54 protein-coding genes, 1 tRNA gene, 1 pseudogene and 1 riboswitch (2 of these 57 cut by a window edge) are annotated in these 56,243 nt (G+C 63.3%); of the genes and pseudogenes, 28 read left to right on the plus strand and 28 right to left on the minus strand.

Annotated elements, in window-relative coordinates:
• Window positions 1-698, plus strand: the 3' portion of a protein-coding gene (gene purM / locus F3J19_RS00490) for a phosphoribosylformylglycinamidine cyclo-ligase (RefSeq protein WP_167036058.1). The gene continues 370 nt to the left of window position 1, outside the view; 698 of the gene's 1,068 nt are visible here — the last part of the coding sequence; its start codon lies beyond the left edge, outside the window; the stop codon is at window positions 696-698.
• Between the two features lie 165 nt (window positions 699-863).
• Here the strand turns inward: purM and miaA are convergent, their stop codons facing one another.
• Together miaA and mutL are read right to left on the minus strand one after the other, a co-directional pair.
• Window positions 864-1,808, minus strand: a complete 945-nt coding sequence (miaA, locus tag F3J19_RS00495; protein ID WP_167036061.1) for a tRNA (adenosine(37)-N6)-dimethylallyltransferase MiaA — start codon at window positions 1,806-1,808, stop codon at window positions 864-866.
• Between the two features lie 45 nt (window positions 1,809-1,853).
• The gene (mutL, locus tag F3J19_RS00500; protein WP_167036066.1) at window positions 1,854-3,983 is read right to left on the minus strand and encodes a DNA mismatch repair endonuclease MutL; all 2,130 of its coding nucleotides are present in this window, start codon (window positions 3,981-3,983) and stop codon (window positions 1,854-1,856) included.
• 218 nt (window positions 3,984-4,201) lie between these two features.
• Here mutL and F3J19_RS00505 point away from each other — a divergent pair, with 218 nt between their 5' ends.
• Window positions 4,202-4,873 (plus strand): VTT domain-containing protein, encoded by a 672-nt coding sequence (locus tag F3J19_RS00505; RefSeq protein ID WP_167036069.1) that lies wholly within the window; start codon window positions 4,202-4,204, stop codon window positions 4,871-4,873.
• Between the two features lie 189 nt (window positions 4,874-5,062).
• On the opposite strand, the gene F3J19_RS00510 is transcribed toward F3J19_RS00505, so the two are convergent.
• Window positions 5,063-5,881 carry a mechanosensitive ion channel family protein gene (locus F3J19_RS00510; RefSeq protein WP_167036072.1) on the minus strand — a complete coding sequence of 273 codons (819 nt, stop codon included), beginning with the start codon at window positions 5,879-5,881 and terminating at the stop codon, window positions 5,063-5,065.
• Between the two features lie 193 nt (window positions 5,882-6,074).
• Window positions 6,075-6,449: a hypothetical protein gene (locus F3J19_RS00515; protein WP_167036075.1), complete on the minus strand. Its 375-nt coding sequence runs from the start codon at window positions 6,447-6,449 to the stop codon at window positions 6,075-6,077.
• Window positions 6,450-6,469: 20 nt separating this feature from the next.
• On the opposite strand from F3J19_RS00515, the gene F3J19_RS00520 reads away from it, so the two are divergent.
• The 7 genes from F3J19_RS00520 to F3J19_RS00550 all read left to right on the plus strand — a co-directional run bounded on the left by F3J19_RS00520 (window position 6,470) and on the right by F3J19_RS00550 (window position 15,288).
• Window positions 6,470-6,721, plus strand: a complete 252-nt coding sequence (locus F3J19_RS00520; protein WP_167036078.1) for a hypothetical protein — start codon at window positions 6,470-6,472, stop codon at window positions 6,719-6,721.
• Window positions 6,722-7,113: 392 nt separating this feature from the next.
• Window positions 7,114-9,330 (plus strand): catalase/peroxidase HPI, encoded by a 2,217-nt coding sequence (gene katG / locus F3J19_RS00525; protein WP_167036080.1) that lies wholly within the window; start codon window positions 7,114-7,116, stop codon window positions 9,328-9,330.
• A 411-nt stretch (window positions 9,331-9,741) separates the two neighbouring features.
• The gene (locus F3J19_RS00530) at window positions 9,742-10,878 is read left to right on the plus strand and encodes a muconate/chloromuconate family cycloisomerase (protein WP_167036082.1); all 1,137 of its coding nucleotides are present in this window, start codon (window positions 9,742-9,744) and stop codon (window positions 10,876-10,878) included.
• Between the two features lie 29 nt (window positions 10,879-10,907).
• Entirely contained in the window at window positions 10,908-11,198 is a 291-nt protein-coding gene (catC, locus tag F3J19_RS00535; RefSeq protein ID WP_167036084.1) for a muconolactone Delta-isomerase, read from the plus strand.
• A 77-nt stretch (window positions 11,199-11,275) separates the two neighbouring features.
• The gene (gene catA, locus F3J19_RS00540; protein ID WP_167036086.1) at window positions 11,276-12,211 is read left to right on the plus strand and encodes a catechol 1,2-dioxygenase; all 936 of its coding nucleotides are present in this window, start codon (window positions 11,276-11,278) and stop codon (window positions 12,209-12,211) included.
• 243 nt (window positions 12,212-12,454) lie between these two features.
• Window positions 12,455-13,711: a GTPase gene (locus F3J19_RS00545; RefSeq protein ID WP_167036089.1), complete on the plus strand. Its 1,257-nt coding sequence runs from the start codon at window positions 12,455-12,457 to the stop codon at window positions 13,709-13,711.
• Window positions 13,708-15,288: a dynamin family protein gene (locus tag F3J19_RS00550; RefSeq protein WP_167036092.1), complete on the plus strand. Its 1,581-nt coding sequence runs from the start codon at window positions 13,708-13,710 to the stop codon at window positions 15,286-15,288. The genes F3J19_RS00545 and F3J19_RS00550 overlap by 4 nt, the downstream gene beginning before the upstream one ends.
• A 48-nt stretch (window positions 15,289-15,336) precedes the next feature.
• Here the strand turns inward: F3J19_RS00550 and F3J19_RS00555 are convergent, their stop codons facing one another.
• Together F3J19_RS00555 and F3J19_RS00560 are read right to left on the minus strand one after the other, a co-directional pair.
• Complete coding sequence (locus F3J19_RS00555) at window positions 15,337-16,734, minus strand: ATP-binding protein (RefSeq protein ID WP_167036094.1); 1,398 nt, start codon at window positions 16,732-16,734, stop codon at window positions 15,337-15,339.
• A complete protein-coding gene (locus F3J19_RS00560; protein WP_167036097.1) occupies window positions 16,721-17,428 on the minus strand; it encodes a response regulator transcription factor in 708 nt (235 codons plus the stop codon). Before F3J19_RS00560 ends, F3J19_RS00555 begins: the two co-directional genes overlap by 14 nt.
• A gap of 854 nt (window positions 17,429-18,282) precedes the next feature.
• Between F3J19_RS00560 and F3J19_RS00565 the strand changes: the two genes are divergently transcribed.
• Window positions 18,283-20,046 carry a hypothetical protein gene (locus F3J19_RS00565; RefSeq protein WP_167036100.1) on the plus strand — a complete coding sequence of 588 codons (1,764 nt, stop codon included), beginning with the start codon at window positions 18,283-18,285 and terminating at the stop codon, window positions 20,044-20,046.
• Between the two features lie 82 nt (window positions 20,047-20,128).
• Here the strand turns inward: F3J19_RS00565 and F3J19_RS00570 are convergent, their stop codons facing one another.
• Window positions 20,129-21,157, minus strand: a complete 1,029-nt coding sequence (locus F3J19_RS00570) for an alcohol dehydrogenase catalytic domain-containing protein (protein ID WP_167036103.1) — start codon at window positions 21,155-21,157, stop codon at window positions 20,129-20,131.
• Between the two features lie 541 nt (window positions 21,158-21,698).
• Between F3J19_RS00570 and F3J19_RS32345 the strand changes: the two genes are divergently transcribed.
• Window positions 21,699-23,504: a hypothetical protein gene (locus F3J19_RS32345; protein ID WP_205192449.1), complete on the plus strand. Its 1,806-nt coding sequence runs from the start codon at window positions 21,699-21,701 to the stop codon at window positions 23,502-23,504.
• A 150-nt stretch (window positions 23,505-23,654) separates the two neighbouring features.
• On the opposite strand, the gene F3J19_RS00580 is transcribed toward F3J19_RS32345, so the two are convergent.
• Window positions 23,655-24,281, minus strand: coding sequence for an alpha/beta fold hydrolase (locus tag F3J19_RS00580; RefSeq protein ID WP_167036106.1), 627 nt, complete (start codon window positions 24,279-24,281; stop codon window positions 23,655-23,657).
• Between the two features lie 402 nt (window positions 24,282-24,683).
• On the opposite strand from F3J19_RS00580, the gene F3J19_RS00585 reads away from it, so the two are divergent.
• Window positions 24,684-25,040, plus strand: coding sequence for an STAS/SEC14 domain-containing protein (locus F3J19_RS00585; protein WP_167036109.1), 357 nt, complete (start codon window positions 24,684-24,686; stop codon window positions 25,038-25,040).
• Window positions 25,041-25,096: 56 nt separating this feature from the next.
• Here F3J19_RS00585 and F3J19_RS00590 read toward each other — a convergent pair whose 3' ends face one another.
• Window positions 25,097-26,215 (minus strand): transporter, encoded by a 1,119-nt coding sequence (locus F3J19_RS00590; protein ID WP_205192451.1) that lies wholly within the window; start codon window positions 26,213-26,215, stop codon window positions 25,097-25,099.
• A gap of 721 nt (window positions 26,216-26,936) precedes the next feature.
• On the opposite strand from F3J19_RS00590, the gene F3J19_RS00595 reads away from it, so the two are divergent.
• The gene (locus F3J19_RS00595; RefSeq protein WP_345889901.1) at window positions 26,937-27,635 is read left to right on the plus strand and encodes a helix-turn-helix domain-containing protein; all 699 of its coding nucleotides are present in this window, start codon (window positions 26,937-26,939) and stop codon (window positions 27,633-27,635) included.
• Entirely contained in the window at window positions 27,601-28,164 is a 564-nt protein-coding gene (locus F3J19_RS00600) for a hypothetical protein (protein ID WP_167036115.1), read from the plus strand. The genes F3J19_RS00595 and F3J19_RS00600 overlap by 35 nt, the downstream gene beginning before the upstream one ends.
• Window positions 28,165-28,790: 626 nt before the next feature.
• Here the strand turns inward: F3J19_RS00600 and F3J19_RS00605 are convergent.
• The 9 genes from F3J19_RS00605 to ydfG all read right to left on the minus strand — a co-directional run bounded on the left by F3J19_RS00605 (window position 28,791) and on the right by ydfG (window position 35,612).
• Window positions 28,791-28,866, minus strand: a tRNA-Lys gene (locus F3J19_RS00605).
• A 210-nt stretch (window positions 28,867-29,076) separates the two neighbouring features.
• Window positions 29,077-29,826, minus strand: a complete 750-nt coding sequence (gene ybgF / locus F3J19_RS00610) for a tol-pal system protein YbgF (RefSeq protein ID WP_167036118.1) — start codon at window positions 29,824-29,826, stop codon at window positions 29,077-29,079.
• A 20-nt stretch (window positions 29,827-29,846) separates the two neighbouring features.
• Window positions 29,847-30,353, minus strand: a complete 507-nt coding sequence (gene pal / locus F3J19_RS00615) for a peptidoglycan-associated lipoprotein Pal (RefSeq protein ID WP_167036121.1) — start codon at window positions 30,351-30,353, stop codon at window positions 29,847-29,849.
• Window positions 30,354-30,385: 32 nt separating this feature from the next.
• On the minus strand, window positions 30,386-31,678 hold the full coding sequence (gene tolB, locus F3J19_RS00620; RefSeq protein ID WP_167036124.1) for a Tol-Pal system beta propeller repeat protein TolB: 1,293 nt from the start codon (window positions 31,676-31,678) through the stop codon (window positions 30,386-30,388).
• 182 nt (window positions 31,679-31,860) lie between these two features.
• Complete coding sequence (tolA, locus tag F3J19_RS00625) at window positions 31,861-32,874, minus strand: cell envelope integrity protein TolA (protein ID WP_167036127.1); 1,014 nt, start codon at window positions 32,872-32,874, stop codon at window positions 31,861-31,863.
• Window positions 32,871-33,317: a protein TolR gene (gene tolR / locus F3J19_RS00630; protein WP_167036130.1), complete on the minus strand. Its 447-nt coding sequence runs from the start codon at window positions 33,315-33,317 to the stop codon at window positions 32,871-32,873. The genes tolA and tolR overlap by 4 nt, the downstream gene beginning before the upstream one ends.
• A 10-nt stretch (window positions 33,318-33,327) precedes the next feature.
• Window positions 33,328-34,005, minus strand: coding sequence for a protein TolQ (gene tolQ, locus F3J19_RS00635; protein ID WP_007179119.1), 678 nt, complete (start codon window positions 34,003-34,005; stop codon window positions 33,328-33,330).
• Window positions 34,006-34,192: 187 nt separating this feature from the next.
• The gene (gene ybgC, locus F3J19_RS00640; RefSeq protein ID WP_167036909.1) at window positions 34,193-34,645 is read right to left on the minus strand and encodes a tol-pal system-associated acyl-CoA thioesterase; all 453 of its coding nucleotides are present in this window, start codon (window positions 34,643-34,645) and stop codon (window positions 34,193-34,195) included.
• Window positions 34,646-34,865: 220 nt separating this feature from the next.
• The gene (gene ydfG / locus F3J19_RS00645) at window positions 34,866-35,612 is read right to left on the minus strand and encodes a bifunctional NADP-dependent 3-hydroxy acid dehydrogenase/3-hydroxypropionate dehydrogenase YdfG (RefSeq protein ID WP_167036133.1); all 747 of its coding nucleotides are present in this window, start codon (window positions 35,610-35,612) and stop codon (window positions 34,866-34,868) included.
• A 247-nt stretch (window positions 35,613-35,859) separates the two neighbouring features.
• A riboswitch (ZMP/ZTP riboswitch) is annotated at window positions 35,860-35,986 on the plus strand.
• Window positions 35,987-36,152: 166 nt separating this feature from the next.
• On the opposite strand from ydfG, the gene glyA reads away from it, so the two are divergent.
• From glyA to F3J19_RS00680, 7 genes are all read left to right on the plus strand, one after another.
• Window positions 36,153-37,400, plus strand: coding sequence for a serine hydroxymethyltransferase (gene glyA, locus F3J19_RS00650; RefSeq protein ID WP_167036136.1), 1,248 nt, complete (start codon window positions 36,153-36,155; stop codon window positions 37,398-37,400).
• Window positions 37,401-37,406: 6 nt separating this feature from the next.
• Complete coding sequence (nrdR, locus tag F3J19_RS00655; protein WP_027799387.1) at window positions 37,407-37,889, plus strand: transcriptional regulator NrdR; 483 nt, start codon at window positions 37,407-37,409, stop codon at window positions 37,887-37,889.
• A 223-nt stretch (window positions 37,890-38,112) separates the two neighbouring features.
• Complete coding sequence (locus F3J19_RS00660) at window positions 38,113-38,679, plus strand: GspH/FimT family pseudopilin (protein WP_167036139.1); 567 nt, start codon at window positions 38,113-38,115, stop codon at window positions 38,677-38,679.
• Complete coding sequence (locus F3J19_RS00665; protein WP_167036142.1) at window positions 38,676-39,128, plus strand: hypothetical protein; 453 nt, start codon at window positions 38,676-38,678, stop codon at window positions 39,126-39,128. Before F3J19_RS00660 ends, F3J19_RS00665 begins: the two co-directional genes overlap by 4 nt.
• Window positions 39,125-39,937, plus strand: coding sequence for a PilW family protein (locus tag F3J19_RS00670; RefSeq protein WP_167036145.1), 813 nt, complete (start codon window positions 39,125-39,127; stop codon window positions 39,935-39,937). The genes F3J19_RS00665 and F3J19_RS00670 overlap by 4 nt, the downstream gene beginning before the upstream one ends.
• Before the next feature lie 179 nt (window positions 39,938-40,116).
• Window positions 40,117-40,557: a hypothetical protein gene (locus tag F3J19_RS00675; protein ID WP_167036912.1), complete on the plus strand. Its 441-nt coding sequence runs from the start codon at window positions 40,117-40,119 to the stop codon at window positions 40,555-40,557.
• Between the two features lie 10 nt (window positions 40,558-40,567).
• Entirely contained in the window at window positions 40,568-40,999 is a 432-nt protein-coding gene (locus F3J19_RS00680) for a type IV pilin protein (RefSeq protein ID WP_167036148.1), read from the plus strand.
• Between the two features lie 169 nt (window positions 41,000-41,168).
• Here the strand turns inward: F3J19_RS00680 and F3J19_RS00685 are convergent, their stop codons facing one another.
• The 3 genes from F3J19_RS00685 to F3J19_RS00695 form a co-directional block, all read right to left on the minus strand.
• Window positions 41,169-41,687, minus strand: coding sequence for a DUF3318 domain-containing protein (locus F3J19_RS00685; RefSeq protein ID WP_167036151.1), 519 nt, complete (start codon window positions 41,685-41,687; stop codon window positions 41,169-41,171).
• A gap of 61 nt (window positions 41,688-41,748) precedes the next feature.
• Window positions 41,749-42,135, minus strand: coding sequence for a phage holin family protein (locus F3J19_RS00690; RefSeq protein ID WP_167036154.1), 387 nt, complete (start codon window positions 42,133-42,135; stop codon window positions 41,749-41,751).
• Window positions 42,136-42,267: 132 nt separating this feature from the next.
• Window positions 42,268-42,570 carry a DUF883 family protein gene (locus F3J19_RS00695; protein WP_007584918.1) on the minus strand — a complete coding sequence of 101 codons (303 nt, stop codon included), beginning with the start codon at window positions 42,568-42,570 and terminating at the stop codon, window positions 42,268-42,270.
• 353 nt (window positions 42,571-42,923) lie between these two features.
• On the opposite strand from F3J19_RS00695, the gene F3J19_RS00700 reads away from it, so the two are divergent.
• Window positions 42,924-43,562, plus strand: coding sequence for a peroxiredoxin (locus F3J19_RS00700; RefSeq protein ID WP_167036157.1), 639 nt, complete (start codon window positions 42,924-42,926; stop codon window positions 43,560-43,562).
• Between the two features lie 206 nt (window positions 43,563-43,768).
• Here F3J19_RS00700 and F3J19_RS00705 read toward each other — a convergent pair whose 3' ends face one another.
• Entirely contained in the window at window positions 43,769-44,959 is a 1,191-nt protein-coding gene (locus F3J19_RS00705) for an acyl-CoA dehydrogenase (RefSeq protein ID WP_167036160.1), read from the minus strand.
• Between the two features lie 94 nt (window positions 44,960-45,053).
• On the opposite strand from F3J19_RS00705, the gene F3J19_RS00710 reads away from it, so the two are divergent.
• Window positions 45,054-45,839, plus strand: a complete 786-nt coding sequence (locus F3J19_RS00710; RefSeq protein ID WP_167036163.1) for an IclR family transcriptional regulator — start codon at window positions 45,054-45,056, stop codon at window positions 45,837-45,839.
• Between the two features lie 123 nt (window positions 45,840-45,962).
• Here the strand turns inward: F3J19_RS00710 and F3J19_RS00715 are convergent, their stop codons facing one another.
• Complete coding sequence (locus F3J19_RS00715; RefSeq protein ID WP_167036166.1) at window positions 45,963-46,796, minus strand: EAL domain-containing protein; 834 nt, start codon at window positions 46,794-46,796, stop codon at window positions 45,963-45,965.
• Window positions 46,797-47,335: 539 nt separating this feature from the next.
• Between F3J19_RS00715 and hmgA the strand changes: the two genes are divergently transcribed.
• Both hmgA and fahA read left to right on the plus strand, forming a co-directional pair.
• On the plus strand, window positions 47,336-48,682 hold the full coding sequence (hmgA, locus tag F3J19_RS00720; protein ID WP_167036169.1) for a homogentisate 1,2-dioxygenase: 1,347 nt from the start codon (window positions 47,336-47,338) through the stop codon (window positions 48,680-48,682).
• A complete protein-coding gene (gene fahA / locus F3J19_RS00725; RefSeq protein ID WP_167036172.1) occupies window positions 48,679-49,977 on the plus strand; it encodes a fumarylacetoacetase in 1,299 nt (432 codons plus the stop codon). Before hmgA ends, fahA begins: the two co-directional genes overlap by 4 nt.
• Window positions 49,978-49,995: 18 nt before the next feature.
• Here fahA and F3J19_RS00730 read toward each other — a convergent pair whose 3' ends face one another.
• The 3 genes from F3J19_RS00730 to F3J19_RS32480 all read right to left on the minus strand — a co-directional run bounded on the left by F3J19_RS00730 (window position 49,996) and on the right by F3J19_RS32480 (window position 52,508).
• Window positions 49,996-51,153 (minus strand): MFS transporter, encoded by a 1,158-nt coding sequence (locus F3J19_RS00730; RefSeq protein ID WP_167036175.1) that lies wholly within the window; start codon window positions 51,151-51,153, stop codon window positions 49,996-49,998.
• A 265-nt stretch (window positions 51,154-51,418) separates the two neighbouring features.
• Window positions 51,419-52,228 carry a crotonase/enoyl-CoA hydratase family protein gene (locus F3J19_RS00735; RefSeq protein WP_167036178.1) on the minus strand — a complete coding sequence of 270 codons (810 nt, stop codon included), beginning with the start codon at window positions 52,226-52,228 and terminating at the stop codon, window positions 51,419-51,421.
• Between the two features lie 58 nt (window positions 52,229-52,286).
• A complete protein-coding gene (locus F3J19_RS32480) occupies window positions 52,287-52,508 on the minus strand; it encodes a hypothetical protein (protein WP_240158658.1) in 222 nt (73 codons plus the stop codon).
• Here F3J19_RS32480 and F3J19_RS00740 point away from each other — a divergent pair.
• Window positions 52,411-52,941, plus strand: coding sequence for a hypothetical protein (locus tag F3J19_RS00740; RefSeq protein WP_240158637.1), 531 nt, complete (start codon window positions 52,411-52,413; stop codon window positions 52,939-52,941). The two genes, F3J19_RS32480 and F3J19_RS00740, sit on opposite strands and share 98 nt — an antisense overlap.
• Window positions 52,942-53,021: 80 nt before the next feature.
• Here the strand turns inward: F3J19_RS00740 and F3J19_RS00745 are convergent, their stop codons facing one another.
• Window positions 53,022-54,020, minus strand: a complete 999-nt coding sequence (locus F3J19_RS00745) for a 2-hydroxyacid dehydrogenase (RefSeq protein ID WP_167036184.1) — start codon at window positions 54,018-54,020, stop codon at window positions 53,022-53,024.
• Window positions 54,021-54,306: 286 nt separating this feature from the next.
• On the opposite strand from F3J19_RS00745, the pseudogene F3J19_RS00750 reads away from it, so the two are divergent.
• Both F3J19_RS00750 and F3J19_RS00755 read left to right on the plus strand, forming a co-directional pair.
• Window positions 54,307-54,459, plus strand: a pseudogene (locus F3J19_RS00750) (aspartate 4-decarboxylase); the annotation flags it as partial.
• A gap of 170 nt (window positions 54,460-54,629) precedes the next feature.
• Entirely contained in the window at window positions 54,630-55,853 is a 1,224-nt protein-coding gene (locus F3J19_RS00755; protein WP_167036187.1) for an alanine--glyoxylate aminotransferase family protein, read from the plus strand.
• 123 nt (window positions 55,854-55,976) lie between these two features.
• Here the strand turns inward: F3J19_RS00755 and F3J19_RS00760 are convergent, their stop codons facing one another.
• Window positions 55,977-56,243, minus strand: partial view of a glycosyltransferase family 4 protein gene (locus F3J19_RS00760; RefSeq protein WP_167036190.1) — the 3' end only. The gene runs 951 nt beyond the window's last position; the window shows 267 of its 1,218 coding nt (coding positions 952-1,218); its start codon lies beyond the right edge, outside the window; its stop codon occupies window positions 55,977-55,979.

Raw genomic sequence — 56,243 nt, forward strand, 5'->3', positions numbered from 1 at the left:
TCGAGGTCGGCACGGCGGCCACCGTCGTCAAAGGCATCGCGCACGGTTGCGAACTGTCGGGCTGCGCGCTGATCGGCGGCGAAACGGCGGAAATGCCGGGCATGTACCCGGACGGCGAATACGACCTGGCCGGTTTCGCGGTCGGCGCGGTGGAAAAGAGCAAGATCATCGACGGCAGCAAGATCGCTCCGGGCGACGTGGTGCTCGGTCTCGCGTCGAGCGGCATTCATTCGAACGGTTTCTCGCTGGTGCGCAAGATCATCGAGCGCGCCAATCCCGATCTGAACGCAGAGTTCGACGGCCGCACGCTGGCCGACGCGCTGATGGCGCCGACGCGCATCTACGTGAAGCCGCTGCTCGCGCTGATGCAGCAGATCGAGGTCAAGGGCATGGCGCACATTACGGGCGGTGGCCTCGTCGAGAACATTCCGCGCGTGCTGCGCGACGGTCTGACGGCCGAGCTCGATCAGCGCGCATGGCCGCTGCCGCCGCTGTTCTCGTGGCTGCAGAAGCACGGCGGTGTCGCCGATGCGGAAATGCACCGTGTGTTCAACTGCGGTATCGGCATGGCGGTGATCGTGGCGGCGGCGGATGCCGAGGCGGCGATCGGTTCGCTGTCCGCGGCGGGCGAGCAGGTCTGGAAGATCGGCACGGTTCGCGCAAGCGCGGCCGGCGAAGCGCAGACGGTGGTGGTCTAAGGGTTTAAGGTTTGAGCGGTTCGCGCGGCTTCCTCAGGGCGTCGCGCGGGCCGCGGTGGTTCAAGGTCGTTCAGGTCGGTTCGAATGTGCTTGAACTATTTGTTTGAACTTCGAAGAGCCGGTTCCGGATTCTTCAGATTCGCGTTTTCCTTCTCTCCCGGCTGTTCAGGCCAGTGCCTCGATCAACTCCACCACCCGCGCCGTTGCGTGCGGATCGCAGCAATCCACCACCTTTCGCTCCGTCATGCTGCGCAGCCACGTAAGCTGGCGCTTGCATAGCTGACGCGTCGCGAAGACTCCCTTGTCGCGCATGGTTGGGTAATCGACCGCGCCGTCGAGGTATTCCCACACCTGCCGATAGCCGACACAACGCATCGACGGCATCTCGGGCAGCAGATCGCCGCGCGCGCGCAGCTTCGCGACTTCATCGACGAAACCGTGCGCAAGCATCGCGTCGAAGCGCTGCTCGATACGCTGGTGCAGTACGCCGCGCTCGGAGGGCTCCAGCGCGATCGGCACGAAGCGCCAGGCCGACGCGGCAGCGTCGATGCGCGCGGGCGCAGCAAGCAGCGTCGCCATCGGCTGGCCGGTCAGCATGAACACTTCGAGCGCGCGCTGGATGCGCTGCGAATCGTTCGGCGCGAGGCGCGCGGCCGTGACCGGATCGACCGCGGCGAGCCGCGCGTGCAGCGCGGGCCAGCCGTCGCGCGCGGCGTCGGCGTCGAGTGCTGCGCGCACGTCGGCATCGGCGGCAGGCAAATCGTTGAGCCCCTGCGTGAGCGCCTTGTAGTACAGCATCGTGCCGCCGACCAGCAGCGGTAGCCGGCCGCGCGCATGAATCTCGCCGACGAGCCGCAGCGTGTCGGCGCGAAATTGCGCGGCCGAATACGAGTCGGCCGGATCGACGATATCGATCAGATGATGCGGCGCGACCGCGCGTTCTTCCGCCGTCGGCTTGGCGGTGCCGATGTCCATCTCGCGATAGACGAGCGCCGAATCGACGCTGATGATCTCGACCGGCCGCCGCGCGGCCAGCGCGAGCGCGGCGGCGGTCTTGCCGGACGCGGTCGGGCCGAGCAGGCAGGGGATCGGAGCAGGGTGTGACGTCATGGGCAAGCGGGCGCGCGTCGCAACGGTTTCATTCAACGCAGCGCGTTATTGCCCGCGCATGAACAGCCGATCGAGATCGGCGAGCGTCAGCTGATACCAGGTCGGCCGCCCGTGGTTGCATTGGTCGGCGCGTTCGGTTGCTTCCATCTGGCGCAACAGCGCATTCATTTCGTCGAGCGTCAGACGCCGGTTCGCGCGTACCGCGTGATGGCAGGCGAGCGTGCCGAGCAGTTCGTGCTGGCGCTCGGTCAGCACGCGCGAGCCACCGAACGCGTGCAGGTCGGACAGTACCGCGCGCGCGAGCGCCTGCAGATCGGCGTCTTTCAGCAGCGCGGGCACCGCGCGGATCGCGAGCGTGGTCGGCGAGAGCACCGCGAGGTCGAAGCCGAGCGCGTCGAGCGTGTCGCGCTCTTCCTCGACCGTGCCGATTTCGACCGGGTCGGCCTGCATCGTCTGCGGGATCAGCAGCGGCTGCACGGCAATTGCGCGATCGGCGAGCGCGTTCTTGAACTGCTCGTAGAGGATGCGTTCGTGCGCGGCGTGCATGTCGACGATCACGAGCCCGTGGCGATTCTGCGCGAGCACATAGATGCCGTGAACCTGGCCGAGCGCGAAGCCGAGCGGCTGGTCGTCGGCGGCGTCGAACGTGCTTGCGCCGAACGGTGCGGCGGAAAACGGCGCGGCGGGTGCCGTCGTGCCGTAGGGCGCGGTCGTTTCGGCGGCCGAATCGCGCGCCTCGAACAGCGAGGCCCCTTCGACCCGCCCGGCAAGCGGGTCCTTGCGGCCGAACAGCGCGTCGTAGCCCGCGAGCGGTTGCGCGACCGGTAGCGTGCCTTGCGTCATGCGCGCCTGGCGCATCCAGGTGTTGCCGGGCTGCGAGCCGCCGAATCCGCCGGAGCCGGTGCGGGCGCCGGTGCCGAAACCGGCTCCCGAAGCGCCGCCTGACATACCGGCACCCGAGCCGAAGCCGCCGCCCGCGCTGCCGGCACCGCCTGCGCTACTTGCACCACTTGCACCGCCCAACGGCGTCGCCCCAAACGAAGCCGGCTCACCCGCTGTCGGCTCCAGGTGTGCCGCATGTCCGCCCGCCGTCGTTTCCGGCGACGCGCCCGCGTGCCGCGCAAGCGCGCGCTGCACCGCGTGGAACACGAACTGGTGGATCGAGCGCGAATCGCGGAAACGCACTTCGATCTTCGACGGATGCACGTTCACGTCGACGCCTTCGGGCGGCAGATCGAGGAACAGCACGTAGGACGGAAAGCGCTCGCCGTGCAGCACGTCTTCATAAGCGGCGCGCACCGCGTGGGTGAGCAGCTTGTCGCGCACGAAGCGGCCGTTGACGAAGAAATACTGCTGATCGGCGCGGCCGCGGCTCGCGGTCGGCAGACCGGCGCAGCCGTAGATCGCGAGCGGACCGGCGGCTTCGTCGAGCGGCAGATGGGCGGTCGCGAACGTGTCGCCGAGAATCTTCGCGACGCGCACGGGCGGCTCGCTCGCGTTCCAGTGCTCGACGGCCTTGCCGTTATGCAGCACCGAAATCGCGACGTCGGGACGCGCGAGCGCGGCGCGGCGAATCTGTTCGAGGCAATGGCCGAGTTCGGTCTGTTCGCTTTTCAGGAATTTGCGGCGCGCGGGCGTGTTGAAGTACAGCTCGCGGACTTCGATCGTCGTGCCTTGCGTGCCGGCCGCGGGACTCAGCACGCCGGTTTCCGCGTCGATGCGTACCGCGTGCGGCGCGTCGGCCGTGCGGCTCGTGATGCTCATTTGCGCGACCGATGCGATCGACGCCAGCGCTTCGCCGCGGAACCCGAGCGTCGCGACCGCTTCGAGTTCGGCGAGCGAGCGGATCTTGCTGGTCGCGTGGCGCGTCAGGGCGAGCGCGAGTTCGTTTTCGGGGATGCCGCAGCCGTCGTCGGTAATCGAAATGCGTTTGACGCCGCCTTCGTCGAACAGGATGCGCAGCGTTTGCGCGCCCGCGTCGAGCGCATTTTCGAGCAGTTCCTTGACCACCGAGGCCGGCCGTTCGACCACTTCGCCGGCGGCGATCTGGCTGATCAGTTGATCGGGCAGGGGCTGGATCGCGCGCAACGGACGCGGCGCGGGCGCGGTGCCGGACGTGTCGGGGTGCGCGGCCGCGGCGGGGGCGCCGGCAGGCGTTTCGGAAAATTCTGACATGGCGAAATTATAGCGACTCGGCGCCAGGGGCTCGCGGGCATGCCTCATGCGTGCCGATCGTACGGCCCGGTGCGGCAGATTTTTAATCGCGCCGAGGCACTTTATGTATCATGTCGCGGTCAATTCGCAACGGTTTGCGATACTGCATGCCGGCTCTCTCCGCAGGCCGCGCGGCGGCCGTTTTTCCACGCTCATATTCGCTCGATAAAGGACGTTCCTTGGATACGTTGCTACATTTCGTCAACCTTGTCCTGCACATCGACAAGTTTCTCGGGGACTTCATTCACGTGTACGGCGCCTGGGTCTATGCGGTGCTGTTCCTGATCGTGTTCGCCGAAACCGGGCTCGTCGTTCTGCCGTTTCTGCCGGGCGATTCGCTGCTGTTCATCGGCGGCGCTTTCTGCGCGACCGGGCAGATGAACCTCGGCGCGCTGATCCTGCTGCTGCTGATCGCGGCGGTCACCGGCAATACCACCAACTATCTGATCGGGCGCGCCATCGGGCCGCGCGTGTTCAATTCGCATATTCCGGTGCTCGAGCGCTTTCTCGATCGCGCCGCGCTGCAGAAGACGCACAACTTCTACGAGAAGCACGGCGGCAAGACCATCGTGCTCGCACGCTTCATCCCGGTCGTGCGGACCTTCGCGCCGTTCGTCGCGGGCGCCTCGACGATGACGTGGAGCCGGTTCCAGTTCTTCAACGTCATCGGTGCGCTGTCGTGGGTGCTGCTGCTCGTGCTGCTCGGCTACTTCTTCGGCAACATCCCGTTCATCCGTCAGTATCTGAACGTGATCGTGCTCGTCGGTATCGGCGCGGCGATCGTGCCGGTCGTGCTCGGCGGCCTGTGGAAGATGCTGCGCAAGAATGGCGCGAATGCGAGTAACCGCTGAGGTGAGGCGATATCCGCATACCGGTATCGGGTGATAGTGCCGGCCCGTTTTGGGGTACGGATCGGGGCATGAAAATCGGGGCATGAATCAGAGCATGAAAAAGGGGTCGCTAGTTTAGCGACCCCTTTTTCATGGTGCCTGCTGTACTGAAGCCGTATTTCCTGTCTGCGCGCCCGTCGCCTTTTCCGATCAATCGCGTGTGACTGCGCGCGGCGCCAGCGGCGTTTCCGGCGTCGGATAACCGGCTTCCTTGAAGGTCTCTATGATCGCGCGATTCGTGTCGAAATAGACCTGCCAGTAGTTCTGGTTCGACGTATAAGGGCGCACGCACAGCAAAGGCCCTTCCGGCGTGAAGCTCAATACCTCGATATCCGGCGCGGGGCTCTCGACGACATTGGGAATTTTCGTCACGGCCGCTTTGAGGCGCGCCATCGCATCGGCCGGGTCGACGCCATTGGCGATCTTCGCCGTCAGCTCGACCCGGCGCACCGGCAATACGCTGTAGTTCGAGATCGTGTCGGAGAAGATCTTGTTGTTGCCGACGATCGTCGTGACGTTGTCGGGCGTCACGATCGTGGTGCCGAACAGACCCAGTTCCGTGACCGTGCCGGTGACGCCGGCCGCGGTGACGAAATCGCCGACCTTGAACGGCCGCAGCACCTGCATGAATATGCCGGCCGCGAAGTGCGCGAGCAGACCGCCCCATGCCGTGCCGATCGCGAGACCGAGACCGGCGAGCAAGGCCGCGAACGAAGTGGTCTGTACGCCGAAGATCTGCAGGATCGCAAGAACGAGCAGCAGGTTCAGCAAGGCGCCGACAATCGAGCTGAGATAGTGAGCGAGAGTGGGATCGACACGGCCGTTGCGCACGACCAGCTTGCGCAGCAGCCCGGTGATGAGGCCGATGATCCAGCGGCCGACGATCCACAGGACGATTGCCCCGACGACCTTGGTGCCGAGGTCGATGCCTCGGGTCATGATGAAGACACGTACGGTTTCAAGATCCAAGATGTACCTCGTTGGATAAGTTGCCATGAACTGATTGAACGGCGCTGGTGCAATACAGCGGCAAATGCTTAGGCGACGGGCGCGACCGGCGAAACCCGGTCCTCGGGAGTTATAGCCGACCGCGCCCGCATGCGCAAGGACCGTTCCTGCTCGTGGCGAGGGCGCTCGGCGTGCGTGGGGCCTGCGCGTCGGCTCAGATGCGCAGACGCGATTCCGAATACGGCGACGTGGAGATCACGATCGTCTTGCAGGCGTCGAGCTTCGTCGAGCGTCGGCGGCGTGCCACGTAGTGCCATGCGAACGCGACCATGATCGCCAGCACATAGGCGCCCGAGCGCTGGAAAAATGTTGCCGTTCGTGAAAATTGCCCGTAGCGGCTCTGCGCATCGGCGAACACGACGAAGGTCAGCACGATATCGAGGACAAGTGCGATCGCGGCGAGTGCGGCGAACACGCGCGGACCACTCAGCGTGGCGCCGGCGCCGAGCCGGTTGTACAGGCCGCACGCGAGCGACACGCCGGCAAGCAGGGCGAGATTGACAAGGATGTCTAACAGAAAGTGGGTCATATCGATCCAATGAAAGCGTAGTGCGCCGTGGCGTCGCCGAAACGTCCGCTTGTGCAACGTATCGGGCATGCCGTGTTGATCTGGCGGCGGCGATCATTACATATCTTCCTGTCTCGATAAATAAGCACGCGATGTCGATCGAGCACAAACCGCAACGCGGCTATGCAACGGACATTGGCAAAAATTTTGCGTCTGCAACATTTTTTGTCGCCCGTCTTTGTCGCCAATCATCACGTATGAAAACCGGACGTGAATTAACCGTCTACGGCTGATGTCCACGAAGCACTTCCATCGAGCTCTATGCGTACGGGCTATTTGAATTGAATGCCTCGGCTGCGAACCTGACACATCGCTGTCGCTCGTGCGCAGTAATCTCTTTCCTATACTGGTCCGGGATTGCGCATGGAAAGCCGCGCCCGATTGCTGCCTCTCGACGTATTCGCAACACGATCGACCAATTGCGCGTAGAGTCAACGCCTGCGCATGATGTCGAGGTGTGATCGACGGCAGCGCAGCGAACTATACGGCGTTAGTTTTTTTCTCTCGCCCGAATCGAATAAGTCAATTTCCGTTGCCGACCCGAAGCCAATATTATGTCTAAGGTACCCGGAGTTTGGCCGAGGCCGGGTAGGTAATCATTGAACACGGTTGAAGGAGATAACGCATGTCAAGCGAAGCAAAATGCCCATTCAAGCATACTGCCGGGAGTGGCACGACCAACCGCGACTGGTGGCCGAAGCAGTTGCGACTGGACCTGCTCAGCCAACATTCCACCAAGTCCAATCCGCTGGACAAGGACTTCAACTACGCTGAAGCATTCAAGAGTCTCGATCTGGCTGCCGTCAAGAAGGATCTCGCGGCGCTGATGACCGACTCGCAGGAGTGGTGGCCGGCCGACTTTGGTCACTATGGGCCGCTGTTTATCCGTATGGCATGGCATAGCGCCGGCACGTACCGCACCGGCGATGGCCGTGGAGGTGGCGGCCGCGGTCAGCAGCGGTTCGCGCCGCTCAACAGCTGGCCCGATAACGTCAGCCTCGACAAGGCCCGTCGTCTGCTGTGGCCGATCAAGCAAAAATATGGCCAGAAGATTTCCTGGGCCGATCTGCTGATCCTCACCGGCAACGTCGCGCTCGAAACCATGGGCTTCAAGACTTTCGGTTTCGCCGGCGGTCGCGAGGACACGTGGGAGCCGGACCACGACGTCTATTGGGGCGCGGAAACGACCTGGCTCGGTGGCGATCTGCGCTATGGCAAGGGTGCGGCTGCCGACCCGCAGACACAGAGCGCCGAGGCAGGCCGCAATCTCGAGAATCCGCTCGGCGCGGTGCAGATGGGTCTCATCTACGTGAACCCCGAAGGGCCGGATGGCAATCCCGATCCGCTCGCGGCGGCTTTCGACATTCGCGATACGTTCGGGCGCATGGCGATGAACGACGAGGAAACCGTTGCGCTGATCGCCGGCGGCCACACGTTCGGCAAGACGCACGGCGCTGGTCCGGCCAGCAACGTCGGCCCTGAACCCGAAGCGGCCGACCTCGAGAACCAGGGGCTCGGCTGGCGCAACAGCTTCGGCACCGGCAGTGGCCGCGACGCGATCACGAGCGGTCTCGAAGTGACGTGGACTACCACGCCGACGAAGTGGGGCATGGGCTTCTTCGAAAACCTGTTCGGCTACGAATGGGAACTGACGAAGAGCCCGGCCGGCGCGCATCAATGGGTCGCGAAGAACGCGGGCGAAACCATTCCGCATGCCTATGACGCGTCGAAAAAGCTGCTGCCGACGATGCTCACGACCGATCTCTCGCTGCGCTTCGATCCGGCCTACGAAAAAATCTCGCGCCACTTCATGGCGAATCCGGATGCGTTCGCCGATGCGTTCGCGCGTGCATGGTTCAAGCTGACGCACCGCGACATGGGTCCGCGCTCGCGCTACCTCGGCCCGGAAGTGCCGGCCGAAGAACTGCTCTGGCAAGACCCGATTCCGGCCGTGAATCATCCGCTCGTCGACGCGCAGGACATTGCCGCGCTCAAGCAGAAAATCCAGGCATCGGGACTTAGCGTCGCGCAACTGGTGTCGACCGCGTGGGCCTCGGCTTCGACCTTCCGCGGCTCGGATATGCGCGGCGGCGCCAACGGTGCGCGTATCCGTCTTGCACCGCAAAAGGACTGGGACGCCAACCAGCCCGCGGAACTGGCGAAGGTGCTGAAGGTGCTCGAAGGCATCCAGAGCGAGTTCAACGGCAGCGCAGCGGGCGGCAAGAAGGTCTCGCTCGCGGACCTGATCGTGCTGGCGGGCGGCGTCGGTATCGAGCAGGCGGCACAGAAGGCTGGCCAGAGTGTCGACGTGCCGTTCTCGCCGGGCCGCATGGATGCCTCGCAGGAGCAGACCGACGTGGAATCGGTCGGCATGCTCGAACCGGTTGCCGATGGTTTCCGCAACTACCTGAAGGGCAAGTTCGCGTTGCCGGCCGAAGCGTTGCTGATCGACAAGGCGCAACTGCTGACGCTGAGCGCGCCGGAAATGACGGCACTGGTCGGCGGTCTGCGCGTGCTGAACGTCAATGCCGGCAAGCATGCGCAGGGCGTCTTCACCGATCGTCCCGAAACGCTGAGCAACGACTTCTTCCGCAACCTGCTCGATATGAACACGGAGTGGAAGCCGCTCTCCGAGGAGCGGGATGCGTTCGAGGGACGTGATCGCAAGACCGGTCAGGTGAAGTGGACCGGTTCGCGCGTCGATCTGGTGTTCGGTTCGAACTCCGTGTTGCGCTCTCTCTCCGAAGTCTATGCAAGCGGAGACGGGCAGCAGAAGTTCCTTCGCGACTTTGTCGCCGCATGGGTCAAGGTGATGAACCTCGACCGGTTCGATCTCGCCTGAGCGGGCCCATGACCTCGTCGGGACGAAGCGTTCCGGCGAGGTCGGCAAGTACGCGAATCGACGCGAGTCCGACATGAAGCCGTGATGCCTTGCGGCACTTTGCTTCGGAAAACCACCAAGGGTTACAGCGCTTCATGCCTGTAACCCTTTGTTGTTCGTGGCGAGCGGTATGGATTCGACGACCCGCACTCAGCCTGTCGGAGAAGGGGGGAAGCCACTGGAACGGCTGCGAAAAGTCGTCCGGATCTCGATACCCGAAATATATGATCGATCTCGAAACCCCAGAGTAGCAGGCGTTCCGGCCCATACCATGCTTTCAAGGTATGAAAAACGACTGGAACAGTATTGGACGCTCTCAGTACGCCGCGTGTATAAAACACACACTGTGACCGCACTGAAGCAGCCTCCGCCATGACCACTCCGACGATCGAACGTATCGAAACCTGCCTCGTCGATTTGCCGACGATTCGCCCTCACAAGCTCTCGGTTGCCACGATGCACGGCCAAACGCTGATGCTCGTGAAGGTCTATTGCAGCGACGGCATCGTCGGCATCGGCGAAGGCACCACGATCGCCGGCATGGCCTACGGCCCGGAAAGCCCGGAAGCGATGAAGCTCGCCATCGACACCTACTTCGCACCGGCCATGCTCGGCCAGGACGCGACGCGCATCCAGGCGTTGATGGCGCATCTCGGCAAGCTGGTCAAGGTCAATCACTTCTCGAAGAGCGCGCTCGAAACCGCGCTGCTCGATGCACACGGCAAACGCCTCGGCGTGCCGGTCAGCGAACTGCTCGGCGGCCGCCGCCGCGAGCGCTTGCCGGTCGCATGGACGCTCGCTTCGGGCGATACCGCGAAAGATATCGCCGAGGCCGAGCATATGCTCGACATTCGCCGCCATCGGATCTTCAAGCTGAAGATCGGCGCGAAAGAACTCAAGACCGACATCAAGCACGTTGCCGACATCAAGAAGGCGGTGGGCGAGCGCGCCGCGGTGCGTGTCGACGTCAACATGGCCTGGAGCTCGACGCAGGCGGCATGGGCGATTCCCGCGCTGGCCGATGCCGGCTGCGAACTGGTGGAGCAGCCGGTTGCGTCCGTCGTGGCGCTGGCGCGCCTGATGCGCCGTTTCCCGGTCGCGCTGATGGCCGACGAAATCCTGCAAGGCCCGGAAAGCGCATTCGAGATCGCGAAGAGCGGTGCGGCCGACGTGTTCGCGATCAAGATCGAGCAGAGCGGCGGTCTGTTCGCCGCGCAGCGCGTCGCCGCGATTGCCGACGCCGCCGGTATCGAACTGTACGGCGGCACGATGCTGGAAGGCGCGTTCAGCACGATCGCCTCGGCGCATCTGTTCGCGAGCTTTGCGAACCTGCAGTGGGGCACCGAACTGTTCGGGCCGCTGCTGATTACCGAAGAAATTCTGACCACACCGCTGGATTACAGCGACTTCGAGTTGACCGTGCCGAATGGCCCGGGTCTGGGCATCGAACTGGACGAAGCGAAGCTCAGGCGTTTCACCCGCGACGGGCTGCGGAAAGTCACTCGATAACCCCGACAACCACCGATAGGGTGCCGACCATGCTTTACCACGTACGAATGGATGTGAATATTCCGGCCGACATGCCGGCCGATGTCGCCAATGAAATCAAGGCGCGCGAAAAGGCCTATTCGCAGGACCTGCAGCGCAGCGGCAAGTGGCGCCATATCTGGCGTCTTGCCGGCGAGTACGCGAACTACAGCATTTTCGATGTAGAGAGCAATGCCGAGCTGCACGACATTCTGACCGGCTTGCCGCTATTTCCGTACATGAAAATTTCGGTGACGCCGCTGTGCCGTCACCCGTCGTCGATTCGCGACGGCGACGCCTGAGCCAGCGGAGCAGGCCGCTCCTCCGGGCGCGGACCCGCACTGAGCCATTTCCCCTGATACACATGGAGACTGTCATCATGAACGTCAAAGTATTCCAGAGCAAGGAAGCGCAGGACCTGTTGAAGGCCGCATCGAATATCGACGGCAGCAACGGCAATGTACGTTTTCAACAGATCATTCATCGTCTGCTCGGCGATCTGTTCAAGGCCGTCGACGATCTCGACATCACGCCCGACGAAGTCTGGGCCGGCGTCAACTACCTGAACAAACTCGGTCAGGATGGCGAAGCGGCGCTGCTCGCCGCGGGCCTCGGCCTCGAGAAGTATCTCGACATCCGTATGGATGCCGCCGACAAACAGGACGGTCTCGACGGCGGCACGCCGCGCACCATCGAAGGCCCGCTCTATGTCGCGGGCGCGCCGGTGCGCGATGGCATGTCGAAGCTCGACATCAACCCCGACGAGGACGCCGGCCCGCTCGTGATTCACGGCACGGTCACGGGTCCGGACGGCAAGCCGGTTGCGGGTGCGGTCGTCGAATGCTGGCACGCGAATTCGAAGGGCTTCTATTCGCACTTCGACCCGACGGGCGCGCAGAGCGAGTTCAATCTGCGTGGCGCGGTGAAAACCGGCGCCGACGGCAAATACGAATTCCGTACGCTGATGCCGGTCGGTTACGGCTGCCCGCCGCATGGCGCCACCCAGCAGTTGCTGAACGGGCTCGGCCGTCACGGTAACCGCCCCGCTCACGTGCACATCTTCGTCACCGACGACAAGCACCGCAAGCTGACGACGCAGTTCAACATCGAAGGCGATCCGCTGATCTGGGACGACTTCGCCTACGCGACGCGTGAAGAACTGATTCCGCCTGTTGTCGAGAAGACTGGTGGTGAAGCGCTGGGTCTGAAGGGCGATGCATACAAGTCGATTCAGTTCGACGTCAGGCTGACGCCGCTGGTCCAGGGTAAGGACAACCAGGTCGTCAACCGGCGGCGTGCTTCGGCTGCGGCTTAACGCGGGACATAGCGGCGGCGCGTGAGCGTCGCCGCTTGTTTTTCCGGCGTAGCGAAGTTCGCACTGCGTTTGCAGCCATGTTTGCAGCCACATTCGCAGCCACGTTCGCTTCAACGCTTGCATTACCCGGCGCGTGCGAGTTCATTGCCTCGTGCGCGGCCGCTGTCAGATTACTATCGAAAAATCGGTGCCGGCATGCCACGCCATGCCGCCCGACGTTCAATAAAGAGGTGGGAGCCAACAGTGTCCAGTGAAATGCGTGAGCAGGCAGCACGCGATGTCCTTGCCGTACTGCCCGATCGAGCCAACGATCTGGCGCGGCTGCGCATCCTTGTCGATGGCGACGAGCCCGTCGTGACCGTCATTGGCAAATACAACCACGGCAAGAGCAGTCTGCTCAACGAATTGATCGGCCGCGAGACCTTTGCGGTTTCCGACCGGCGTGAAACGGTGAGCCTCGCGGATAACGTGCATCGAGGCGTGCGCTGGCTCGACGCGCCGGGGCTCGACGCCGACGTGGGTACCGCCGACGATCGCCATGCGCTGCAAGCGGTATGGCTCAGGTCGGACATTCGTCTCTTCGTGCATGCCGCCAAGGAAGGCGAACTCGACGGAAAGGAAACGGCGCTCTTCGCCGAATTGAATGCAGACGGCGCGAGAACGCGGCGTCAAACGTTTTTCGTGCTCTCGCAAGCCGACCAGCTGGCCGACGAGGTCGAACTCGACAAAGTCTGCACGGCGATCGGCAAGCAGGTGCCGGGCACGGAGCTGAACGTCGTTTCGTCGATGCGCAATCGCAAAGCGCTCGAAGGCGGCAAGCAGCTTCTGCTTGAGAAAAGCGGCATTCCCGCGCTGCGCGCCGCGTTGCACTCGGCGCTCGAGCGCGTGCCGCAGGCGCGGGCACATGAAGTCGCGCTCGTGTTCGACGACATCCGCGAGGAATGTCGCGCGCTGCGTGCCGGGCACGAGACAACGCTCGCTGCGCTGCGCGAAACGCAGCAGCGTCAGGCGCTCGAATTTCGTCAGGGCCTGAAGGCGGTCATCGAGAAGGTGAGCGGCGACATCGAGGCGATGTTGAATGCGCTCGGCACCGATCACGCGGCGATACCGGATTCCGCGCAGGACGCTTATGCGATCACCGCCGGAAAGGTGGAGCGCGGGCACATTCAGATTGCCTACTCGCGTGCCTGCATCGAAATGGATGGTTTTCTGGTCGGGCACGGCGTGGATGGTTTGCCGCCGGAACAGGAAACGAGCTCACGCCGCATGAATTCGGTGATGATCGCCGTGATGGGCGTGTCCGTGAAATTCCGCAAGGACTTGCGCAGGATGTTCTGCGAAGCGGCGGGGCGCGAACGCATGCAGCGCGAGTTCACGCACTACTACGAGCTATCCGACGACCGGCGCGCATTAGCCGGGCGGATCGCGCAAACGCAAGCCGCGATCGTCGCCGCGGAACAGGCATCGGCCGCGTTGCGCACACTGGAAGCGCGCGCATGAAAGCGGACGTGAGCAACGAACTGCGCTTTATCGCCGAAGTCGACGGGTTCGAATTCGTCGAGCGCGATATCGGCAAGATTCTGCACTCGCTGGATGCCTGGCTGGCGAAGCTGAACGCCGATCTGCACGACCATCTTCTCGCCGGCGATGGTTTGAAAGAGCAGAGCGCATTGGCCGCTCAGGCGGCTGCCATCAACGCCGTACTGCAAAACAATTCACAGGCGTGTGCCCGGCAATGGGCCGATCTGGAATCCGCCCAGGCGCTGGCCGACTCCTTCGATGAGAATGCCTTGCTGCTCGTATTCGGCAAGTTCAACGCCGGCAAAAGTTCGTTCTGCAATTTTCTCGCGGACCGCTTCGTCGCGCACGGCAAGGCCGTGCAGTATTTCCATGTCGATGCGGGCCGCGTCGTCGAGACGGCGGAGCGCTTCAGCGAAGGCGCGACCGAAACGACGTCGCGTCTGCAAGGCGTGCGTCTCGGCGAAAAGCTCGTCTTGCTGGACACGCCCGGCTTGCACTCGGTGACGCCGGACAATGCGGCGCTGACGCAGCGCTTTATCGACAGTGCCGATGCGGTGATCTGGCTGACCAGTTCGACGTCGCCGGGGCAAGTGCAGGAGCTCGACGAGTTGGGCCGCGAACTGCATCGCAACAAGCCGCTGCTGCCGGTCGTGACACGCAGTGACGTGTACGAGGAAGACGAAGTCGACGGCGAGATCGTCAAGCTTCTGTGCAACAAGACGGTGCAGGGCCGTGCGCTGCAGGAGGCCGACGTCGAAGCGCGCGCGCGGCAAAAGCTCGTGGAAATGGACGTGGATGCCGCGTTGCTGAAGCGGCCCGTGTCGATCTCCGCGTACACGGCACGCATGCAGGGCGAGACGCCGCCGGCCTTGAGCGAAGCGGGATTCGAACGGCTGTACGCGGCGTTGCTTTCCATCACCGAGCCGGCGCTCGTCTACAAGCGGCGCAAGCGGGTGGAGATAGTGCTGCACCATCTGGAAGAGAACGTGCTCGGCAAGTTATGCGGCGAAGTGCTGCCGCTGCTCGCGGAGCTGGATGCGGCATCGCAGGCGGCGCGCGATCTGCTCGAACGACAGCAGGAGCGGATCGTCAACGCCGTATGGCGCGGCATTCTGCCGACGTTGCCGGCATTGCTCGAACAGCATGCTGAGGAACGTGACGTGCCGGCGATCCGCGAGAGCCTGTCGCGTGCGATTCACGAGGCGTTTTCGCGCGAGGCGAACACGCAGTTCGCCGATTACGTCATCGCAAACGAGGCAACGGTCGTGACCCTCGATCTCGATCAGGCGGTGGGTTTCGAGAGCATCGTGCTCGCGTATCCCGAGACGGACGGAAGCCTGCGCGAAGTCGTGGCCGTCGATTATCAGAAGCTGCACGCCGCGCTGAAACAGGCGATTCATACGAGCGTGCTGCGCCTTGCCCGCAAGGCCGGCAAACAGTGCAATGCTTCGCTCGAGCGCCTGATCGAACTTACAGGACGACTGAAGAATGCGTTGGGTCTTCACGCCCAGGGCTTGTTGGCGCTGAAAAGCGAATTGCGCGCGGAGTTCGATTGAAGGAACGCGCTTCGGTGTTGCCGGTATGCGGCAATGCCTGAGGGCGATTCAATCAACGGCGACGGCAACCTGCATGACAGGACACGGTTGAGACGGGAAGCGCAGCACCATGCGGCAGCCCGGCGCGTTGTCGTGTATTTCGAGCGAGGCGTCGTGTAGCCGCGCAATCGCCGCCACGAGACTGAGGCCGAGGCCGTGCCCCGGCGTCGAGCGGGTGGCCGCCGCGCCGCTGCGGTAAAACGGCCTGAGCACCGCGCGATGCTCGGCGGCCGCGATGCCCGGTCCGTTGTCGGCGATCTGCAATACCGCCTGCGTGCCATGCATGCGCACGTCCGCGGTCACGGCGCCGCCGTGCGGCGTAAATTTCAGCGCATTGTCGAGCAGGTTTTCGATCGCACCGAACAGGAGATCGTAATCGCCGCTCACTTCCACGCGTGCCGAAGCGCTCAGTGCCAGCGAGAGCCGACGGTGTTCGGCCAGCGGCTCGTAGAGTTCCGCCGCGTCGCGCAGGACCGCGTCGAGCGAGATCGTACGGAAGCTCGAACGCCGGCTGCCGGATTCGATTTCCGCGATTCTCAGCAGGGCCGAAAACCGCGCCAGCACGACGTCGGACTGCGCGATGGCTCCATCGATCGCCTGCGCGTAATCGGCTGTCGTCCTGGACCGGTGGCTCGCGCGTTCGAGCCCCGCGCGCAGATGCGTCATCGGCGTGCGCAGATCGTGGGCGACGCCCGCGCACACGCTGCGTACCTCGTCCACGAGGTGCTCGATTTCGTCGAGCATGGTGTTGACGATCATGCTGAGCCGGTCGAGGTCGTCGTGCGTGCCGTGTGTCGGCAGCCGCCGCCCGAGCTGGCCGGCCATGATTTCCCGAGCCGTTTCGCCGACCGCGCGAATACGGCGGTTCGCGAGGCTATTGAGCATCGCGCCGCAGGCAAGCGTGAGCAGGATCGATAGCGTCACGCCCGCGCATAGCGTTTTGACGAGCGTCTGGTCGAAGCGCAGCACGCTGTCGATCGAATGGCCGACCACGATGCGCAGTCCGTCGTCTGTCGGGATGATGATGCCGCGAAAGTGCGCCGTCGATACGCCGGTCCCGTCGTCCACCGTCTGCGTATAGTTGAACGGCACGCGCTCCGGTTCGTGCGGAAGCGTCGGCACGTTGCCGGCGAGCCGTGTACCGTCCGCGTCGAAGATGCCGTAGGGCAGCGTGTCCGCGATATCGCGGCGGCTTAGTGCCGCGATGCGCGAGATGGCCTTGTCGCGACTGATCGCGTGGAATTCGGAGAACTTGCCCTTCAGCCGGTGATCGACTTCGCGCATCAGGTAGCTGCTCGTCAGCCAGTACAGTGACACGAACAGCACCAGCGACGAGACGGCGAATACCAGCAGCAGCCAGCCGGTGCCGCCAGGCTGCACCGGGCAGGTACGTCTAGCCGAACGCATGAAGGATGTAGCCCGTGTTGCGCACCGTGACGATCATCGGCGAGAGCCGGCCCTCGAGGCTGATCTTGCGGCGCAGGCTGCAGATATGCATGTCGATCACGTTGGTCTGTGTGCTGGAGTGGTAATGCCATACCGATTCCAGCAGCATCCTGCGCGTGACGACGTCGCCCGCGTGACGCATCAGGAACAGGAGCAGGCTGTATTCGCGCGGTTTCAGTTCGACCGGATGACCGGCGCGCCGCACCGTGCCGGCCGCCGGATCGACGGTCAGATCGTCGACCCGAAGCGCCGATCCGGCGACGGCGGTGTCGTCGCTCATGCGGCGGCGCCGTAGCAGCGCGTTGAGTCGCGCGGTCAGTTCCAGCCAGTTGAACGGCTTGACCATGTAATCGTCGCCGCCGGTGCGCAGCCCGCGCACGCGCTCGTCGACCGCGTCGAGCGCGCTCAGGATCAGCACCGGCATCTGTTTGCCGATGTTGCGCAGCGTCGCGAGAATCGACAGACCGTCGACGTCGGGCAGCATGCGGTCGAGCACGATCGCGTCGAATTTGCCGTTGGTGGCTTGCAGCAGGCCCTCAAAGCCCGTTGCGACCCATTCGACCTGGAAGCCGTGGTCTTCGAGTGCGGCCGTAATTTCGAGTGCCGCGCCGTCGTCGTCTTCGACGACCAGAATACGTGACTTGCCTGTGGACATGTCGCTTACCGGTTGCCTCGCGGGTTTGTCCACCGGGGACGAAGCGCGTGGCCGGCCACTTCGTTCGTATGCATCGAGTGCCCGGTTTCGCTGAACGCGAAGCCGGGAGAAGAGGCGTGGACGGGGCGGCGTGTTGGCGCCCATTTCGGTTCAGGAGTGCGGTCTATGCCACCTGATATGAGGTGCCTGGAAACGACGTAATAATCCACGGTGCTCCGGCGATATTATTTTCAGAACATTTTCTATATTCATTCATTTAGCCTTCAATGGCGAGAAATTGAAGCTGGGAATGAACGCTGTAAATAAACACTACAAATTTTTTGCGCGACGATGTTATCCGCGATTCCTTATCAATACCTTAAGGGTGTCGAAGAATCGAAGCGGCAGGACTACTGAGGGCGACGGATGGCCGCCAGTCTTCCCCGCTGGTCCGGGCAGATGGGTCCGGTAGCGGACGCTGACCCATCAGTTTCATCGACGGACCACATGATTGACGTCACGGCGCCGCGCCCGCCGCGCCGAGGTCGCCTCCGAGGTTACCTCTATACGTCACGCACGGTACAGGCCCGCACGCTACGGGGAAATCGCGCCCGGCGTTTATAAATGCAAGGCTGACGTAATAGCGATGCCATGCGTCCTGACTAAAGTCCCACCGCAGTTTTTCTGCGCGGTAAATCGTGTAGGTGACCTTTCGGCTCGGCAGCGGCATGGGTAAATCAAGCTAGCCGGTTTAGCCATTCATATACGTTTCCGGCATGGCCTGCTTTTGCTATGCGATGGGACTTATTCCAAATCCAAAATTGATAGAGGTTTGAATGAAAAGTACCGCACTTCGCCTGCTGCCGATTGCAGCAATGACGTCCATGCTTTGGGCTTGCGGCGGTAGCAGCACACCGGGGCAAAGCGGTCCGAACCCGTCGTCGACGCCTTCCGCGCCGAACCCTGCCTCGGGCACCACGCCGACCCCGACCCCGACCGCACAGGCGAGCCTGCTGGTTTCGCGCGGCGTCTATGACCCGAGCTTCACGGTCACGGGCACGCTGCCGTACAACGCCACGCCGGAAACGACCAACGCTTCGCCGGTGAGCGCCGTGACGCCGGGCACCTATCCGAACGTGTTCACGACGGAAGGGACGACCCCCGACGGCAATTTCGGCGTGACCGCCGATATCGTGATCGATCAATGGGCCGCCGGCGCCACCAGCCCGACCACCTATCTCGACGTGACGGCCGCGGCCAAGAAGGGCGGTTTCGATTTCACGACGAGCTTCGCATCGAAGTCGGAACTCGCGATGAACCTGTCGCAGGACGGCACCGCGATTACGTTCAACGGCTATAACGCACCGATCGACTCGATCGATCTCTCGAACTCGAACACGCCGGGCGTGATCGATCCGACCAACCCCGACGTTGCCACGCCGACGTACCGCACGGTCGCCCAGCTCAACCTGGCAACCAAGGCCGTGACGTTTACGAACACCAACGCTTACTCGGGCAACAACGGCCGCGCCTCGGTGCTGGTCGGCGGTCAGTACTACATCGTCGGCAACGCCGGCAACTCGGGTTCGTCGCCGAACCCGACCTATGGCCAGCTCGACATGCTGACCATGAACACGGGCGTGCAGACGCTCGCGGCAGGCAGCAGCTGCGCATTCTCGCAGCCGGTCGGCACGTTCTTCTCGGGCAACAGCAGCACCTACGCGGCACCGACGTCGTGCGGTCTGGGCACGATCACCGACGCGCTGTCGAGCACTACGTTCGCCAAGAAGACCAACGCCGGCGGCAACCAGTTCGGCTTCTCGCTGACCTCGCTCAGCCAGCCGTTCGACAAGACCGGCAAGGATGCCAACTTCCGCGGTCTGTTCCTCGCGCCGGACGGCACCCTGTACGCGTCGAAGGGCAGCGGCGGCAACGGCGTGAACACGGTCTTCCAGGTCGGCGCAACGGGCGCGCTCGCGAACGGCGCGAAGTTCAGCAACCTGCAGAACGTCGCCATCACGCCGCTCTTCACCACGCCGACGACCGCATGGTCGGGCGCGCCGGGCGCCGCCAACGAACCGACGTCGAACGCCACGCTGACCACGGCGCTGACGGCCGCCAGCGTGACGTCGTGGCCGATGAGCTGGAATACGGGCTTCCCGTTCGGCATGTGGATGCCGAAGACCAACACGAACCTGATGTTCGTGGCTGACGAAGGCGACGGCGATCCGGCCGACATGACGATCGGCAGCGGCGGTCTGTGGGTCTATCAGAAGTCGGGCAGCACGTGGACGGCGATCGCCCACCTCACCCAGGGTCTGAATCTCGGCCAGGCGTACACCGTGACCGACACCGCCGGCACGTACGGCACGGCGGGCGCGAAGTACACGACCTCGGCCGACGGTCTGCGCAACATCACCGGCCAGGTCAACAGCGACGGCTCGTACACGATCTACGCGATCACGTCGACGGCCAACAACAGCCTCGGTACGACGTTCGACGCGGGTGCCGATTCGAACCAGCTCGTGAAGATCACGCTGAGCGTGAGCGGCACGACCGTGACGACCTCGGGCTTCTCCGTGATGCAGACAGCGCCGTACGGCCAGGTTCTGCGCGGCGTGACGATGACGAGCCGCTAAGCGGCAACGCTGGCAGGCACCGGACAGGGTCCGGTGCGTTTCGGATGGCCCGCATTCTTCGGAGTGCGGGCCATTTGTCTGGTCAGGCGCGAATCTGTACCTTGATCGAATGCGCGCTTTTGTCCGCGGCGATCCTGAAGGCCTCGTCGATCTCGGCCAGATCCATCTCGTGCGTGACCATCGTCCGAAGCACGTTGCCCTTGCGCGCCAGCAGATCGATCGCGACCTCGAAGTCGTGCTTGCCGTCGATGACGCTATAGCAGTTCGGCAGATGGATGGTGAGCTCGCGTTCGAGGGCCTCGATGATTTCGAGTCCGCGGAAGCCGCGATCGAACGCGCCGAGGACACCCAGCATGCCGAGGTGGCGCACGAGCTTGCACGAGAAGTCGAGCGTGTCGGCCGAGCCGCCCACGGTCTCGATCGCATAGTCGGCGCCGAGGCCATCCGTCACCTGATTGATCTCGCCGGCGGCCGTCGGCAGGTCTAACGAAAGAACCCCCGCCGCGCCCATCTTCAGGGCGGCCTTCGCCTGGACCTCGTGCTTGGCGACCACATAAACCTTCTCGCTGCCGGCGTCGAGTGCCGCCGCCAACGCGGAGAGTCCGATGGTTCCCGCGCCCACGATCACGCCCGTCATGCCCGGACCGATCCCCATGCGCCGCGCCGCATGCACGCCGACGGCGACAGGCTCGACGATGGCGCCGAGCTGATCGTCGACCGCATCCGGAAGCGGAAACACGCCAACCGCCTTCGTCCTCACGAACTCGGCAAAACCGCCGCCGAACGGAAACTCGCGTGCCTGGCAGTGCAGCGCATAGCCGCGCTTGCAAAAAGCACATTTCCCGCACGCGGTGCCGAGCACCATGTCGACGGTGACGCGCCGGCCGAGCAAGGTGTTCGTCACGCCTTCGCCGACCGCAACCACGACGCCGCTCAGTTCGTGGCCCATGGGAAAGCCGGAGCGGCCGGCAAACGTTCGATAGGGATGCAGATCGCTGCCGCAGATGCCGATATTGGCGACCTTCAGAACAACCGTTCCCTGGATGGCCTCGGGTCGCTCCATTTCAATCAGTTCGAGCTTGCGCAGGCCGGTCTGCAGCGCCGCTTTCATGGCACCTCCAGCCGAATAGCATTCCTGATTCAATTGACTGTCCCTCCAGGTTCGTTAGGCAACCCGATTATGGCACGGCACCATCGGACGACCGCCGCCCGCACGGACCGCCGTGCTTTTTCCCGCGACAGCTGCACACATCCCTTTCCTTACACGGGCATCGAATTAATTAAAAAGGAACGTAATTTTTCCGCCACGGCTGTTTCATCATTGAGAACGAGAATCTGCTGCCGCGGCGGGTTGCCAGTAAGTACTGAATGGCTTTTGCCCGCGCGAACGGGGAGTGCTGGCGGCATCGGTACGCAATCGCCGCATGCTGCACGCTGCACGACAGCGGACGCCACTTCACCTGGGCCGCAGCGTGGCTGGATATCAAATCGCACAAAGCCAGCGCTGCCGCTCTGCTACCTGACATTTTTATTTCGACATGGGTCCGTGCCTTGAGCAGATCAGGACGCATCGAATCGAGCGTTGCCGGCACGGACAGGCAATGGACTGATCCATGACAAGTTTAATGAAATTTTTCTGAGGGGATGTGTCAATGAAATTGAAAGCAATACTAAAGAAAGAAATCCTGATCCTAGGCTGCCTCGCGCTTGCCGCGTGCGGCGGTGGCGGGAATTCCGGCGCGTCCGCACCGTCGGGTGCTTCCACGCCGTCAGGTGCGTCTACCCCGTCGGGTGCTTCCACGCCGACGGGCGCCTCCGCACCGACGGGCGCTTCCACGCCGGTCGTAACCCCGGCCAGCCTGACGTGGTCGGTCGACTCCGGTACGACCGTGACGCAGGCACAGATCGCCGTGAGCCCGTCCATCGGCTCGGGTGCCGGCGGTACGCCGTTCACGCTGGCGGCTCTCGCGGCCGACCCCAACAACACGCAGACCGTCGTGAGCGCGTCCAACCCGTTCCAGGCCAACGGCAACGTGCCGGATACGGCCTATGGGCTTTGCAACTACACGGCCTCGGCGGCACGCCTGTACTACGGCGGCACGACCGCCACCACGAACCCGCTGAACAGCTCGACGACGCCGTTCAATACGCCGACCGCCAAATCGGCCTTCAGCACGAGCGCGACCTATCCGTTCGTGAACATGGCGCCGTTCTATTTCCCGCTGACGTACACGTCGAACGTGACGTCGACCGGCAACGTCAACGCCTCGGCAACGCCGATCATCGGCCTGTTCGACTGGCGTCCCGAGTACATGGACGAAGGCCTGGTGGCGGCCGAATCCGACGACAACGGCAAGACGTGGTACTTCATGCAGAACACGCTGGAGCTGGCCGCGGGCAATAACGTTTGCCCCGCCACGCTGCAAAGCGACAACTCCGCGACGACGGCCGGCGACGGCTGGGGCCACGCCACGATCATGCAGTTGCCGGGCTCGAATGCGAAGACCGGCGGCCAGATGCTGTACATGCTCAATCGTGCTCCGGCGGCTGTGGACGTTGCGCCGCTCAACGTGATCCAGCTGACCAACGTATCGCCGAAATTCCCGATTCAGAACACGAACGCCACGACGGTCGGCTCGCAGGACATCAACGCGATTCAAACCGCGCTGACGAATACGCCGGGCACGACGTCTCCGGTCGTCGTGCAGCAGACGGTCGGTCTCCTGAACCCCGACGGCATTCTGGCCGTGGTTCCGAATACCACGCCGGGCACGCCCACCACGGTTCTGTACGTGCAGAAGATCCTGAACGGCGACAACACCGGAAGCACCGCTCTGCCGGCTGTGCAGCAGTGCGCCAAGGCCCCGTTCAGCGGCAAGACCAACCATGACATCACGTATGTTCGGCTTGCCACGACGACAGACGGCGTTCACTTCACCGATGAAGGTGCGGTCAATGGCCTGAACGACCCGACCACGGTCGACTACAACGGAACCCGTTGGGTGACGCCGCGCGGCACGCTGATCGACATCAACGGTGACGGCAGCCGCTGGGGCCTGCTGTTCTCGGCAGGCAACTGTCTCGATGCGGACTCCGATGCGTTCCACTACATCGGGTACGCGGAATCGAGCGACCTGAAGAACTGGACCGTCTATAACGACATCAACCATCCGATCGCGTCGATCAACACGATCACCGCGAAGAACCAGGGTGGCAATCAGTCGACGGTGACGATTCCGGCCAATCCGCCGCTGATCCCGACGCAGTCGTGGTTTGCCCAGCGCGTGTACGCACCGTCGGGCATCCAGATCGATCCGACGCACCTGAGCGTGACCTTTGCGGGTTATGGCGTGCAGTCGCCGAAGACCGACCTGCTGAACTACCGTCAGATCGGCAACATCGTGCTGACGGCCAGCAAGGCGCTGCCGAAGGCGCCGAACAACATCAACAACCAGTAAGCGTTGATCTTGCGTAGTACAGACGGTATGCGGTAGCCGTCTGCGGTTTCTCCCGGGCCGTACGTGCCCGAGGGAGCCGAAAGCAGAACCTGAGCGCCACCTGCCTTGACCGGCCAGGTGGCGCTTTGCTTTATGCGTATGGTTGGTGGTTCATGTTTGCGATAGGTGGGCGTCGACAAGAGGGGCCAACTGCGGCGCGTACTCATGTGCCAGATCGTGGTTGCCACCTGCGACGACATGCAAGCGTGCGTCAGGAAGCAGTTCGAGAAGCCGCCGGCCAACCGCGACTGGACTGATTGGATCGGCATCTCCCCAAAGCAGAAGAACCGGCTGCGCGATGCGGCGCAGTTCGTGCGTCAGGTCGGCCTTGAAGGATGTGAACCAGTCGGGGAAAGGCGGATTTGCATTGCTCAATCCACTTCGCCAATCCGTGGCGCCCAGTGCCTGGGTGTCGATTCCGCCGGAAGTTACCGTCAGAACCAGATGAGTGACCAGGTCGGGCTTGGCCAGCGCCGCGCGGATTGCGATCACACCACCCATCGATTGGGCGATCAGGGCGGTGGGTTGGTCGATCTGGTCGACGACCATCCGAAGCAGGTCGTCGATGTCGTTGACGTCGGGCGCAGCGGGCTCCTGGCCGAACCCGGGATACGCGACGATGACTTTTCTGGCGGGGTTCGTCAGGCGATTCGCGAGTGGCTGCCAGAATGCGGTGTTGCCGGATGCGCCTGGCAGGAAGAGTAATTTTGAGGGGGTGCGCGTGTACTGATTCTTCATTGCTTATGGGATGCCGATTGCGCGTATGGACGTTGTGGATGTTGCCAGCGCGAGGAGAACGATTGTCGATGATCCCGATGTTGATGTCGACCGGTCGCTCCTCGCCGACAATACGCTTTCACTAACCGTTCGCACGTTTGTTCGGCGTCAACGGCGGTTATGTCGCTTCATATTTCGATAGGTACGACCGACCATGACGCGACGCTCGACGTGCGGCACCCAATGTCCGCAAGCGTGTGTGCAAGGGGTGTTTGCAACGCACACGCGCCGACAGGCGTCGGAGCGACACGTCGTGCTCGCAGCCTAACCGGTCGCATGGAAAGGGGTACCATGAGGAAGTTATCGAACGCCAGGTTCATCCGTACCTGAGCGTATAACGTCTCCCTGACCAGGAGTCCTGCCATGATCCTCTATCACACCGTACCCGATTCCCCGGTTATCGAAATCTCAGTCGAAGGCAAAATCACCGACCACGAACTGCGCGAAGCCATCGAGCGCATGCGTGGTGATCTTGAACTGAACGGTAAGACCCGCGTGCTCGAACGCATTGAGCATTTCAGTGGCATCGAGCCGAAGGCGCTATGGACCGATATGACGCTCGGTGTCTCCGTTGCCCGCAAGGTCACGCGTGCCGCCGTGGTGGCCGATGCGGGCTGGATTCGCGCTGCGATGCATCTGGCGCGGTTTTTTACGAAGGCTGAAATCAAGGCATTTCACGTCAACGAACTGGAGCAGGCGCGGGCCTGGATCAACGCCTGAACGTCGTTGACAACCGATCGCATCGACGAATGAAGACGACAGTGAATCAATGAGACTTACCGTTCGAGCAGTTTGAAGAACGGCGACGCGATAATGAGTAGTCCAAACGCGAAAACTATCCACCAGGCCGGTGTTCTGAGGTGTGCGAGAGCAGGAACGCGACGCACGAGATAGCACGGAATCAGACAGGCTACGATGCCAAACACCGGCACAGTAAGCTGCATCAGCATCATCGTCGAAATATTGAGCTTTACCCAGAAGGTCAGAAAGCAGACCGTACCGATAGCAATCGCAAACGGCACTAACCGGTTGAAACGGTCACTACGGACCATGAATCTATCGACGATGTTGGTGACAATGCCACGCACGGCGTCGTGGAAACCGAGGTAGATCCCGAAGAAGGCCGTGAAGATTGCCAGAACATTCAGAATCGTAGCCAGAATCCGGACTGTTTCACCTCTCATGACTCTGGCGGCAAGCGCCAGTGAAGAGATGTTGTGCGTCATCGCGTAGACCGCATCCTCGTGGTGTGTCGCCAGCATAAAGGACAGCGCAAAAAACACCACGCAAGTTACGAGGATAAAGTAGGCATATCGGCATGCACGAAGCGACCGATAGTTGGCAATTTCACGCTTTCCTTCCAGTTTCCGGTACGCGACGTTCATCGGATTCAACACATGAACGTAGATGATCGAGAGCATGGCCCAAGGCAAGGTGAGCAGCACGTCAACCATGAACGACGAAATCTCCGGAAAGTGACCGAGTGCGAGGTGAGACACATTCCAGTAAGGCATCATCGACAAACCGAGAAACACAATGATGCCCAGCTTCGAAACAATCATAGGCCCGGAGATACGGAACAGGAGTCGCTCTCCGCGCGACGCGATCAACACAAGCGTAATGATGATCGCACCGATGTACCACGTATGATCGCCGAGTGACGCGGCCGTCAGCTTGTATGTCTGAAGATAGGATGCGCTATCTCTTGTGATAGCCGAGGAATACGCGAGCATTCCCTTCAGCAGCATCAGAAAATAGGCAACGCCCATGAAGCCAGCCCAGTTTTTGCCGAGGTATTGCGTGATGATGTCGTTGTAATCGTCGCACGCTTCGGTATGCGCCAGCGACTGAAGGTACAGTCGAGCCTGAAGGTACGTCGCAGGATAAGCGATCACCAACGCCGTCAAAGACCTGGATCGGCAGAAAAATGATCCCAGACCCGATCGCCATCCCGATGCACATCACAACCCAGCCGGCGTCATATCGCGTGAAGGGGACCGTGGGCTGCCCGGTTGCTTCGGGCAGGCAAGTTGGCAGCGTGTCGGCAGCGTTTTTCATCGAATCTCCCGGATTTTTTTCTCTTCAATATCGTTCGCCACGCGGCTCATCACATAAAAGCTTCGCGCCACGTCGATACGCCACGGCGCCGCGACTGCATTGTCTGGGGGGCAACACGGAGTCGTGTCGTTCCTTATGCCAGTTAGCTTCCCGAAAAGAACCGTCGAGTTGATGCATCTCCTGGCTCGCATTATCGGAGCGCGCGCGGCTCCAAAAAAAGTGTTTCGCTGATTGGAACGTGCAAATGGTTGGGGCCGATTGGCAGGCAGTAGCCGGCAGATTCGCGTGCGGGTATCCGGAGCACCGGTCTCTCGGGATGGTCACGACGAACCATATAGCAGTGGGCGGTGATGACAATTCAGAGTAGAGTGGGCAGCTATCGAAATCGGTCCACCTGTCCGAATCGCTTCCATACCCAAATTGTCCTCAAAGCCAAATTCCCAGAGCCCTCGGCTCGCAGGACCGGATGGTCTCGCGGACGCCTTAAGCGACCGACAGTTCTCGACAAACCTTGCCCGAGGTCTCGATGTACTGCGAGCTTTCACTGCCGCCGAGCCCGTGCTGACCAACCGGGCGCTTTCTGATCGTACCGGGCTACCGAAAGCGACTGTTTCGCGACTCACGTACACGCTCACGCTGTACGGATATCTGGTTCAGGAGGAGTCCGGAGCTTACCGCCTGGGAACAGGTTTCCTCGCACTCAGTCATCCCATTCTGGCGAGCTTGCCGGTACGACAACTCGCGCGCCCATTCCTGCAGGCACTCGCCGATCAAACAGGATTTACTGTAAATCTCGCTATGCGCGAGCGTGTGAAGGCAATCTACATCGATACTGTTCGCGCTGATCTTTTCAATCCCTACCTTCCCGATATCGGACGCGTCAGCCCTCTTCTGCAGAGTGCAATCGGACGCGCACTCATATTCGGTCATCCTTCGGCGGAAAAAGAACGTCTGCTCAATCGGATCAAGGTGGGCGACCCAGAGAACTTCGAGGCAGGCCTTTCACTTCTCAAGGATGACGAAGCATTGTTCGCCAGGACTGGTTATTGTCGCGCACGAGGACCGTGGCTTTCCGATATCGATGCGATAGCCGTGCCACTTCCACTGCCGGGCCGGATGAGCCCTGTCGCGATCAATTGTTCGGTTGCGATGTCCGCACCTCACGTCGCGCGACTGGTTGAGGCTGTCGATGCGCTCAAGGACACCGCACGGCAAATCGGCGATGCTTGCAGCCGCGCGAGACCTGAAAGACTCTGATCTTTCCCTAGCCTGCTTGCGACGCAACCTGCTCCAGGATCGAACCGCTCGAAACCTGAACCTCGAAGTATTCGACCTTTGGATCGAAGGAGTCGAGAAGCTTTTGGGTGCTCTCTTTTACGACTGCCTCGTGAATGTCGTCGCGGCGCGCAAACTGACGTACCGCATCCATATCGCGCCAGTAGCTCATGAACAGGATTTCGTATTTCTCGCCGATCTGTTTGGCCGACATGCTCGCGCCGATGTGACCGTCGAGCTTTTTCATTTCCTGGAACGTGTTGCGCGCGAGGTGTGCTCCGTATGTGTCGACAACCTGCTGGTTAGCGGCAATGGCGCGCCAGGTTCGGATAATCATGATCGGTCCTTTCTGGTGTGGTTGCGGAGAAATCTTGATCGATTGATGCCGTCGATCAGGGCTTATGCGGTCGTCGGAAGCAACATTCTCTCGTTCATCGCCTGGCGTATTTCTACGTCAAACATATCCGGCGCCGGATTTCCGTGGATGAATCCAATGATCGTCGGATTTTGAGTAATGGAAGCGGGCCGATGATCGGCGATCTTTCAGGCGACTGGAAGCGGTCTGCGAAGCATTTCATTTCTCCGAATGTCTCGCAAAGCAACCGTGATACAGGATGATAAGTCCCGGTTCACCTCGTAGATTTTTTGATTCGCAGAGTGAAACGGTGAGCCGTTCCAACCTGATTAGACACTCTGTATCAGGACCAACATCTACTGCCTGTCGATACCCGGGCTGAATTGCGGTTACGACAGGCGCGATTACGCGAAGATTTACCAACGCTATAAGTCTTGAGTTTGCATGCGAATCCTCGTGATCCGGAAAACCCACTTGGGAAAATCTGCATGACAGAGGGGGCTGCGGCGCCAGATTATCCGTCTGCTATAACGGGCTTCGTCGTTTCGATCAGGTACTTGCAGACGCCGTCGAACCTGTGAGGGAAGCCTCACGGAAAGCGAGCGGCATGATTGTCGTCGGCCTGCCACGGAAATCTGGGGTGCGGTAAATGGGCGAGCTAGCCGTTTGATTGCAGATTGCTCTGTTGCACCCAAAGGGAAGGAGGGTAGACCTTGTGTAGACCAAGGGCAGACTACAAAAGGAAAGGGGCTACGCCAGATGACGTAACCCCTTGATTTTCTTGGTAGGCCGTACGGGATTCGAACCTGTGACCAACGGATTAAAAGTCCGCTGCTCTACCAGCTGAGCTAACGACCCAAAAGAGAAACGGGATTATATCGGCGAGCCTATAACCTGTCAACCCGACATACCCGCCACGTTATCGGCGTTTCCCTGAAGAACGGGAAATCGCGAACGTCAAAATGAAAGGCCCGGATATCGCTATCCGGGCCTTTCAGCGAGAGGCGCGCGTGGCTATGACATCGGACACTGCGCGTACTGCCAACGACTCAATCAGTTCCGCTGCCGCTACTTGATCTGCGACAGCTTGCTCTGCGCCGACTGCGCGACGTCCGAGCCGCCGTATTGCGCGACGATCTGCTCGAGGGTCTTCCTGGCCGCGGCCTTCTGACCTTGTTCGAGCTGATTGTTCGCAATCGCGAGCAGCGCTTCAGGCGCGCGCGGATGCTGCGGGTAATTCTTCACCACACCCTGCCAGACGGCCGTCGAACCCTTGTAGTCGCGCAGCGCATACAGCGCATTGCCGAGCCAGTACTGCGCGGTCGGCTGATAGGGGCTCGACGGATATTTGGAGATGAAGCTGCGGAACGACGCGGCCGCATTCTTGAAATCGCCGCTGCGGAATTGCTGTGAAGCCGCGTTGAACGCATCGGTTTCACCCGGCTGAACTTCGCCCTGGACGCCGTCCACCGTCTGTTGCTGCGGCTCGAATTTCTTCAGGCGCGTGTCGAGATCGGTGTAGTAGTCCTTCTGCTGTTTTTGCAGCATGCCGAGCTGGTTCGCCATGTCCTCGTTCTGCCCGCGCAGCGTCGCGACCTGCTGGTTCAACTGGTCGAGACGGTTGGACTGATCGAGGATCGTGCGCTGCGCCGCTGACAGCTGACTCGACAGGCTATCGGTCTTCGAGCGCAGATCGAGAATGGCCTGGCGGGCCTGATCGTCGTCGAAGATGCCCGCATGAGCGGGCACGGCCGCGAGGGCCGTGCCTGCGACGCAGGCCGCTGCGGCAAGCCGCAGCCAGGAGAAACGATGCGTCATTCGGCTCATTACCTGTTGACTTACTGTTGATACACGAGGTCGGCGCGGCGGTTCTGTGCCCACGACGCTTCGTCATGACCCGTCGCCATCGGCTTTTCCTTGCCGAGGCTCACGGCTTCCATTTGCGAATCCGCGACGCCCATCAGCGACAGCGAACGGCGCACGGCTTCAGCACGCTTCTGGCCGAGTGCCAGGTTGTACTCGCTCGTGCCGCGCTCGTCGGTGTTGCCCTGGATCAGCACGTGACGTTGCGGATGGCTCTTCAGGTACTGAGCGTGTTGCTGAAGCAGCGTCTGATAGTCGTCCTTGACCGAGTAGCTGTCGAAGTCGAAGTAGATGCTGCGCTTGGCGAGCGGGCTGTTCGGATCGTTGAGCGGATCGACGTTGACGGTTGCAACGTCGTTCGGGTTCGGCTGAGCCGAGCCCGCACCCTTGTTGGCGTTTTCGTCGAGCTTGACGCCCGAGTGACACGCGGCCAGCGCGCCGACCATGACGACGGCGAATGCGAAACGAAGTTTGGACATCATTTGATTACTCTCCTTGTGTTATTGCATCAACGTTATTGCATAAACGGGCCCCAGGACGGTTCGCGTACGCTACCACCCTGAACGGACAGGACCTGCCGGGTACGACCGTCGGTCGATACTGCGGCCAACACGCCACGGCCGTTCACCTGAGTGGCGTAAAGAATGTACTGACCGTTCGCCGCGAAGCTCGGCGATTCGTCATGTGTCGTGTCCGTCAGGCCCGTGGCGGTTCCGCCTTGCAGGTCCTGGAGATACAGCTTGAATGCACCGCCGACGCGCGAGATGTAGGCAAGCTGCTTGCCGTCAGGACTCACTCGCGGGCTGGTGTTGTAGCTGCCCGTAAACGTGACGCGTTGCGCGGAACCCGCGCTTTCGCCTTGTGCCGGCATTTTGTAGATCTGCGGCGAGCCGCCGCGGTCGCTCGTGAAATAGATCCACTGGCCGTCAGGAGAGTAGGTCGGCTCGGTGTCGATCGAGCTGCCTTGCGTGAGACGCCGCAGGCCACTGCCATCGGCATTGACCGCGAAAATCTGCGTATTGCCGGTGCGCGACAGCGCGACGGCGAGCGTGCGCCCGTCCGGCGACCAGGCCGGCGCGCTGTTGTTGCCCTTCTGGTCCGATACGACGATACGCCGGCCCGTGGGCAGGTCGTGGATGTAGACGATCGGCTTTTTCTTTTCGAACGACACGTAGGCGACCTTGGTGCCGTCCGGCGACCAGGCCGGCGAGATGATCGGCTCGGGGCTCGACAGCGCGATATGCGCGTCCTGGCCGTCCGAATCGGAAATCTGCAACTGGTAGCGGTTGCCCGACTTGATGACGTACGACAGGCGCGTCGCGAACACGCCGCGATTGCCCATCAGCTTCGCGTAGATGTAGTCGGCGACCTTGTGCGCGCTCATGCGCAGACCGCTTGCCGGGCTTACGAGCACGAGGCCGCCGAGGCTTTCGCCCTTGACCGTGTCGTACAGCTTGAAGCGCACTTCGTACTGGCCGTTCGGCAGGCGGTTCACGCTGCCCGCGACGAACGCGTTGGCGTCCTTGGCCTTCCAGGCGCCGAGATCGACCGAATCGGTCTCCGACACCGGCGTCGAGCCTGCGTCGACATTCGTGAATTTGCCGCTGCGTTGCAGGTCCTGGCGCACGATTGCGCTGACCTGCTGCGGGGAGTTCGCTTCATTGGCGAAATTCGCCGTTGCGATCGGAAACTGGGTGGATCCGACGCCCGTCACGAGGACGTTGAGTTGTGCATTGGCGGCGCCGCCGACGGTGATCAGGCACGTTGCCACGAGCGTTCGCAGGCCTAGCTTGGTCATCAAACTCATGCTGTATGGATTCCTCAAAACGGTTTTACTAATACTTCACGACAGCAGACAGACCGGAAAACAGCTAATTCGTTCCCGAGGTGGCCGTGCGCCATAGCACGGCTTTTGTCCTCAATTGACTGCAACTTAGCCGTAAATCGACTGCTAGCCAGCTGTCAAACTTCTGCGAATCGACCCGCAAGTCAGCCCGCAGGGCGCAACGTTATCAGGAAGCTTTCCGGCGTTTTGCCGTTGACGTCCAGAGGCATCGGATCCGAGCGCTGCACGGCCCGCAACGCGGCGGCGTCCCATGCGGCGTTGCCGCTACTGCGCGAGACCGTCGCGCTCAGCAAGGTGCCGGTCGGCGAACAGCGCACGGAGATGACGGTTTCGAGGCCTTCCGTTTCGCCGCCCCACGAAATGTTCGGGCGCACGACGCGGCGGACCTTGTCCGCATAACCCGGCGATGCCGCATTGCCTCCCGAGCCGCTGCCAGTACCGCTCTTGCCGAGCCCGTTGCCCGACGAACCCGTGGGGCCCGCCATGCCCTGCATCTGCGCAAGTCGCGCGCGTCGTTCCGAGTCGAGCTGTTTCTTCGCCTGCGCGGCGGCATCGGCCTGCGCCTTGGCCTTCGCCGCTTTCTCGGCGTCAGCCTTCTTCTGCGCCTCCGCCTGAGCCTGCTTCTGTTGCTGCTCCTGCTGTTCTTTCAGTTGCTGCTGCTTTTGCTGCTCGGCGAGCTGCTGTTGCTTGAGCCTGTCGGCCTGCTGCTGCTGCTGTTGCTGCTTGAGCTTCGCGGCCTTCTGGGCGGCGAGTTGAGCGGCCTGCTCGGCCGCCAGTTCCTGCTGGCGTTTCGCGTCCGCTTCCTGCTGCTCTTTCAGCTTCTGCTGACGCTGCTGCTCGGCCAGTTGCGCCGCGCGCGCTGCTTCCTGCTGCTGGCGTTTCTTTTCCTGCAGGGCGATGTCGGCCTGCTCGTCGCGCACGGGCGGGGCAGGGGCGACCGGCGCGGGCGGCGGCGGAACGGGACGCGGAATCGCCGAGTCCGGCACCTCGGTCCACAGTTCCGCTTCCGCGCCTTCGGGCGTGCTGTTCTGCCACTGGATGCCGTGGTACAGGAAGAACCCGAGCAGCGCATGCATCACCAGCGCGAACGCAAAGGCTCGCCCGGTGCCGCGTTCACGCGGTGGCTGGAGCGGGTATTCGGAATTCTTGCGGATCATTGCGATTTGACGAGCAATCCAACGCGCTTGACGCCCTGAGCCTTCAGCTCGGACATCACGTTCATCACGGCTTCATACTTCACGGTTTTGTCGGCGGCGATCACGACGGGCTGGTCCGGGTGCGATTGCGCGCGATCGGCGATGAAGCCGTTGAGGCCGGCCTTCGTCATGTCTTCCTGCTGCTGCGTGCCGGCGTCGTCCTTGTACTTGACGCTCATGTTGCCGTCCGCGCGGATGTTGACGATCACGGGCGGGGTTTGCTGCTGCGGCGCGGCGCCGCCGACGGTCGGCAGATTGACGATCGACGGCGCGACGAGCGGTGCCGTGACCATGAAGATCACGAGCAGCACGAGCATCACGTCGATGTACGGCACGACGTTGATGTCGGCCATCGCGCGGCGCTGACGCGAGCCGCGCATGCTGGAGGAGCGGGAGCCTGCCATCGTGGCCTCCTTACTGTGCCTGGCGCTGCAGAATGTTCGAGAACTCTTCGATGAAGGTTTCGAAACGGATCGCCAGACGGTCGATGTCGTGCGCGTAGCGGTTGTAGGCAACCACGGCCGGAATTGCGGCGAACAGGCCGATCGCGGTGGCGGTCAGCGCCTCGGCGATGCCCGGCGCGACGTTCGCGAGCGTGGCCTGCTGCACGTTGGCGAGGCCGCGGAACGCATTCATGATCCCCCACACCGTACCGAACAGACCGATATACGGGCTGACCGAACCGACCGAGGCGAGGAACGCGAGGTTCGCCTCGAGCACGTCCATTTCGCGCTGGAACGCCGCGCGCATCGCACGCCGGGCGCCGTCGAGAATCGCGCCCGGATCGTTCAGGCGTTTTTCCTTGCCCTTCAGGAATTCGCGCATGCCGGACTCGAAAATCCGCTCGAGCGCACCGATCGTGTGACGGTTGTTCGCGGCGCTCTGATACAGCGCCTGCAGGTCGCCGCCTGACCAGAAATCACGCTCGAAGCGTTCAGTTTGCGCGCGCGCCCGGCGAATCGCAAACCACTTGCGGAAGATGAAAGTCCATGACAGCAGCGAGAGCAACAGCAGCAGAGCCATGACCGCCTGGGCCAGCAGGCTCGCGTTGAGTACGAGTGAAACGATCGACAGATCTTGTGTAGTGTTCATAAAGGTTCGTTTTAACGTCCCGGGAAGGGGGCGTCCGGCTGCAAGGCCGCCTCAAGCTTGCCGTGAACAGAACGGAAGCTTCGGCGATATCGAAGCCGAACCATGCTTTGTGTTGCCTGATCGGTATGAGTTCACTGGCCCCGTATCAACGAGGCTCGGTCATCGTCCGTTGACACGCCGGCGCTGCTCAATGCATATCTGGCCCGCGCCGCAGCGCGGCGAGAACCGGGGCGGGGATCGCCGCCGGCCGCAGCGCGTCGCGGTCCACGCAGCCGATCCGGATCGAACCGGCGACTAGCAGCGTGCCTTCGCGCCATGCTTCCTGCGCGAAATCCACCGAAGCTCTGCCAAGACGCTCGATCCGGCTGACAATTTTCACGATGTCGTCGAGCCGGGCCGGAGCCCGGTAGTCGACTGCGGTGCTGCGCACGATGAAAATCGCCCCCGTTTCTTCCGCAAGCCGATGCTGGTCGACGCCGCACGCGCGCAGCCATTCGGTGCGCGCCCGTTCGAAAAATTTCAGGTAATTGGCGTAAAACACGATGCCGCCCGCATCGGTATCTTCGTAGTACACGCGGATGGGCCATGTGTAGCCGCTTTCCATGCCAGGCTGGCTGGTCGACATATTCATGCGGCGCATTTTACCGGAACGCATACTGCGGGTCTGTTTCAAAATGTGCGTTTTGTCCGGCGTGCTCCGGCCGCGCGTGCGGCCGGGTTTGGCGCACGCCCGAGCGCCCATTCGAGGGCCGTCCGGCAGGGCGAGCCAAAGGGTAGCCGAGGGGCCACCCAGGAACCCGACGGGACCACTGGGCGCGGTTTGCCCACCGCTCGCCGGGCCGACGACCCTCGTGGTGCGGTCAGCCGCGATGCACGGTCAGTCCGCCGAACGACTGCGCGACCGGCATCAGCTCGATCGTATTGATGTTGACGTGGGCGGGGCGCGTGGCGATCCAGTAGATCGAATCGGCGATGTCCTCGGCGGTCAGCGGCTGGACGTTTTCGTAGACCTTGGCGGCCTTGTCGTCGTCGCCGCGATAGCGCACGTTAGAGAATTCGGTGCCGCCGCACAGGCCCGGTTCGATGTCGGTCACGCGCAGCGCGGTGCCGGCGAGATCGGCGCGCAGGTTCAGGCTGAACTGGCGCACGAACGCCTTGGTCGCGCCGTACACGTTGCCGCCCGCGTACGGCCAGCTGCCCGCGATCGAGCCCAGATTGAAGATATGACCGCGATTGCGCTCGACCATGCCGGGCAGGAGCGCATGCGTAACCTGCACGAGGCCCGTGCAGTTGGTCTCGATCATGGTGTTCCATTCGTCGAGGCTGGCCTTGTGCGCGGGCTCGGTGCCGAGCGCGAGGCCGGCGTTGTTGACGAGCACGTCGAGCGCGGCGAATTCGGCCGGCAGCGAGGCGGGCACGGCTTCGACGGCGGCGCGGTCGCGCACGTCGAGTTCATATGGCAGCAGCGCGTCGCCGAGTTCGTCGGCGAGTGCCTGCAGACGGTCTTTGCGGCGAGCGGTAGCGACGACGCGATGGCCGCCCTTGACGAAGGCACGAGCGATGGCGGCGCCGAAGCCTGCCGACGCACCGGTAACGAACACGATCATTGCAATTCCCTGGTCGATAAGAGACAAAGGCCCCAAGCCTACTTGCAATGCGGCGCTGCGGCAAGGATGAACGAGCCGCATCGGCAGCCGTGGCAGCGGCGTTTGGCGGATATTCGGCGCGGCTGCCCGGCTTTCGTCAGACCTGTGCGCGAGACGCGGCGCTGGGCGCCCGAAAGCCCCGCCAGCGGGCGCTGGAGCGCCGGAAAGCCGGTTGCCTATTCGGGCCTCTTCCAATACACTAACGCGCTCGACCCTGCGTGACTGGCGATAGAACCGAGTCAGCCGACTCAGCCGATTCAACCAATCGGGTTCAAGGTGGAACAACCCACCGTGAAGCGCAGGGTGCCGTTTTGCCGTTCGCCTGGGCAGCCGTGATCCGCGCGCATCGATTTGCGCTGACGGTGGTTGGCCTGCCTCGCGTGTGCGGCGACTCCCCCCTCGCCACGTCTGGGCTGGCATGGCCGCCAGCAGCGCTGCGTACCCTCTACGCAAGATTCGGCGCACGATCCGGTCAACCTGAACACACTCAACGGAATCCGTATGTTTGACAGAGCCCAAAGCACCATCGCCAACGTCGATCCTGAACTCTGGAAGGTCATCGAGCAGGAAAACCGCCGTCAGGAAGAGCACATCGAACTGATCGCGTCGGAAAACTACACCTCGCCCGCGGTCATGGCCGCACAGGGCTCGCAACTCACGAACAAGTACGCCGAAGGGTATCCGGGCAAGCGCTACTACGGCGGCTGCGAATATGTGGACGTGGTGGAGCAGCTGGCGATCGACCGCGTGAAGCAGCTGTTCGGCGCGGAAGCCGCCAACGTGCAGCCGAACTCCGGTTCGCAGGCCAATCAGGGCGTGTTCTTCGCCATGCTCAAGCCGGGCGACACGATCATGGGCATGAGCCTCGCGCATGGTGGCCACCTCACGCACGGTTCGCCCGTCAACATGTCGGGCAAGTGGTTCAACGTGGTCAGCTACGGCCTGAACGAAGCCGAAGACATCGACTACGACGCGGCCGAAAAGCTCGCGCAGGAACACAAGCCGAAGCTCATCGTGGCGGGCGCGTCCGCGTTCGCGCTGCGCATCGATTTCGAGCGCCTCGCGAAGATAGCGAAGTCGGTCGGCGCGTACCTGATGGTCGACATGGCGCACTACGCCGGGCTGATCGCTGCGGGCGTCTACCCGAACCCGGTGCCGCACGCCGACTTCGTCACGACCACCACGCACAAGAGCCTGCGCGGCCCGCGCGGCGGCGTGATCCTGATGAAGGCCGAGTTCGAGAAGCAGATCAACTCGGCCATCTTCCCGGGCATCCAGGGCGGTCCGCTCATGCACGTGATCGCCGCCAAGGCCGTCGCGTTCAAGGAAGCGCTGTCGCCGGAGTTCAAGGCGTATCAGCAGCAGGTCGTCGAGAACGCGCGTGTGCTCGCCGAAACGCTGGTCAGGCGCGGTCTGCGTATCGTCTCGGGCCGCACGGAAAGCCACGTGATGCTGGTTGACCTGCGCGCGAAGAAGATCACCGGCAAGGCGGCGGAAGCGGCGCTCGGTGCCGCGCATATCACGGTCAACAAGAACGCGATCCCGAACGATCCGGAAAAGCCGTTCGTGACCTCGGGCGTGCGCCTCGGTTCGCCGGCGATGACCACGCGCGGCTTCGGCGTGAAGGAAGCCGAGCAGGTCGGCAACCTGATCGCCGACGTGCTGGACAACCCGGAAGACGCCGCGACGATCGAACGCGTGCGTGGGCAGGTCGCCGAGTTGACCCAGCGTTTCCCGGTCTACCGCTAAGCCGCCATGCATTGCCCCTTCTGCCGCCACGCCGATACGCAGGTCGTCGACTCGCGCGTATCCGAAGACGGCGCGACGATTCGCCGGCGCCGCCGCTGCCCGGCCTGCGACAAGCGTTTTACGACGTATGAGCGAGTCGAGCTGGCGTTGCCGTCGGTCGTCAAGAAGGATGGCAGCCGCACGGAGTTCGATCGCCGCAAGATCGTCGCGAGCATGCAACTGGCGCTGCGCAAGCGCCCGGTTGCGGCGGACGCGATCGACGCGGCGGTCGCCCGCATCGAGTATCAACTGCTCGGCAGCGGCGAGCGCGAGGTGCGCAGCGAGCGTCTCGGCGAACTCGTGATGAACGAGTTGCGTGCGCTCGACACGATCGCCTATGTCCGTTTTGCTTCGGTGTACCGGCGCTTCGAAGACGTCTCCGAATTCGAGGACGTGATCGAGGAATTCCGCCGCGCCTCCTCTCCTCCCAAGCCTTCCCGCAAGCGCTGAGCGCAGGCGTGCCGCGCGTTGTTCGCGGGCATTCACGCGGGTATTCGCATTCATTGTTTCGCGCTTTTCGCGCGTCTTTTCACGCATCGCTACCTCGCTCGATGATGGTTCGTCGCGGGTATTGTTGTCTGCCATAGCGTCCGAATACCACCTGGCCATTCGGCCGATTGCTGGGCGCTCGGCAAATCGCTAGATTGGCTGCATCCGTTCGAAACGCTCAGGGATGCAGATGAAATGCAATGCGATTTGCCGGCCGTCGCGCGCCGGTTTCACACTCGTCGAAACGCTGGCCGTGATAGCGCTGCTGGCCGTCATCGCGGTGATGGCGACGCCAGCGTTCGTTGCGTGGCATGTGCGCGATCAGGTCGACGCCCGCGCCCGGGCTTTGCTGTCGACCTTCGCCTATGCACGCAGCGAGGCGTTGCGCCGCGGTACGCGCGTGACCGTCTGCAGGACCAATGCGGCGCGCGCCTGCCTTGCCGCCGGGCAACCATGCGGCGACGCGATTGCCGACTGGGCCTGCGGCTGGGCCGTGCTCGCCGAGCGTGGCGGCAAGCTCTCGCTGCTGCGAGCGCAACCGTCGCTTGCGGCAGTGAGCATCACGGGCGTGCAAACGGACCTGACGTTCACGCCACCCGCCGGCCAACTGATCGGCGCATTCCGAAACTTCGATATTGCGCCGCGAAGTCCATCCAAAGCGATGCAGGGGACTATGTGGCGACGCTGCATCCGCATTGCGTCGGGCGGTCGCGCGCGGATTTCCGAAGGCGCGTGTGGAGCGACGTCATGATGCGAAGCGCGCCGAATACCCGTTTGCGTCGATTTGTGCCGGCTTGCGCAGGTAGTTCGCTAATCGAAGTGATGCTGGCGGTCGCATTGATCGCGGTGAGCGCATTGGGTTTGATCGCGGGTCAGCTGTGGATCGCGCGCGAAGCCCGCGCGATGACGATGCGAGAAAACGCTGCATGGATCGCCGATTCGGTCGTCGAAGCGTTGGCGGTGCCCCCGGCAAGCGATGCCGCGCTAAACCAATGGAGCGCCCGTGCAGGCGTTGTCTTGCCGCATGGCGAAGCGTCGCTGGCAGAGAATGGTGCAGTTGCGGCGGCGCGCGTGACCTGGGGCGCCGTGCACGACATGCCCGGCGCGGGTGACGTCGACGTGATCGACAAACCGGAGTCTTGCGGTGGCGTGGCGGTTCCCGCAGGCACTTCCTGCGTTGCATTGGCGTTCGTGAAATGAGGCGGCGACTTGTAGCTCGTGGTCACACGCTTATCGAGTTCGTGATTGCGATGGCACTCGGATTGATCGTGACTGCGGGCGCCGTTTCGCTCTACACGACGCAGCGCAATGCGTTCGAGCGCGCGAGCAATGCGATGCGGATTCGCGAAGCCGGTTTGACCACGCTGATGCTGATTGGCCAGCAATTGCAGATAGCCGGTTTCGTTCCCGCGGACGTCGTCGGCTACGCGGCGCCGCCTGCATTGTTCGGCTGCTCGGGAGGTCGTCCGACGGGTGCCGACAACAGTCCCGGCTGCACGACATTGAGCACGGGTTCGGACGGCGTTGCGATCCGTTACGTTGGCGATGCCGTGTCCACGTGGCCGTCTTCGAGCGGAGAGATAACCGATTGCGTGGGGCAAGCGGTAAAGAGCAGCGATGCGGCGCTCGGCACTCAGGGTGTGCCGGTCGTCAATCGCTACTTTGCCAACGTCAGTGGCTCGACCGGCGAGCCGGAGCTTTACTGCGAGGGCAATGGCAATGCGGGCACCGCGCAGCCGCTGGTGGAAGGCGTCGAGCGCGTGCGGTTGCGCTACTGGCTGGCCGGCGCGCTGGATGCGATCAATGCGTCGGCGGTGCCGGCGGATCAATGGGGCAACGTCGTCGCGGTGGATCTTTGCGTGCTCGTGCGTGGTGCGCCGCAAGGGCAGCGTGCGCGCTATGTCGATTGCGACGGCGTGAGCACGCTCGGCGCCGATTTGCGGCCGCGACAGGCGTTTTCGCGTCGCGTTGCGCTACGCAATCGCGTGGAGGCGGGGGCTGCATCGTGATGGTCCACGAGAAATCGACGTGGTCGAGTGATGGCCCTGGCTGGCACCGCCAGTGCCGCATGCAGTGCATGAAGTTGGGATACCCAGGCAAATTCAATGGTCCGTCCGGTTGGCTCGCCCATGCATCGTGCGTTCGCCAACGCGGCGTCGTCTTGCCGATCGTGCTGCTGATTGCCGCGATGATGCTGGCCACGTCCGCAATCTGGTTCGAAACATCGCTCGCGTCGGCGCGTGCGGCGACCAATGTACGCGATTATTTGCAGGCTTTTCATGCGGCGGATTCGGCGTTGACTTTGTGTGAGCGCAACGTCCTTGCAATGGGTGTCGATGCGAACATACCGCCGCCGCTCGCGGCGGGCGAGCCGGTCCAATGGAAGCTTGCAACCGCGTTCGAAGCCGGCGCTGTGACGCCTGTCGCGCAATGGCCGGAGGCGCAGGCGCCGCAGTGTCTCGTCGAGGCCTGGCGTCTTGCCAGCCGGGCGAATGCCACCGCGTATCTGCTGAGCGCGCGTGGCTTCGGCCACACGAGTGAATCGCAGGTCTGGCTGCAACTGGAACTGGTGGTCGAGGACGGCGCTATCGAGCGTCATTGGCGGCGTGTTGCCGCGAGGCCATTCTGATGGGAGGTGCATGACGAAATCGACTGCATCGGCATTCACGCTGCTCGAACTGATGATCGCGCTGGCGATAACCGCGACGCTCGCCGTGTTTGCGATTCCTTCGTACCGCAGCCATATTGCGCGAACGCATCGGGTCGATGCGGCGTCCGCGTTGTATCGCGCGGCGCAATTCGTCGAGGGCGCGGCGAGCGACAGCGTGCCGACATTGCCCGCGGGATTCGATCAGGCGCCGCAATCCGGCACGGCGATCTATCGCCTGCACGTATTGCCTGGGGACGACACGAACGGCGGCTATGCGATCGAAGCGGCACCGGTGGATGCCGGGCCGATGCGTGACGATCCCTGCGGCACGTTCACGCTCGATGCGATGGGGCAGCGCGGCAACAGAAACGAGGCGGGCGGTTCGACGCCGGCCAATAGCGAGTGCTGGAATACGTCGTAGCCTGGCGTGAGGCGGATATGCGGTGCGACGCAAAGCGCGCTTTGCTCGATACTCGCCATGCAGCCGCACGAACGCGAACTAGCGCAAACACACGCGGAAAAACTCGCGTTCAACGCATCGCAACGCACTACAACGTATTCGCATTGCAACGCATCCGCATTACACCGTATCAATACCCGCTTTCGGCCGAATCGGCCTTCTCCGCAGCAGACTCTCCCGTCGCTGCCGTAGCCGTCTGGGCCGCCGCCTTCGCCGACGAATCGTTCTTCATCTGCTGCCAGATGCGAAACGCTTCCCACGCGGCGAGCGCCACGCCGCCCCATTTGAGCGCGGGTTTGGCGCTTGCCATGACGGTCGCGCGCAGCGGCTTGGCGAGCAGCATCGAGATGATCGAGCTGACGAACGGGTACTGCTTCAGAAGCGCGCCGAGGGTGCCCGCGTTGAGCACGCTCCCCTTCGATCCACGGCCCATGCGCGCGCCGCCGAAGCCCGGAACGATGAACTTGAGCCAACTGAAGTGCGTGACCGCCTGGCGCAATTCGATGGTGGCCTGCGCGAGTTCGACGCGCTCCACGTCTGCGCGCACGAGCAGCAGTTCCTTGCGCAGCGCGCGCAGATGCGGCGCGCTCAAGTCCTTCGACGGATGGCGCGGGTGACGGAATGCGGTATCGGGACGGGGCTGGTTCATGGCGTGTCGGGGCGTGACGGCGGCAGTGAGGGAGAGGGCGATCGGCGTCAGGCGAACGACGTCACGGCTTGCGAAACGCGTCGCGGTCTTTTTCGAACTCTGCGAGGGTGGCTTCGAACACCATGGGCGCGTTGCGCAAACCGCTGCGTGCTTTCAGCGCGCATACGAGGCCGGCAATCGCGTAAACCGCGGTGATGCCGCCGAGCGCCTGCAGGCGGTAGGTGTCCCAGAAGGCGATGGCGATCAGCGCGGTCAGGGCGATCAGTGCCATCGTGGCGAGCATCATCGCGGCAAGGCCGAGAAACAGCACGCCTAGCAGACGGTCTTTTTCCTCGGCGAGTTCGATGCCCACCAGTTCGAGCCGCGTCTGCAGAATGGTAAACACGGAACTGAGAATGCGGCGCAACGGACTATGCTCTGCGCGCTGCGATTGGGTTTCGGTCGTCATGGCTGTGGGCGTTGCTGGTGAGGGCCTCGCTGGCGCGCACGCGCGCCAGAACAAGCGGACCGGCGAGGCTTGCGCCGGTCCGCCCGGTTTGCCGGTGCGCCGGACGTGCCTGCTCCGGCGGCCGCACCGGGCTTACTTGCGATTGATCAGCAAGCCGACCAGCACGCCGACACCGGCTGCGATGCCGATGGACGCCCACGGATGCTCGTGCACGTAGTCGTCGGTGGCGCGCGCGGCTTTCTTGCCTTTTTCGACCACGACGACCTGTACGTCGGCCGCCTTTTCCTTGGCCTGCTTCAGGCGCGACAGCGCGGTTTCGCGCAGTTCCGAAGCGCGCTCGCCAGTGGCGCTCGCAGCCTGCTTCAGCAGGTCCTCAGCGTCCGCGAGGACGGTTTTGATATCCGACATCAATCTCTCCTTGTTGACTTCCGACATTGACAGCTCCCCTTTGTCTCACGCCACGCGTGAATCGTAACCAAAGAAACGGCCGCTGGCGAGCGCAGTGCCCGGTTGTTCCAGGCCGACGCATGAACCGTTCCCGATACCGCAAAGCACAATGACACTCGTTTGAGGGCAGTCTGCTCCAGATCGGCATCAGATGGAGTTGATCTGTCCCGCAAAGTTTCCCTGAAATAGGAGAAAATTACAAAAATGCATAAAGTAGTGACGCGATGTTGGTTCGTCATATACCGTCGCTGCCGTATGCTTTAACGTTGCGGGGCGCCGCGGGCAACGGCTTGCGTGCAACACGTCCGGATACTTTCCGAAAACCTATGAGGAGATGCACTATGAGTCTACGTCTTGGCGACATCGCGCCCGATTTCGAGCAGGAGTCGAGTGTCGGCCGGATCCGGTTTCATGAATGGCTCGGCAATAGCTGGGGCGTGCTGTTTTCGCACCCGGCCGATTTCACGCCGGTCTGCACGACCGAACTGGGCCTGACCGCGAAGCTCGCGAGCGAGTTCGAAAAGCGCGATGTGAAGACGATCGCGTTGTCGGTCGACAGCGCGGAGTCGCACAAGGAGTGGATCAAGGACATCAACGAGACGCAGGCGGCGAGCGTCGGCTTTCCGATTCTCGCGGACGGCGATCGCAAGGTTGCCGAGCTGTACGACATGATCCACCCGAACGCGAACGAAACGCTCACGGTCCGCTCGCTCTTCGTGATCGATCCGAAAAAGAAGGTGCGTCTCATCATCACGTACCCGGCGAGCACCGGCCGCAATTTCGACGAAGTGCTGCGCGTGATCGACTCGCTGCAACTGACCGACAGTCACTCGGTGGCGACGCCGGGCAACTGGAAGCAGGGCGATGACGTCGTGATCGTCCCGTCGCTGAAGGACGAGGAAGTCATCAAGCAGAAATTCCCGAAGGGCTACAAGGCGTTGCGTCCGTATCTGCGCATGACGCCGCAGCCGGACCGGTAAGCGGTGGGCTGAAGCATAGTGAGGCGGGCTCGACGCGCGCTTCGCTATGTCTTGAGTAGCACGCGCTTGAGGCCGCACAAAAACAGAAAGCCGGTTCGTAAGAACCGGCTTTCTGTTTTGGGCGATGGATCGTGGATCGCCACCCACCGCGCGAGTCAACACAACACACCCGGGACACGCCCGGTACATCGACCGGGCAGCGAAAATCAGAAAAACGCCTGAATACCCGTTTGCGCGCGGCCGAGAATCAGCGCGTGCACATCGTGCGTGCCTTCATAGGTGTTCACGACTTCGAGGTTCACGAGGTGGCGCGCGATGCCGAACTCGTCCGAGATGCCATTGCCGCCAAGCATGTCGCGCGCGAGGCGGGCGATGTCGAGCGCCTTGCCGCACGAATTGCGCTTCATGATCGAGGTGATTTCGACGGCCGCCGTGCCTTCGTCCTTCATGCGGCCAAGGCGCAGCACGCCTTGCAGGCCGAGCGTGATTTCGGTCTGCATGTCGGCGAGCTTTTTCTGGATCAGCTGGTTCGCGGCGAGCGGCCGGCCGAACTGCTTGCGATCGAGCACGTATTGACGCGCGGTGTGCCAGCACGCTTCAGCCGCGCCGAGCGCTCCCCAGGCGATGCCGTAGCGCGCCGAATTCAGGCACGTGAACGGGCCGCGCAGGCCGCTCACACCGGGCATGATGTTCTCTTCCGGCACGAACACTTCGTCGAGCACGATTTCGCCGGTGATCGAGGCGCGCAAGCCTACCTTGCCGTGGATCGCCGGTGCCGACAGACCTTTCCAGCCCTTCTCGAGAATGAAGCCGCGGATGCTGTCCTTGCCGTTTTCCTCGAGCTTCGCCCATACGACGAACACGTCGGCGATCGGCGAATTGGTGATCCACATCTTCGAGCCCGACAGCGAATAGCCGCCGTCGGCCTTCTTCGCGCGCGTGACCATGCTGCCCGGATCGGAGCCGTGATTCGGCTCGGTCAGCCCGAAGCAGCCGATCCACTCGCCGCGCGCGAGCTTCGGCAGATATTTTTCCTTCTGCGCGTCCGAGCCGAATTCGTAGATCGGCACCATTACGAGCGACGATTGCACCGACATCATCGAGCGGTAGCCGGAATCGACGCGCTCCACTTCGCGCGCGATCAGGCCGTACGCGACGTAGTTCAGGCCGGGGCCGCCGTATTGCTCGGGGATCGTCGGGCCGAGCAGACCGAGTTCGCCCATTTCGCGAAAGATCTCGACATCGGTCTTCTCGTGGCGGAACGCTTCGAGCACGCGCGGCAGCAGCTTGTCCTGCGAGTACGCCGCGGCGGCATCGCGCACCATGCGTTCGTCTTCGGTGAGCTGCTGATCCAGCAGCAACGGGTCTTCCCAGTGAAACTGCGCGGCGACGGCCATGACGTATCTCCTGATTTTTCGCCCGGAACGAGCTTGACTCAAGTTCCGTCTCGCGAAACAATGTTTTGCAAACGACGCCCGAGTGTATCACCCTATGACGCTGCCTTCCACTTTCTCCGCACCGCTCGACGAGCGCAAATTCGTCGTGGCGCTGGCGCGCGGGCTCGACCTGCTGCGCGCGTTCCGGCCTGGCGAGACGATGCTCGGCAACCGCGATTTCGTCGAACGCACGGGGTTGCCGAAGGCGACCGTCAATCGCCTCGCGTACACGCTGACCGTGCTCGGCTATTTGCGGCTCGACGAAACGCACGGCAAATATGCGCTCGACGCGGGCGTGCTGTCACTTGGTTTTGCGCTGCTGGCGAGCACCGATACGCTCGAACTCGCGCGTCCACATATGCGCGCGTTCGCGCGCGAGGTCGGCGCGGCGGTGTCGCTCGGTTGCCGCGACGGGCTCGACATGATCTATCTCGAGACGATCCGCAGCGAGACCGCGCTGACGCTCGGGCTTGCCTCGGGCTCGAAGCTGTCGATGCTGACGAGCTCGATGGGCCGCGCCTATCTCGCCGTGCAGCCGCCCGACGCACGCAGGGCGCTGATCGCCGAACTGAGGAAGGCGGCGGGCAAGGCCGGTGCGCTGCGGGTTGCCGAGGCCGAAAAGGAAATCGCCGCGTTCGCGGCCGAGCGCTGCTGCTATTCGTTTCGCGCGTGGCACGACGACGTCAACGCGGTCGCGGTGCCGTTTCGCGAGCCGCGCGAGGGGCGCTGGCTCGTGCTCAGTTGCAGCGGGCCGGCTTCGTCGATGGGGGAGGAGGTGTTTCGCGAGAACGTCGCGCCGCGCCTGAAGGCGCTTGCGCGGCGACTAGGCGAGCCGGGCTGAAAAAGGGCTGACGAGGCAAGCGGGCGATGGGCCAATGGACCGTCGGACCGTTGCATTGGGCCAATAAGGCAACGGGTCGATAGCGCGGCGCGAACCCGCGCCGCATGAACGCGCCGGAAAAACTCACGCCGCCCGGTCGTGATAATGCGCGTTGAACAACGGCCCCTGCACGAAGCGCACGTCGTACTGCTGCAACGCGACGAACTGCGCTTCATCCACCACACGATTGAAAATCAGCGGCACATGCAGGCGGTTCGCATAGCCGACCAGCGGCTTGACCGTCGCATCGCGCAACGCGACGCCCGCATCCATCTTGATGAAGTCGAGCCGCGCCGTTTCCGACACCGACAGGATCTGCCCCGCGTTCGACAGATTGCCCGCCACCTTGAAACCGTAATGCTGATAGCTGCGCGTCAGGTAGCCGAGGAAGGTCTTGTGTGCGACCGCGGCCGCCGGCAACTCGATCACGATGCGCGCCGGACTCAATCCGAACGACGTCAGCACGTTCGAAAAATGCTGGCCGTGATCGTATTTCACGCTCTTGAGCAGCCGCTCGTGCACGCGCAGAAACAGCAGCCCATGCCGTTGGGCGCCAAAGAAATTGATCGCATGCAGCGCGCGCGACATGCGATCGAGCGCGACCAGTTGCTGATCGTCGGCGATCCGGTCGAAGGGATCGAAGACGTCGGACGGCGGCGTGTCGAGCCGGTGCGTGACGGCCTGAAAGCCGAGTTCGTCGCCGAAGCGGTCGACGCCTTCCGCGCCGCATGACAGCGACTGCGCGAGCGCATGCACGCTGATGTCGAAGATCGGCTCGTAGGCGCTCGCGAGTTCGAGGCCGTCGCAGCGTGCGAGCGCGATGCCGTCGTGCGCGCCGTCCCCCATCGCCAGATACTTGCCGAGAAACGGATGGTGGGTGGCGCGGGCGACGAGATCGGGGATGGTCGGCGGAATCATGAAATGGGATCAAGGGCAACGATGGATGCCGCGCCCGCCGCGTGGCGATGCGAAGCGCGACACAAAACGCGACGCAATGGGCGCATGGTTCGATGGTAGCAGTCCGCGCCGCGCGCACATGAACAAAATGCTCATAACGATATTGGCCGGACGCCTGTCCGCGCGGGCTTCACCGGGCGGTACGGCGCGCGGGAAGCGGCTCTGGCGCCAGTTCGGGGACAGATTGCCCGATCGGCCTCCAGGGTATACGTTATTTTCACTATTCATAATTCGTTTTACTATTCGTAAATTAAAGGGCGGCTGCGACGGTCGGGAACGTTGACACCGAGCCGGATCGAGCCGGGCTGTCGGCCGCGCGGCGTAGCAGGTCCGGCCCGCCATGCCGGCCGCGCAGTACGAAAATGGATGCGGAAACAAGCGGGCTGAATGCGGAAACAAGCGGGCGCGACACGGCAACACGGCCGCGCATCCGCAGCGAATGCCGGCCTGATCGCTTGACCGCCTGACTGGAAAGATCGCGTATTAACGGAGAACCTCGTATGGACACCTCATCACGCACGCCGGCCGCCGGACGCCTGCGGCCGGAAATCGAGCCGGGCTATCAGTCGGGTTTCGCGAACGAGTTCGCGACCGAGGCCTTGCCGGGCGCGCTGCCGAGCGGGCGCAATTCGCCGCAGCGCGCGGCCTACGGGCTGTACGCCGAACAGCTGTCGGGCACCGCGTTCACGGCGCCGCGCGGCCACAACCGCCGCTCCTGGCTGTACCGGATTCGCCCGGCGGCCATGCACCAGCCGTTCACCTTGATGCCCTCGGAGCGGCTCGTCGCCAATTTCGCGGCGATGCCGCCGACGCCGCCGAATCAGTTGCGCTGGGATCCGCTGCCGATGCCTGCCGAGCCGACCGATTTCATCGACGGTTGGGTGACGATGGCCGGCAACGGCGCGGCCGAAGCGATGAGCGGCTGCGCGATTCACCTGTACGCGGCGAACCGCTCGATGCAGGAGCGCTTCTTCTATAGCGCCGACGGCGAATTGCTGATCGTGCCGCAACAAGGGCGTCTGCATATCGCGACCGAATTGGGCCGGCTCGATATCGAGCCGTTCGAGATCGCGGTGATTCCGCGCGGCGTGCGTTTCGCGGTGAGCCTGCCGGACGGCAGCGCGCGCGGCTATATCTGCGAGAACTTCGGTGCGCTGCTGCGCCTGCCGGAACTCGGGCCGATCGGCTCGAACGGGCTCGCCAATCCGCGCGACTTCCTCACGCCGCATGCCGCTTATGAAGACCGCGAAGGCGCGTTCGAACTGGTCGCGAAGATGAACGGCCATCTGTGGCGCGCGGACATCGATCATTCGCCGCTCGACGTGGTCGCGTGGCACGGCAACTACGCGCCGTACAAATACGACCTGCGCCGCTTCAACACGATCGGCTCGATCAGCTACGACCATCCGGACCCGTCGATCTTCCTCGTGCTGCAATCGCAAAGCGATACCCCCGGCGTCGATACGGTCGACTTCGTGATCTTCCCGCCGCGCTGGCTCGCCGCCGAAGATACGTTCCGTCCGCCGTGGTTCCATCGCAATGTCGCGAGCGAGTTCATGGGCCTCGTGCATGGCGTCTACGACGCGAAGGCCGAGGGCTTCGTGCCGGGTGGCGCGAGCCTGCACAACTGCATGACGGGCCACGGCCCCGACGCGGATACGTTCGAGAAGGCATCGCAGATCGATACGTCGGTGCCGAAGAAGGTTGGCGACACGATGGCCTTCATGTTCGAGACGCGCACGCTGATCCGGCCGACCCGTTTCGCGCTCGAAACCGCGCAATTGCAGGCGCATTACTACGAGTGCTGGCAAGGCCTCAAGAAACACTTCAATCCGGAGCAACGATGAACGCGGTAAACGATTTTCAGGCGACGCTCGATCCGTCGCGCAAAAGCTGGGTCGAGTCGGCCAACGATCCGGCCAGCGACTTCCCGATCCAGAACCTGCCGTTCGGCATTTTCAGCGACCGTGGCAACGACGTGCCGCGCGTGGGCGTCGCGATCGGCGACACGATCGTCGATCTCGCCGCGTTGCAGGCGGCGAGCCTGCTGAACGTACCCGCGCAGGGCGTGTTCGCGCGCGATGCGCTCAACGACTTCATCGCGCTTGGCCGCGAGGCGTGGCGTAGCGTGCGCATCCAGCTGAGCCAGTTGCTCGCGCGCGAGTGCGCCACCCTGCGCGACGATGCCGCGTTGCGCGCGAAGGCGCTCGTGAGCCAGGCCGAGGCGCGCCTCCATCTGCCGGTGCGGATTCCGGGCTACACCGATTTCTATTCCTCGAAGGAGCACGCGACCAACGTCGGCTCGATGTTTCGCGATCCGAAGAATGCGCTGCTGCCGAACTGGTCGGAGATGCCGATCGGCTACAACGGACGGGCGTCGTCGGTGGTCGTGAGCGGCACGCCGGTGCGGCGCCCGAACGGTCAACTGAAGCTGCCCGATCAGGAACGGCCGGTGTTCGGCGCATGCCGCAAGCTCGATATCGAGCTGGAGATGGGCTTTATCGTCGGCGGCGGTAATGCGTTGGGCGAGCCGATTGCCTGCGAGGATGCCGAGGCGCATATCTTCGGCATGGTGCTGTTGAACGACTGGAGCGCGCGCGACATCCAGCAATGGGAATACGTGCCGCTCGGCCCGTTCAACTCGAAGACCTTCGCGACGACGATCTCGCCGTGGATCGTCACGCTCGACGCGCTCGAACCGTTCCGCGTCGCGCAGCCGCAGCAGGAACCGCAGCCGCTCGACTATCTGCGGCACGACGGCCAGCATGCGTTCGATATCCATCTCGAAGTCACCTTGCGCGCGCAGCACGCGCACGAGGCAAACACGATCTCGCGGACCAACTTCAGGCACATGTACTGGACGATGGCGCAACAGCTCGCGCATCACACGGTGTCGGGCTGCAATACGCGCGTCGGCGATCTGATGGGCTCGGGCACGATCAGCGGACCGACCGAGGATTCCTACGGCAGCCTGCTCGAACTGACGTGGAACGGCAAGAGGCCGCTCGAACTGAAGGAGGGCGGCACGCGCACGTTCATCGAGGATGGCGACGAGCTGACGCTGGCCGGATGGTGCCAGGGCGAGGGGTATCGCGTCGGGTTTGGCGTGTGCGCGGGCGAGATTCTGCCGGCGCTGCGCTGAGGCGCACGCCGCTCGCCGTCAGCCCGCCATCGCCATGCGCCGCTCGATCGACACCGACCACAGCGTGAGCAGCAGCGCACCGAACGAGGTCGCGACGCCGACCCACGGCAGCGTCGTGAGCGGTGCGCCCGCGCCGATCGCCATGCCGCCGAGCCAGGCGCCAGTCGCGTTGCCGAGATTGAAGGCGCCCTGGTTCAGCGTCGAGGCGAGGTTCGGCGCATGGCTCGCGCGATCGACGATCAGCATCTGCAGCGGCGGCACGATCGCGAACGCGAGCACGCCCCACACGAAGACCGTCAGCATCGCCGGAATGCGCGCGTGCATCGTGCCCGCGAACACGCACAGGATCACGACGATCGCGAGCAGGAACGCGATCAGCGAGGGCAGCAGTCGCCAGTCGGCGAGCTTGCCGCCGAGCGTGCTGCCGACCGTCAGGCCGAGGCCGAACAGCAGCAGCACGAGCGTGACCGCGTGCGGCGTGAAGCCGGTCACGTCTTCGAGAATCGGCGTGATGTAGGTGAAGGTGGAAAACAGGCTGGCCGAGGCGAGCACGCTGATGCCGAGCACCATCAGCACCTGCGGGTTCTTCAACACGCTGAATTCGCGCACGAGGCTCGCCTTCTGCATCTCGATCTTCGCGGGCAGGCATACCGCGAGCGCGGCCGCCGCCAGCACGCCGATGCCGGTCACGGCCCAGAACGTCGCGCGCCAGCCGACCGCCTGGCCAAGCGCGGTGCCGAGCGGCACGCCAAGTACGTTGGCGAGCGTGAGGCCGGTGAACATCAGGGCGATGGCCTGCGCGCGGCGATTCGGTGCGACGAGCCCCGCCGCGACCACCGAGCCGATGCCGAAGAACGCGCCATGACAGAACGCGGTGACGATGCGCGCGGCCATCAGCACCGCGTAGCCCGGCGCGACCGCGCACAGCAGATTGCCGACGATGAACACGCCGATCAGGCTCATCAGCGCTTTCTTGCGCGGCATATTGGCGACGGCGATCGCGACGATCGGCGCGCCGATCGTGACGCCGAGCGCATATGCCGACACGAGCATGCCCGCGGCCGGGATCGAGACGGACAGATCGCGCGCGACGTCGGGCAACAGCCCCATGATGACGAACTCGGTGGTACCGATCCCAAAGGCGGCAACGGCGAGGGCAAGCAGGGGCAAGGGCATGATGACGGGATACGAGGCGTGAAGCGGCGCGCCGGATACGCGCCGGACGGCGGACGTTGTCGGGGCGAGAACGCCGGCGCCGGGTCGGGTAAAACAGTAGGGGATTCTACCTAAGTCAAAACAGGCGTGCTCGCAGCCGGGACGGCTGTTGTTTTGTGCGGAATGTGCCGTAAAACAGGCTGTGGTTGCCAGGTTGCGAGGTTGCGGTTGTCCGGTTGTTGCCGTGCAGCGGCGAGTTCGCCTCATATCGCCTTACTCTATCGCTTCATTGACCGAACGTTTCCCCATGACGCCCCGCCCCCGAGACAAAGCGCGCCGCGCCCGCGACGCCTTCGGCGAACACCGCCTGATATCCGCCCGCGCCTTCGCGCCGCAGCGCCTCGGCGAGATCGTCGAGCGCACTGTTTTCCAATGCCGAGCGGCGGTCGGCCAGCAGGGCGGCCTGCGGCAACGCGGCAAGCTCGGCGGCCAGTTGCTCGGCCGCCGCGCGGGCCGTGCCGTGCGGCACCACGCGGTTGGCAAGACCGATCGCGAGCGCTTCGCGGGCATCGACCGCGCGGCCGGTCAGGATCAGATCGAGCGCGCGCGACAAGCCGATCAGCCGCGGCAGGCGGATCGTGCCGCCGTCGATCAGCGGAATCCCGATGCGCCGGCAGAACACGCCCAGCACCGCATCGTCCTCGACCACCCGCAGATCGCACATGGCCGCAAGCTCCAACCCGCCCGCCACCGCATGGCCCGCTATCGCCGCGATCACCGGCTTGCTGAAGTGCATGCGCGTCGGTCCCATCGGACCGGGGCCGCTGCCGTCGGCGCGCAGTTCGTTGCGGCGCGCGTCGTCGCCAAGCGCGCTCAGGTCCGCGCCCGCGCAAAACGTGCCGCCCGCGCCGAACAGCACCGCCGCGCGCCATGCGGGCTCGGCCTCGAAGCACGCGAACGCGGCGCCGAGCGCCTGTGCGATCGGGCGGTCGACCGCGTTGCGCCGCGCGGGCCGGTCGAGCACGATCGTAGCGAGGTCTTTGTCCTCATTTGTCTCGATTCTCACGTGTTCATTGAAATGCCGAGTGGCTATCATCGTTATGTACCTTGTAGGTCGGGGCTTGCCCGTTGGTATGGGCGGCGTGGCGGCATGCTCATGCAGCGCGATTAATCCGGTAGGCTGTCATGTTTCTTTCACATCCGGCTCGTAGCGTGAGCGCTCTATTTATGCGCTGGCGGCCTTCCGCCAGCTTGCCGAGCCCGCCTTTGTCCTTGCCTTTGCCCACTTCATCATCAACTGATGCGCCGATCTCCGCCGAAACGGTCTGGATCGTGCCGCTAAGCGCGCATTCATGGTACGACCATGTGCGACTCAAACGCGTGTTCGTCACCGACGGCACCCGCCACCAGGTGGTGCTCGTCGATCTTCGCAAGCTGCTCGTCTGCGCCGATCGCGACAACACCGACTATGTGCTCAAGCCGGTCGCCGAATGGCATACGGGCAAGGTGCGCGGGATTCGCGAGTTTCTCGATCCCGAGAGCCCGCGTATTCCGCAGATGCCCTACGTGACGATCACCACGCGCCGCGCGCCGGGGCTGCTCGGCTGGTTCGGTCTCGAACGCGAGGGCGTGGTGGCGTTCCGCAACGGCCAGCACCGCGCGCGCTATCTGGCCGAGGCCGGGGCGCGCTGGTGTCCGGTGGAAGTGCACGAGCGCGAGGCGGCGCTGCTGCGCGAGCTGTGCGGTGCGGCCGACGACGCCCGCACCGCGATTCGCGCGACCGGGCCGGACCGCGACCAAGGCGAGTAGCCCGGACGACCGGTTCGGGCGGGCCTGAAGTTCGCGTCTGAAGTTCCCACCTGACGTGCGCGCTTGCCTCTACTGCGCTGCTACCCCGCCGCATGCACGACGTTGCACGGCGTGCCGGCCTGCCATGCCGCGATATTCGCGAGCGTGGTCTGCGCGATCTCGTTCATCGCCTCGCGCGTGAAGAACGCCTGGTGCGCGGTGACGATCACGTTCGGGAACATCAGCAGACGCGCGAGCACGTCGTCCTGCAGCGGCAGATTCGAGTGGTCCTCGAAGAAGATGCCGCCTTCCTCTTCGTAGACATCGAGCCCGAGATGGCCGAGCTGGCCGTCCTTCAACGCGCCGACCAGCGCGTTCGCCTCGACGAGCCCGCCGCGCCCGGTGTTGATCAGCATCGCGCCGCGCTTCATCTTCGCCAGCGCGGCGCCGTCGATCAGATGGTAGGTGGCCGGCAGCAGCGGGCAATGCAGACTGACGACGTCGGATTCGGCCAGCAGCGTGTCGAGCGGCACGTAGCGCGCGCCGAGCGCGAGCAGGTCGGCAGCGGGCGTGCCCGGATCGTGCGCGAGCACCTGCATGCCGAAGCCCGCCATGATGCGCCCGAATACGCGGCCGATGATGCCCGTGCCGATCACGCCGACCGTTTTGCCGTGCAGATCGAAGCCGAGCAGCCCGTGCAGCGAGAAGTCGCCCTCGCGGGTGCGAGCGACCGCGCGCGGCAGGCGCCGGTTCAGCGCGAGGATCAGCCCGACCGCATGTTCGGCGACCGCATGCGGCGAGTAGGCCGGCACGCGCGCGACCAGCATGCCGAGCCGTTCGGCCGCCGCGAGGTCGACGTGATTGAAGCCCGCCGAGCGCAGCGCGATCATGCGCGTGCCGCCGGCATGAAGCCGTTCGAGCGTGGCGGCGTCGACCGTGTCGTTGACGAACGGGCAGACCACTTCGTAGCCCGCGGCGAGGACCGCGGTTTCGCGATCGAGATGGGATTCCTGGAAATGCAGCTGGTAGCCGTGCGCGGCATTGGCTTCGGTGAACGTGTCGCTATCGTATTGACGGCAGCTGAACAGGATCATGCGCATATCGGACTCCGAAGAAGACGTGTTCAGGCGTTTGTTTTCGCGAAATCGGCCCGCGTCGAAAACGAGATTGATAAGGTCGCGGAACTGCAATATTGCTTGAAAAGCATTCCGAACGAGGCCTGTTCAATCAGGCCGAAAGAACTCCGCCAATAGCGGATTATCTGTTTCACGATATTAGGCGACTTCGCGAGGAAAGAGCGACTGTCCGGCGTACGGGAGATCGTTTCGGCTTGCCACACCGCAACGACGCTGCGCGATCTGGCAATTTTGCCGAGTCGTCGGCTATTCGCATCGCGACAACGTGCACGACCGGCTGCCCGGCGAATTGCCGCACGACGTGAAGAAGGAACTGCACCAGCGCGACGAGTCGGTCACGACTGGGCCCGGCGGGCTCGAGTTCATCGACCGATTCTTCGCCGACAGCCGCATGGTCGCGCTCAAGATGAAGTAACTGTACCGGCGCGCGGGCCGATACAGCACTGCCCAGGCATGCGTGCCGAAAAACTTGCGCAATCGCGCGGTTCGGTGAATGATCGGACGAACGGCCTCGCTGGCTTAACCGCCACGAGGCCGTTCGTTCCCTTGCGCCTGAATATTCACGTACCGATCATGCCGATTTCCTCATCCTCTACCGTTGCTTCGTCCGTCCCCTGTCCGGTTGTCGAATCGCTCGACGCCATCCTGCCCGAAGAACCGCTGCTGATGATGGGTGCCGGCCCCGTGCCGATTCCCGCCGCCGTCGCCAAGGCCAATGCGATCGTCATCAATCACCTCGGTGGCACGATGGCGAAGGTCGTGAACCAGGTGAAGACGATGGCGCGCTATGTGTTCCAGACGCAGTCGAAGTGGGTGCTCGGCGTCGCGGGACCGGGATCGGGCGCGATGGAGATGGCGATCTCCAATCTCGCGTGGGAAGGCACGCGCATGCTGTGCATCAAGAACGGCTTCTTCAGCGATCGCATGGCCGACATGGGCCGGCGCGTCGGCGCGCGCGTGAGCGTGCTCGAGGTCGCGGACCGTACGGTCGCGAGTCTCGAACAGGTGGCCGAGGCGATCCGCCGCGAGCGTCCCGAGGTCGTGACGGTCGTGCAGGGGGAAACCTCGAACACGGTGTGGAACCATCATCTGAAGGACATCGCCGCCATTGCGAAGGAAGCGGGCGCGCTCGTGATCGTCGACGCGGTTTGCACCTTGAGCACGATGCCGCTCGAAATGGACGCGTGGGGTATCGACGCGGTGATTACGGGCGGGCAGAAGGGGCTGTCGTCGATTCCGGGCGTCTCGCTGATCGCGTTTTCCGATGCGGCCTGGGCGCGCGTGAAAGGCCGCACGGTGCCGAATACGCACTGGTGCCTCGACGCGTCGCTCGCGGAAAACTTCTGGCACAACGCCGGTTATCACTACACGGCGCCGGTGTCGGGCGTGCTCGCCTTGCACGAGGCGTTGCGGCTCGTGTGCGCCGAGACGCTCGAAAAGCGCTTCGCGCGCCATCTGAAATGCTCGCTCGCGTTGCAGCAGGGCGTGACGGCAATGGGCCTGCAACTGTATGCGCCGGAAAATTGCCGGCTCAATTCGGTGGTCGGCATCGAGGTGCCGGACGGCCTGAGTCCCGCCGACGTGTGCGCGCATATCTCGCGGCAGCATCAGGTGGAAATCTCCGGCTCGTTCGGTTTGCCGATCGTGCGCATCGGGCAGATGGGCGAGCAGTGCCGCGAACACAATCTGTTCCGCACGGTGCATGCGCTCGGCCGCACGATGGTCGATCTCGGCGTCAAGGTCGATTTGCCGGCGGGCGTGGCGGCGTTGGAGCGGGGGGTGTCGGGGGGACGCTAGGGGGCGCTAAAGGAGCGTCACGGTCGGCCGGGTTTCTCCCGGCTGTATCGCGGGCGCTTGCCGATGCGGCGTGCGCGGCGATGGCGGCCTTCGTGTTCCGCAGGTCCTTCGCATTCGAGAGGCTTATGCGCGCCCCCTCGAAGGCAGCGACTCGTACACGTCGCGAATGCGCCGATAGTGAACGTCGGCGGAGAATTGCTGCTCGGCTTTACGGCGCGCGGCGCGGCCCATATCGTTGCGGCCGCGCTGCGCCCAGATTTTTTCCACGTAGTGCTTGAGCGACGGCACGTCGCGCGGCTCGAATACGTAGCCGTCTTCACCGTGTTCGATCAGTTCCGGTATGCCGCCGATGTTCGACCCGATGACCGGCCGGCCGCATGAAAAACTTTC

The sequence above is a fragment of the Burkholderia sp. Ax-1724 genome (assembly GCF_011752995.1).
Classification (GTDB): domain Bacteria; phylum Pseudomonadota; class Gammaproteobacteria; order Burkholderiales; family Burkholderiaceae; genus Paraburkholderia.

Excerpts from the sequence above, each read along its gene's own strand:
- miaA (WP_167036061.1), bottom strand. The coding sequence starts at position 1,808 with ATGACGTCACACCCTGCTCCGATCCCCTGCCTGCTCGGCCCGACCGCG.
- mutL (WP_167036066.1), bottom strand. The coding sequence starts at position 3,983 with ATGTCAGAATTTTCCGAAACGCCTGCCGGCGCCCCCGCCGCGGCCGCG.
- F3J19_RS00515 (WP_167036075.1), bottom strand. The coding sequence starts at position 6,449 with ATGACCCACTTTCTGTTAGACATCCTTGTCAATCTCGCCCTGCTTGCC.
- katG (WP_167036080.1), top strand. The coding sequence starts at position 7,114 with ATGTCAAGCGAAGCAAAATGCCCATTCAAGCATACTGCCGGGAGTGGC.
- F3J19_RS00530 (WP_167036082.1), top strand. The coding sequence starts at position 9,742 with ATGACCACTCCGACGATCGAACGTATCGAAACCTGCCTCGTCGATTTG.
- catC (WP_167036084.1), top strand. The coding sequence starts at position 10,908 with ATGCTTTACCACGTACGAATGGATGTGAATATTCCGGCCGACATGCCG.
- catA (WP_167036086.1), top strand. The coding sequence starts at position 11,276 with ATGAACGTCAAAGTATTCCAGAGCAAGGAAGCGCAGGACCTGTTGAAG.
- F3J19_RS00550 (WP_167036092.1), top strand. The coding sequence starts at position 13,708 with ATGAAAGCGGACGTGAGCAACGAACTGCGCTTTATCGCCGAAGTCGAC.
- F3J19_RS00555 (WP_167036094.1), bottom strand. The coding sequence starts at position 16,734 with ATGCGTTCGGCTAGACGTACCTGCCCGGTGCAGCCTGGCGGCACCGGC.
- F3J19_RS00560 (WP_167036097.1), bottom strand. The coding sequence starts at position 17,428 with ATGTCCACAGGCAAGTCACGTATTCTGGTCGTCGAAGACGACGACGGC.
- F3J19_RS00565 (WP_167036100.1), top strand. The coding sequence starts at position 18,283 with ATGACGTCCATGCTTTGGGCTTGCGGCGGTAGCAGCACACCGGGGCAA.
- F3J19_RS00570 (WP_167036103.1), bottom strand. The coding sequence starts at position 21,157 with ATGAAAGCGGCGCTGCAGACCGGCCTGCGCAAGCTCGAACTGATTGAA.
- F3J19_RS32345 (WP_205192449.1), top strand. The coding sequence starts at position 21,699 with ATGAAATTGAAAGCAATACTAAAGAAAGAAATCCTGATCCTAGGCTGC.
- F3J19_RS00580 (WP_167036106.1), bottom strand. The coding sequence starts at position 24,281 with ATGAAGAATCAGTACACGCGCACCCCCTCAAAATTACTCTTCCTGCCA.
- F3J19_RS00585 (WP_167036109.1), top strand. The coding sequence starts at position 24,684 with ATGATCCTCTATCACACCGTACCCGATTCCCCGGTTATCGAAATCTCA.
- F3J19_RS00600 (WP_167036115.1), top strand. The coding sequence starts at position 27,601 with ATGCTTGCAGCCGCGCGAGACCTGAAAGACTCTGATCTTTCCCTAGCC.
- ybgF (WP_167036118.1), bottom strand. The coding sequence starts at position 29,826 with ATGACGCATCGTTTCTCCTGGCTGCGGCTTGCCGCAGCGGCCTGCGTC.
- pal (WP_167036121.1), bottom strand. The coding sequence starts at position 30,353 with ATGATGTCCAAACTTCGTTTCGCATTCGCCGTCGTCATGGTCGGCGCG.
- tolB (WP_167036124.1), bottom strand. The coding sequence starts at position 31,678 with ATGAGTTTGATGACCAAGCTAGGCCTGCGAACGCTCGTGGCAACGTGC.
- tolA (WP_167036127.1), bottom strand. The coding sequence starts at position 32,874 with ATGATCCGCAAGAATTCCGAATACCCGCTCCAGCCACCGCGTGAACGC.
- tolR (WP_167036130.1), bottom strand. The coding sequence starts at position 33,317 with ATGGCAGGCTCCCGCTCCTCCAGCATGCGCGGCTCGCGTCAGCGCCGC.
- tolQ (WP_007179119.1), bottom strand. The coding sequence starts at position 34,005 with ATGAACACTACACAAGATCTGTCGATCGTTTCACTCGTACTCAACGCG.
- ybgC (WP_167036909.1), bottom strand. The coding sequence starts at position 34,645 with ATGCGCCGCATGAATATGTCGACCAGCCAGCCTGGCATGGAAAGCGGC.
- ydfG (WP_167036133.1), bottom strand. The coding sequence starts at position 35,612 with ATGATCGTGTTCGTTACCGGTGCGTCGGCAGGCTTCGGCGCCGCCATC.
- glyA (WP_167036136.1), top strand. The coding sequence starts at position 36,153 with ATGTTTGACAGAGCCCAAAGCACCATCGCCAACGTCGATCCTGAACTC.
- nrdR (WP_027799387.1), top strand. The coding sequence starts at position 37,407 with ATGCATTGCCCCTTCTGCCGCCACGCCGATACGCAGGTCGTCGACTCG.
- F3J19_RS00660 (WP_167036139.1), top strand. The coding sequence starts at position 38,113 with ATGCAGATGAAATGCAATGCGATTTGCCGGCCGTCGCGCGCCGGTTTC.
- F3J19_RS00665 (WP_167036142.1), top strand. The coding sequence starts at position 38,676 with ATGATGCGAAGCGCGCCGAATACCCGTTTGCGTCGATTTGTGCCGGCT.
- F3J19_RS00670 (WP_167036145.1), top strand. The coding sequence starts at position 39,125 with ATGAGGCGGCGACTTGTAGCTCGTGGTCACACGCTTATCGAGTTCGTG.
- F3J19_RS00675 (WP_167036912.1), top strand. The coding sequence starts at position 40,117 with ATGATGCTGGCCACGTCCGCAATCTGGTTCGAAACATCGCTCGCGTCG.
- F3J19_RS00680 (WP_167036148.1), top strand. The coding sequence starts at position 40,568 with ATGACGAAATCGACTGCATCGGCATTCACGCTGCTCGAACTGATGATC.
- F3J19_RS00685 (WP_167036151.1), bottom strand. The coding sequence starts at position 41,687 with ATGAACCAGCCCCGTCCCGATACCGCATTCCGTCACCCGCGCCATCCG.
- F3J19_RS00690 (WP_167036154.1), bottom strand. The coding sequence starts at position 42,135 with ATGACGACCGAAACCCAATCGCAGCGCGCAGAGCATAGTCCGTTGCGC.
- F3J19_RS00695 (WP_007584918.1), bottom strand. The coding sequence starts at position 42,570 with ATGTCGGAAGTCAACAAGGAGAGATTGATGTCGGATATCAAAACCGTC.
- F3J19_RS00700 (WP_167036157.1), top strand. The coding sequence starts at position 42,924 with ATGAGTCTACGTCTTGGCGACATCGCGCCCGATTTCGAGCAGGAGTCG.
- F3J19_RS00705 (WP_167036160.1), bottom strand. The coding sequence starts at position 44,959 with ATGGCCGTCGCCGCGCAGTTTCACTGGGAAGACCCGTTGCTGCTGGAT.
- F3J19_RS00710 (WP_167036163.1), top strand. The coding sequence starts at position 45,054 with ATGACGCTGCCTTCCACTTTCTCCGCACCGCTCGACGAGCGCAAATTC.
- F3J19_RS00715 (WP_167036166.1), bottom strand. The coding sequence starts at position 46,796 with ATGATTCCGCCGACCATCCCCGATCTCGTCGCCCGCGCCACCCACCAT.
- hmgA (WP_167036169.1), top strand. The coding sequence starts at position 47,336 with ATGGACACCTCATCACGCACGCCGGCCGCCGGACGCCTGCGGCCGGAA.
- fahA (WP_167036172.1), top strand. The coding sequence starts at position 48,679 with ATGAACGCGGTAAACGATTTTCAGGCGACGCTCGATCCGTCGCGCAAA.
- F3J19_RS00730 (WP_167036175.1), bottom strand. The coding sequence starts at position 51,153 with ATGCCCTTGCCCCTGCTTGCCCTCGCCGTTGCCGCCTTTGGGATCGGT.
- F3J19_RS00735 (WP_167036178.1), bottom strand. The coding sequence starts at position 52,228 with ATGATAGCCACTCGGCATTTCAATGAACACGTGAGAATCGAGACAAAT.
- F3J19_RS00745 (WP_167036184.1), bottom strand. The coding sequence starts at position 54,020 with ATGCGCATGATCCTGTTCAGCTGCCGTCAATACGATAGCGACACGTTC.
- F3J19_RS00755 (WP_167036187.1), top strand. The coding sequence starts at position 54,630 with ATGCCGATTTCCTCATCCTCTACCGTTGCTTCGTCCGTCCCCTGTCCG.